Source organism: Nonomuraea spiralis (assembly GCF_014648435.1).
Lineage (GTDB): Bacteria > Actinomycetota > Actinomycetes > Streptosporangiales > Streptosporangiaceae > Nonomuraea > Nonomuraea spiralis.
In genome coordinates this window covers 53,507-108,070 of the sequence record NZ_BMRC01000022.1, presented here as the reverse complement: position 1 = coordinate 108,070, position 54,564 = coordinate 53,507, and the positions used below count along the sequence as shown (strand labels likewise).

Genomic DNA, 54,564 nt, shown 5'->3' with positions numbered 1-54,564 from the left:
CCTCGGGGTGATGCCGGGCGGTGACGCCCGGCCTAGGTTCGACGTCGTGCGTTTCCTACATCTGCGCTTTCCCCGTGTGACCTCGCTCTTCGTCCTCTGCGGCGGGCTCGTCGCCGTGCTGCTCGGCCGGACGGCGCCGGCCCATGCCACCGGCGGACAACTGGTCGACGACTACCGCTCCGTCTACGGCACGCCCGGCGTCGCGGCGGCCGTGATCGACGGGTCGTCGGTCGAGACGATCGTCCGCGGCCGGGACGGGGACGGCGACGCGGTGACGGCGCGGACCCGGTTCCGGATCGCGTCGATGAGCAAGTCGATGACGGCCACGGCGATCATGTTGCTGGTCGATCGCGGCCGCGTCTCCCTGGACGACCCGGTCGTCAAGCTCCTGCCCGACTTCAGGATGGCCGATCCGCGCTTCACCGGGATCACCGTGCGCCACATCCTCAGCCACACCTCGGGACTGTCGAACGACACCAACAACGAGTACGTGTTCCCGCCTCTGCGCACCGCGCGGGAGATCGTGGCCGCGCTGGCCGACAAGACCCTGGCCGCCGCCCCGGGCACCCACGCTGAGTACCACAACACCAACTTCTCGATCGCGGCGAGGATCGTCGAAGTGATGTCGGGGAAGTCGTTCGACGACTTCCTCCACACCGAGCTGTTCACGCCGCTGGGCATGACCGACACCAGCTCCACGCTGGGATGTTCCGATCGTGCCGAGGGCCTGTCGTCCGGGTACGAGGTCGTACTCGGGGTCGCCGTCGCGGCGCCGGAGATGCCGGGGATGTGCGTCGGCAACGGCGGGGTGATCTCGACCCTGGACGACATGGTGCGGTGGTTGCGGTTCAACCAGGGAACCCTCGGGGCGGGCCTGCTGAGCGCCGGCTCCCTGGCCGAGTTGCACACCGTACAGCCGAAGGCCGGTGACCACGCCCTCGGCTGGCAGGCCCGTCCCGTCACGGCAGGCGCGCCGCCGTCGCTGGTCGGCCACGGCGGGACACTGGCGACGTGGACCGGGGACATGGTCTTCTCGCCCAAGACAGGTGTGGCCGCCCTCGTCCTCACCAACGGCGTCGGCGACCCCGGCCTGCTCTCGACCAACCTGCTCGCCGAACGGATCGGGGCACCGGTGACGCCGATGAGCAACCCGCTCACCGTCGTGAACGCGGTCCTGCTCGGGCTCACGGTGGGGATGGCCGCACTGCTGGTCACCGCGATCGTCCGAGCGCGCCGCTGGGCCACCCGCCGCCGCGCGGCGCGCCGGCCGCTGCCGGCCCTGCGGCTCGTGCCCCTCGCCCTGGTGACGGTGCTGAGCGTGGTGTTGCCGATGCCGATCTGGGGGGCGTTCGACGTCCAGTACTGGATCGTCACCGCCTGGCTGATGCCGCTGCTGGCGCTCTTCTGCCTCACCTGCTGCGTACTCGGGGCAGTCGCACTCGGCCGTCGCGTCCGGTGCTACCGCCGCGCCGGACAGGCGATCTCCGCACCGGCACAGCCGGCCATGGTGGACGGCTGACCCCGGCCGAAGCCCGATGGTGAACGGTCACCGGGAGGGAAGGTCGGAGCGGGGGACGACGAGGCCGCTCTCGTACGCGAAGATGATTGCCTGGGCGCGGTCTCGCAGGTCGAGTTTGGCCAGGATGCGGCCGACGTGCGTCTTGACGGTCTGCTCGGCGACGACGAGGGCCGCGGCGATCTCGATGTTGGAAAGGCCGCGGGCGACGTGGATGAGCACCTCGGACTCCCGCTGGGTCAGCGACTGCACCCGGGGTGCGGCACCGGGCAGCGCGGGCCTGCACCTGGCGATCTCCTCGATCAGGCGCCGGGTCACCGAAGGGGCGAGCAGGGCGTCCCCGGCCGCCACCACCCGCACCGCCGAGACGAGGTCCGCGGGCGACGCCTCCTTCAGCAGGAATCCGCTGGCACCCGCGCGCAGCGCCTCGTACACGTAGTCGTCCAGGTCGAAGGTGGTGAGCATCAGCACACGCGGCCTGTACTCCCCGCCGGGCGGCGCCAGGAGCAGCCGGGCCGCCCGCAGGCCGTCCATCCCGGGCATGCGGACGTCCATGAGGACGACGTCGGGCCGCAGTCGCCTCGTCTCGGCCACCGCCCGCTCGCCGTCGGCCGCGTCACCGACGACGTCGATGTCCCGTTCGGCGGCCAGCAGGGCGCCGAAGCCCGCCCGGACCATCGCGTGGTCGTCGGCGATGAGCACCCGGATCGTCACGAGGGCTCCTCCTCGTGCTCGGCCCGCGCCAGGGGCAGCGTCAGCTCGACCCGGAACCCGCCGCGTGGCGTCGGCAAGGTCAGCAGAACGCCGCCCACCAGGGCGGCCCGTTCCCGCATTCCGGCCAGCCCGTGGCCGGTGCCCGCGGGCTCGGCGAGCGCGCGTCCCGCGTCCGCGGGCGGCGCGTTCTCCACCACGACCCGCAGGCCGGTCCCGTTCCCGGTGACCGTCACGGCCGTGGCGGCGCCCGGCGCGTGCCGGATCACGTTGCTGAGCGCCTCCTGCACGATCCGGTAGACCGGCAGTTCCGTCCCCGGCGGCAGGTACGCGGGCAGGCCCGATACTGTCAGCTCGACGGGGGTTCCAGCCTGCCGGGCGCTCTCCATCAGCACGTCCAGCTGGTCGAGCCCTGGCAGCGGGGTACGCCGAGGCGTCGCGTCGTCGCTGCGCAGCACACCCAGCAGGCGCCGCATCTCGGCCAGTGACTGCCGGGCCGCCGTACCGATGGAGTCGAACTCCCGCTCGGCCTCGGCGGGCACCCCGCCCAGCCTGCGCGCCGCACTGGACGCCTGTACGGCGATCACCGACATGTGGTGCGCCACCACGTCGTGCATCTCCCTGGCGATTCTGGTCCGTTCCTCCAGCAGCTCGCGCCGGGCCCGCTCGGCCGCGCTGATCTGCTCCTGCTCGGCGACCCGCGCCTGGGCCAGGCGGCGCCAGCGCAGGTTGTCGCCGACGATCAGCGGCACCGGAACGACGGCCGTCACCAGCTGTAGCACCACCGCCGGGCTCGTGGACGATGTGGGCATCAGGGACACGTCCACCAGGGCGCCGAGGAGGGACAGCGCCCAGACGGCCGCCAGCGTCCATCGCGGCCGGTGCTGCGCCAGCGCGAACAGCACGATCAGGTAGGCGACCACGGGCATCGGAAGCCACGGCCACGGGTTGTTCGCCACCGGCGGCGAGACCAGCGCCGGCGTGACCAGCATCCCGACGTAGATCATCAGCCAGGCGGTCAACGGCCGGCGTCCGCAGATCGTCACCGGAGCCGCGCAGGCCGCGGCGAGGGGGACCGTCAGCTCGACCGGAGCGTCATAGACGGTGGCGAGCATCCCCACGTTCATCGCGAACATGAAGCAGGCGATCACCCAGGACGCGACGGCCCGTGACCTCGCGAACCGGAGCGCGGGCAGCGCCGCGGGTCCGGCCGGGGCCGGGGCGAAGGCGCGCGACATGCCCTCACAGTAGCCCCCGGCCTCCACGAAGAGCTCCGTCTCGCGGCCGACCTCGGGCCTCCCACCTGGGTATGACCCGAGGGCCGGATGGCTCGAAGGTATGAGGGGTCCGGATGGCTCCGTGGTGTGACGTGCCCCGCCGGGCTCGCCGCTTAGCGTCGGATCCCGTGAACGACAACAGGACTCCTGCGAACGATCAACGGAACATCGAGCGCGGAGGGACGTCACGGAGGCTGGCCGCCGTACTGGCCGCGCTGGGGATCGCCGCGGCGGTCGCGGCGCCGGCCGCCGGCGCCGCCTCCGCGGGACGGCAACCGCTGGACGGGTTCTGGCGGGCCGACGGCTACGGCACGATCTTCGACATCGGCCAGGGGCGGCTCACCACCTTCGACACGACGGCGACCAGCTGCCTGCGGGGAGTGCTCACAGCGAAACGGACGGCGGCGACGCGCGACTCGGCATCCTTCACGGCGCCGGCCGGCGGCCGGCGGATCAGCATCCGGACGCGGGGGCCGGGCCGGGCGCAGCTGCGGTATTCGGGCAGCGTCGGCGCCATCGAGCTACGGAGGTTGTCCGGCCTGCCCGTGGCGTGTTCCACGCCCACGTCCGATGATCCGGTGAAGGTGTTCGACGTCTTCTGGACGACCTTCGCCGAGAACTACCCGTTCTTCGCCGCCAAGGGCGTCGACTGGCGAGCCGTACGGGACCGGTACCGTCCCAGGGTCAGTTCGAACACCGGGGACGAGGAGTTGTTCGCCGTGCTGCGCGACATCCTCAAGGAGCTCGGCGACGCGCACACCGCCCTCCTCGCGGGCGACAGGCAGTTCGCCAGGCCGTTGCGGCCGGGCACCAGGCAGCTCGACGGAATACCGGCCTTCCTGGCCTTCAACGCACGGGTCCAGAAGTTCATCGAGACGAACGCCACCCACCAACCCCTGAAACAGTGGGGACGAGGCGTGATCGGGTACGCCGACCTCCCCGACGGGCTCGGCTACCTGCGGCTGGGCGCGTTCGACGGCTACGCCGACGGTGGCTTCGAACCCAATGCGGCCGAGCTGGACCGGGCACTCGACGAGATCTTCACCGCGTCCCGCACCTCGGGTCCCGACCGGCTGCGCGGCCTCATCCTCGACCTCCGGGTCAACCTGGGCGGCTACGACGGGCTCGGCCTGCGGCTCGCATCCAGGCTCACCGGCAGGCCGTACGTCGCGTACGCCAAGCAGGCCCGCAACACCCCGGACGACCCGCCCAGGTTCACCCGGCCCCAGCCGGTGCCCGTACGGCCGGCGACCGCGCCGGTGTACACGGGCCCCGTCGCCCTGCTCACCAGCGGCCTGACCATCAGCGCGGGCGAGACGTTCACCCAGGCCATGACGGGACGGACACCTCGGCCTGAGCGGATCGGGGAGAACACCCAGGGCGCCTTCTCCGACTTCCTGTGGCGGAAGCTGCCGAACGGGTGGAGCTTCGCGTTGCCCAATGAACGTTTCCTGACCCGGGATAGGACCTCCTACGACGTGACGGGTATTCCGCCACACCTGTCCGTTCCCGGCGTTCTCAGCGACGAGGAACTGAACGGTGACCACGACGCCGCCTTCGCCAAGGCCATCTCCTACCTGACGGACCAGCGCCGACGGTAGTCGCGCAACCACCTCGCCCGAGAACGGCCCGAGGGAGGATGGGCGGCGTCGCGTGACGTCGTCGAGCCGCTGATCGGGCAGGTCAGGCCTCCTCGGGCAGCGGTTCGCCGGTCTCCAGCAGTGACTTCAGGCTCGCCACCACGCTCGGCCAGCCCTGGCTGACCATCGCGGCCAGGGTCGATCCGGGCTCGAAGCCGTCGTGCACGACGGTGAGCTTCACGACCTGCGCGGAAGCCTCCTCCATGGTGAAGGTGACCTTCGAGCGGGGCTCGCCGGACAGCCGGGCGAGCGTCTCCTCGTCCCAGCCGAAGCGCTTGGCGAGCTCCGGGGTGACGGCGTGCCAGGTGTAGGAGAGCCGGCTGTAGGGCTCGGCCTCCAGTACGACCTGCTCCGGGTCGCTGACCAGCACGCCGTGGTTGTCCCAGGTCATCTGGGAGCCGACGGACCAGTCCGTGGCGAACTCCGTGGCCCAGTAGCGGCGGGTGAAGGCGGGCTCGGTCAGCGCCTGCCAGAGCTTCTGCGGGGTGGTGCGGATGTAGGTGGCGTAGACGAAGGTCGGGGCGTCCATCGAGCTCTCCTCCAGGGCGACTTTCAGGTCCGCCAGGGTTTGGACCCTGGCCCGGTCGTAGCGGCTGATCCATCGGTGGGCGATCTCGTGCACGGGCGCGGCGTTGAGGTAGTGGAGCTTCTCCCGGCCCCGCCGTACGGTGGCGACGAGCCCGGCCTCCTCCAGCACCGCGAGGTGCTTGCTGACGGACTGCCGGGCCATGTCGAGTCCGGCGCACAGCTCGCGCAGCGTCTGCCCGTTGCGGGCGTTGAGCGAGTCGAGCAGCGCGCGCCGACTCGGATCGGCCAGCGCCTTGAACACCTCGTCCATGCCCGCCCTCGCCCTCCTGTCGATATGCAGCCTTTCGGCTGCCTTTAAATTAGGCAGCCAGAAGGCTGCCTGTCAAGCTGTCCGGCGTACGGGGAGGCGATCATCCTGCGCGACCACCTCGTAAGGTCCTTGCATGACCGAAAGCCTCCGCCTGGTGCCTGTCACACCCGCCAACATCGAGATGGCCATCGCGGTGAAGGTCAGTCCCGAACAGGAGCACTTCGTCTCGCCTGTGGTGAAATCGCTGGCCGAGGCGTACGTCCACCCGAACGTGGCCTGGTCGCGCATCATCCTCGACGGCGACGGTCCGGTCGGTTTCGTGATGGCCTTCCTCGACCTCGACTGGGACGGAAAGGGAGTCGACTTCCGGTCCGGCTTGTGGCGCCTCAACATCACCCCCGACGCACAAGGACGCGGCGTCGGCCGCTTCGCCGTCGAATCAGTGGCCGGAGAGATCAGGCGTCGTGGCGGCACGCGGATGTACGTCACATGGGAACCGGGAGCGGGCGGTCCGGAAGGCTTCTACCGGAAGCTCGGGTTCCAGCTCACGGGCGAGAAAAGCGAAGGTGAGACGGTCGCCGTACTGGACGTGACCACACGGCCCGAGCGCGCGCCCGTCGCGGGCCCGTGAGGGGGCTCAGCGTACGGGGGGCCGATCAGCCGAGCATCGACACTCCGGTGGATCTCCGCCGACCGAGTGGAGCGCATCGATGTACCCGCCACCGACGTCGAACCGGGTGATGTCCGTTGTCCTGTTCATCGAGCAGATGAGGGCCCAGTCCGCTGCCGGGTCGATTTCCTGCAGACGCAGTCGCTTCTTCCGGGTGACTCCGTGGGCGCGGCCGATGTAGCAGACATGTGGGTCAATTCTCTCGATGTGGACAGCCATGAGAGGAAACGCCTTGGTCAACGTCGTGATCAGGCCCGTGGTGGAATCCAGGTCGATCTCCGGCAAAGGCTGAGGGTGCTCCCCGCGCGAGGTGAGGGCACGATGGGCCACGGTCGAGCCCTTCCAGGCCGAGCGCGTCGCGTGCTCGACGTCGCGGAGGCGTACGGCCGAGTGGCCGTCGAGATGCAGCTGGTCGGAGATGGTGTGCAGCAGTGCCCATTTGCGGCCGACGCCCACCACGTAGGCGTCCAGCCGATCCGCGCGGGCGATCTCACGGCTGACCCTCACGGGTTCACCGGAACGCCTCGCCCTCTTCAGGTCCCTGAGAATCGTCCCCTTGGCCATGACTCCGGATCGTGCCACTTCTTGTTCTGGTTTTCGCGCCGATCCCGCAGTTGTCGCCCGTTCGGCGGCATTTGAGTAGAGGGGTACTCAGGTGCGCCGCCGCGGTCGGCGCGACCATGAGGGCGTCGCCGGCAGTCGGGCGAACCTCGCGTTCAGCAGCCTGGAGGTGGAGGCGCATGGCCAAGGAACACATCGGCGAGATCCGGATCAGCAAGCGCACCGTACGGATCGGGCACGAGGTCTACCCGCTGGCGAACATCTCCCGGGTGCAGACCCTGAGACTGGTCTGGAGCGGGAAGTACGCCACGCTCTATCCCCTCCGTCAGATCGCCGTCCTCGTGCTGCTGGTCGGGGCGGTGGTCGTCGCCGCCCGGATGGTGCTGCCGCGGCTCGATCTCGACGCGGACCTCGACATCGAGGAGGCCGCGCGGCAGTTCGCCATGGGGGTCTTCATCCTGGGCGGGATCCGGCTGGCGTACCTGCTGTTCATGCTCTTCTACCGGCTGCTGGTCAGGCGGACGCGGTACGCGCTGGTCATCGAGACGGCCGGTACGCAGTACACCGCGCTGTCCGGCACCGACAACCACGAGATCCACCGGATCAAGGGCGAGATCGTCGGGGCTATCGAGGATCCGCCGAGCGGGGACCGGATCATCCAGGTTCACGGAGATCTGGTGGCCGGCGACAAGGTGGGCGGCGACCAGTACAAGCAGGGCGGACGCGACAACAGGATGACCTTCAACAGATAGCCACTTCAACAGATAGCCACTTCAACGGATGGCCACGGAGAGGCGGTCACGTGTCGGACTATGTGTTCGGTGACAAGGTCGGCGGAAACCAGTACAAGCAGACCGGCGACCACAACACCTTCACGGTCAACAACTCGGCGGGCGTATCCCGTCAGGAGCTGGACGCCGCCGTGTCGGAGCTGCGTGCCTTCATCGCCCAGCTCGGCCGCGACGGCGCGGTCGCATCGGATGGCACGGTCACCGACCCCGGCGCCGTCGTCGCCGCGGTCGAGTCCGAGCCGGGCCGTCTGAGGGCGCTCGGCCAGGCGATCGCGGGCGGCGCCAAGGACGCCGTGCTGTCCGTGGTCAAGGACGGGGTGGCCGCCCTGATCGTCGCCCTCGTCGCCCGGATGTGACGCGGCCGGCCCAGACGATCAACGAACGCCACCTCTCGCCGCCCGAACATTTCGCGCGCCACTCATGCACGACTTCTCGTGCATGGGTTATCGTGGAAGGGTGACAGACCCCATCGCGGACCTGGCGACGGCGAAAGCCCTGGCCAACCCCGTACGCCAGCGCATACTCCGTGAGCTGGAGATCATCGATGAGGCCACCTCCACCGTCCTCGCCGACCGCCTCGGCATCACGACCGGGGGCACCAGCTACAACCTGCGCATCCTGGCCCAGCACGGCCTGGTCGAAGAGGTGCCGGACCGGGGGCACGGCCGCGAGCGCTGGTGGAGACTGTCACGCCAGAGCCTCCGCTTCCCCGTGCTGAGCAGGCAGAGCCCCGAGCTGCGGGCCGCGATCGAGAAGCTCAACGAGCTCTGGCTGGCCGAGGACCTGGAGACGTTCGCGCGCTTCCAGGCCCGGCGCGAACGGCTGGGCGTGTGGTCGGACGCCGTGCCGTACTCGCGCGGTTCGATCCGGCTCGACCTCGGCGAACTTGAGAACTTCTTCGAGGACTATCTCGCGCTGCTCAAGCGATACCAGCGCGCCCCGGACGAGACCCCGCGCGGCGCCCGTACGGTCCTCACCCGATTCGTCGCCTTCCCCGATCCCGAGGAGGAAGCCTGATCTGAAGACGACCCTGGGCCGTCGAGCTGCAACTCGACGACCCAGGAAACGAAAGCCGCAACACCTCGCCCGATGGGCGATGCCTTGATGTGTCCGACCTCCACGCAAAGGAGAGCACTTCGTGCTGCCCGAATGCAAACACGGCAGGTTACGCCGCCGGCTCGCGGCCGTGTTCCTCGTACTGTCCTCCCTGTCGATCCCGGCGCCCGCCATGGCGGCGTCGGACGACCTCGTAACCACTGACGTCACCTTCAAGAACGGCCCTGTCACCCTCCAGGGCACGGTGATCACCCCGGCCGACACCGGGAGACGATGGCCGGGGCTGGTGCTGATCGCGGGGGCCGGGGCCCGGAGCCGCGACTCCTACCGGGCCGAGGCCGAGGCGTTCGCCCGCGCCGGGACCGCGGTGCTGATCTACGACAAGCGCGCCGACTACTCCCGGGCGACGAGCTCCTTCGCCGACCTCGCCGACGACGCCGTCGCGGGGGTACGGCTCCTGCGTACACGCGCCGACGTGCAACCCCGCAAGGTGGGCGTGTGGGGGCACAGCGAGGGCGGCTGGGTGGCGCCGCTGGCCGCGTCCCGCTCCGGCGCGGTGGACTTCGTGGTCGTCGCCGGCGCCAGCGCGCTGACCGCCGACCGTACCCAGTTGTGGAGCAACCGCACCTACCTGACCCACGCCGGGGTGAAACCGTCACTACAGGCGCCGATCGGGGTGAACCTCAGCAGGATGCTGGTGGCCGCCGGCCTGTTCGGCGACGTCGGCAACACCCCCGCGGCCGCCCTGGAGAAGGTACGCCAACCGCTGCTGGCCCTGTTCGCCGAGTACGACAGGTCCACGCCACCCGGCGAGAGTATGCGCCTGTTCCGGGAGGCACTGACCCGAGGCGGGAACAACCACTACAAACTAAGCGTGGTCCGCGGAGCCGACCACAACATGCGGCGTTCGACCACCGGCTTCGACCAGCCCGAGACCGCCTTCGCTCCCACGTACCTGGACACGGTCACCCGCTGGATCGCCACCCTCGCCGACCAGAGCCCGCCCACGTCCGACGAACCCCCCGCCCAGACCCTCCCGACCGAGCCCGTACGCCCCCCGGCCTGGTACGAAGCGCCGGCCCTGCACGTCACCCTGACGATGTTGTTGCTGCTGGCCTTCGCCGGGTTCCTCGTCACCGGGCTCTTCCCGAACAAACTCCGCCGCGCCCCGAGGACCGTCCGCCGGCTGGCCATCCTGGCAGCCCTCGGCGGCCTGGTGAGCGTACTCGGCACGTCGGCGTACCTGTTCTGGATCGTCGCGACAGGCGCCACCGACGTGGGCAGCGCCTTCCTGGGCCGCCCTCCGCTCTGGCTGCTGCTCCAAGCCCTGGCGGCGGCCGTCCTGGTGGCAGGCGTGATCCTCGTGCTCCGCCGCCGCGAACCAGGCGTCGGTGGGATGCGTTTCCCCCTTCTCCTGACCGCCGGAGCACTCTTCGTCCCGTGGGCGGCCTACTGGGGCCTGCTCACCGTCTAGCCGAGTGGCCGGTCGCATCCTGATGGGTGTCAGTGGCGGTGTCAGGACGGCGACGGTCCGGTATCAGGGTGGTCGGCGATGGTTGGCGCATGAAGGGTTCGGCGATGCGGCCTCCGGGTCGCGAACCGGGCCCGCCGAACATGAGTCCACAGGAGAGCATCATGCAGACGTTCGACACCCCCGCCGCCATCCGCACCGTCCTGGACGTCCCCGCGGGACGCGTCCGGTTCGTCGCCGCCGACCGGGCCGACACCACGGTCGAGGTCCGGCCCGCGAACGCCTCGAAGAGCCGTGACGTGAAGGCGGCGGAGCAGACCACGATCGAGTACGCCGACGGTGTCCTCCGGATCACGACCCCGGAGAAGAACCAGTACCTCGGCCCGTCCGGGGCCATCGAGGTGACGGTCAACCTGCCCGCCGGTTCCGGCGTCGAGGCCAAGGCGGTCGGCGCCGAACTGCTGACCGCCGGCCGTCTCGGTGAGGTCGCCTTCGAGGGCGCGTACAGCCAGATCAAGATCGAGGAGGTGGCGAGCCTCCGCCTCACGGCGGTCGACGGCGACGTCGAGGTCGGGCGGCTGGGCGGTCCCGCGGAGATCAGCACCGCACGGGGTGACATCCGGGTCGCCGAGGCCGCGGGCGGCAAGGTCGTGCTCGCCACCCAGTCCGGCGACATCTCGATCACCGCCGCCGCCGGTGTCTCGGCGGCCCTGGACGCCGGCACCAGCTACGGCCGTATCAGCAACGCCCTCAAGAACGACGGCAACGCCGACCTCGACATCCACGCCACCACCTCCAGCGGCGACATCACCGCCCGCAGCCTGTGAACGCGAGCTGCGGCACCACACCTGCCGCACTACCGGAAAGAGGCCCGTCACCAGCGGAAACGCTGTGGCGGGCCTCCCGCTTTGCAGCCAGGTCCGGCGGCGTGGCGGCGGATCACCGTGGAGGGGCCGAGCCGTCGGCGAGGTCCGGGGGCGGGCAGGCGGTCTCGGCCGGACGCCCGTCCTCGACCCGTGAGACGGGTTCGCCGACGAGGTGTCGCAGGGCGCTCCGCAGCGTGGCCTGCGCTGACGGTTCGAGATCGTCCAGGAGCCGGTCCTCGATCGTCTCGACGTCGGTACGGGCGGCCGTGAGTACGCGGCTGCCTTCGGGGGTGACCTCGATGATGCGGGCGCGGCGATCGGCGGGATCGGGACGGCGCAGCACCAGCCCGGCGTCCTCCAGCTCGTCGAGGATGAGGACCAGCTTGCTCTTGTCGACCGACACGGCCTGGGCCAGGGCGAGCTGGGTCCGGGCGGGGGCTTCGACGACGGCCGTCAGCACCGTGTAGCCCCACAGGCTCAGACCGTGCTCGCGCACCGCCGCGGTCTCGGCCGTGGCCAGGCCCTGCTTCAGCCGGGCGAACAACCAGTGCAGATCGTGGTGCAACCGGCTGCCTGGCGAACCTTCGGTGGCGGGGACGTGGGCCATGGCAGCATGATACCAACTCAAGATGTTCTTGATTTACAACTATCTTGGTCTATATTGATTGCGATTCCAGACCATCTTGAATGTGAGGCAATCTGTTGACCCATCTTCTGCACCTGGACGCAAGCGGACGTACCGACTCCTTCTCCCGAAGACTCGGCGCGGCCTTCCTGGCCGACTGGCGGGCCGCCCATCCGGACGGCGTCCACACCTACCGTGACCTGGTGGCCGACCCGGTGCCGCCCGTCGACGAGGACCGGGTACACCTCGCCACGCAGTCGTCCGTCCACGGGGTGCGCGACATCGAGGCCATGGACCGGATGGTCGCCGGCGCCCCCGGGCTGGCCGGGAGCTGGGCGATCACCCGTCCACTGGTGGAGCAGCTCCTCGCGGCCGACGTCCTGTTGCTGGGCGTGCCGATGTACAACTTCACGGTGCCCGCCGCGTTCAAGGCGTGGATCGACCGGGTGACGCTGCCCTGGTTGCCGCTCAAGGGGAAGACGGCCGTGGTGCTGAGCGCGCGCGGCGGCGCCTACGGGCCCGGCACCCCCCGCGAGCAGTACGACTTCCACGAGCCCTACCTGCGCGCCTACTTCTCCGTGCTCGGGCTCGACGACGTGACCTTCGTCCACACCGAACTCACCCACGCCACGGTCATGCCGTTCCTCGCGCGATTCCGCGAGCAGCACGAGGTGTCCCAGGCGGCGGCGCTCGACGCGGTGCGCGTCCTGGCGACCCGGGTGCGTGCCGAGACGCCGTCCTGACCACGACCTCCCGACCTGGCAGCAGCAGACACAAGAAGGGCAACCACATCATGAACACCGAGCTCAGCGGCCGTGTGGTCCTGGTCACCGGCGCGTCGTCCGGCATCGGCGCCGCGACCGCCCGCGCCTACGGCCGCGAAGGCGCCCGCGTGGCGATCACCTACCGCGACCGTCCCGACAGGGCCGAGAAGGTGGCCGCCGACGTCGAGGACGCGGGTGGGCAGGCGCACCTCGTCCGGCTCGACCTTGAGGACCTGTCCACCGTCGACCACGCCGTTGCGACCGTCGTCGAGCGCTGGGGCGGCATCGAGGTCCTGGTCGCGAACGCCGTGCGCTGGGGCGGCGACGGGCCGCCCGACCCCAGTGTGCGGTTCGAGGACGTGTCCCTGGCGGAATGGGAGGCCATGATCGGCGCCAATCTGATCGGGACGGCGGCGACGGTCCGGGCCGTGCTGCCCGGCATGCGTGCCAAGGGCTGGGGCCGGATCGTGCTGATCTCGTCGAGCGTCGCCGAGGAGGGCCTGCCCGGGCCAGGGCCGTACGGCACCGCCAAGTCCGGTCTGTACGGACTCGCCCGCAGCCTGGCCTGGAACGGCGGCCGGGACGGGATCCTCGTCAACGTCGTGGCGCCGGGCTTCACGCTCACCGACAGCCGCCCCGGCATCCCCGCGTTCGTGACCGACGCCCTCGCCGCCGCCACTCCCACGCACCGGCTCTCCACCTCGGACGACGTGGCCAACCTGATCGTCTTCCTGGGCTCGGGGGCCAACGGCAACCTCACCGGCGAGGTGATCAGGGACGGCTCCGCCGCCGCCCGCGCGCCACACATCGGCGGATAGCCCCCAAGAAAAGCGCCGTTGGTTGCGACTATTCATTGAATGTATAGTCGTGATCATGTCAACCGGTCATGTGCTGCTTGGCTTCCTCGTCGAGCGCCCGAAACACGGCTATGAGCTCAAGAAGGAGCACGACCACCGTCTCGCCGGCGCCAGGCCGCTGGCGTACGGGCAGGTCTACGCCACCCTGCAACGCCTGGAACGCGACGGTTTCGCGGAGGTGGCGGAGACCCAGCAGGAGGGCGGCCCCGAGCGAACCCTGTACGCGATCACCGACGACGGCCGGGCGGAGCTGGAACGGTGGCTGAACACCGTCGAGCCGTCCGCGCCGTACGTCGCCAGTGCCCTGTTCGCCCGGGTCGCCGTCGCGGGAAAGGCGGCCGACGGCTACCTCGTACGGCAACGCGAGGCGCATCTGGCCCGCATGCGGGAGCTGACCGCCGAGAAGGCGTCCGGCGCGCCCGCGCAGGTGCTGGCGGCCGACTACGCGCTCCAGCACCTCGACGCCGACCTGCGCTGGATCGAAACCGCCCTCGCGCGGATGAAGGAGGACAACCATGCTTGAGGCCAGGGGCCTGGGCAAGTCGTTCGGCCCGACCAGGGCGCTGGCCGGCGTCTCCCTGGAGATCGCGGAGGGCGAGATCGTCGCCGTCACGGGGCCGAGTGGCTCGGGCAAGTCGACGTTGCTGCACTGCCTGGCCGGGGTCGTCCGGCCGGAGGCCGGCGAGGTCGTCCTGGACGGCAGGCGCATCGACACGCTGCCCGAGGAGGAGCTGACCAGGCTGCGGCGCGAGAGCTTCGGCGTCGTGTTCCAGTTCGGCGAGCTGGTGCCCGAGCTGACCGCGGCGGAGAACGTCGCGCTGCCGCTGCTGTTCAACCGGCACGGCAGGCAGGAGTCGATGACCGCCGCGGCGGAGTGGCTGGCCCGGCTGGAGGTGTCCGACTGCGCCGGCCGGCGTACCGACGAGTTGTCCGGAGGACAGCGGCAGCGGGTGGCCGTCGCGCGGGCGCTGGTGACCGGCCCGCGCGTGGTCTTCGCCGACGAGCCCACCGGAGCGCTGGACACGCTCGGCGGCGAGCAGGTGATGAGCGCGCTGCTCGGCGCGGCTCGTGCCGCGCGTGCCGCCGTCGTCCTGGTCACCCACGACAACCGGGTGGCCGCCTACGCCGACCGGGAGATCGCCCTGCGTGACGGAGCGGTGCTGGCAGGGGTGGAACGGTGATCGCCGTACTGCTGATGTTGAACAGGGGGCGTTCGCGGGCCGAGCGCGTACGCGCCTGGCTGGTCGGGACGGGCGCGGCGGTGGCGACGTTCCTGGTCTGCACGGCCGTCAGCCTGGCCGACTTCGACGACGAGGGCGGCTCGCTGACGGGGCTCGGCCTGGCCCTGCTGGCCGTGCCGGTCGCCGCCCTGGTCCACCAGGCCAACCGGCTGGCCTCGGCCACGAGGGAACGACGGCTCGCCGCCCTGCGGCTGGCGGGCGCGACGCCGCACGACGTACGGCGGCTGGGCGCCCTGGAGGGCGGTCTGCTGACGTCGGGCGGGTCGCTGGCCGGCGGCGTGCTCTACGTGGTCACCCATCTTTCCGGGCCGCTGCCGCAGGTGCCGGTGGTCGTGGCGTTGGTGACGTACGGCGGGGTTCTGTCGGGGATGCGCGCCGGGCGGCACGTCGTCGTCTCGCCGTTGGGAGTGACCCGCCGGGCGCGCGTGCGGGGGCCGCGCGCGCAGGACCTGCTCCTCCTCGCGACGGGAATCGGCCTCTTCGGCCTCGGAGCTTCGCTGAAGGGCGGCTTCCCCCTGGTCGGTCCGTACGGGTCCGTGGTGGCCATGGCGGCAGGGTTGGTCATGATGCTGTTCGGGCTGACTCTGGCCACGACCTGGCTGATCGGGGCGTCCGCGCGCCGGGCCGGGCGGCGGGCCAGGTCGGCGGAGGCGCTGCTGGCGGCGCGGCTGGTCGAGGCGGACCCGCGGGCGTGGGCCAGGGCGTTGTCCGTGGTGAGCCTGACGGTGTTCTTCGGCGCGGGGGCCGGGGCCCAGCAGGCGCCCGGCGGCTACTCCCACGCCCACGTGCTGGTCGACGTCGCGCTCCTGGTGGCCCTGGTGACCGCGGCGGTCGCCCTGGTGGTGCACCAGGCGGAGGAGCTGATCGACCTGCGCCGTTCGTTCGCGGCGCTGGCCGCCGCCGGCGTGCCGGAGCGGGCCCTGGGGCGGGTGCTCGTACGGCAGGCGGTCATCGCCGCGCTGCCGGTGTGCGTGGTGGCGGCCGTGTCGGGAGTCGCGGTGGTGGTCCTGCCCCTCCTGGACATCTACCAGGTGCAGTGGCTCGGCTGGGCGGGAGCCAGGGCCGTCGTCATGGCCGGGGTCGGGGTGCTCGCCGCGATGCTCGTCGCCCTGGCCGCCCGGCCGCTGCTGCGCGGCGCGCTGCGCCTCCGGGCAAGGGCCTGATCACCGTACGTTCAGTCGCGTAGGCGGGCGTTGAGCCGTGCGGCCTGCCGGGTGAGGTGGTCACGTTCGGGGAGACTGGGCGCCGAACGGGCGGCTTCGGCGTAGAGACGGGCCGCCGTGGCCGGGTCGCCGTCGCGTTCGTGCAGGTACGCCGCGACGGCGGAGTGGCGGGGCAGGGCCGGGTCGAGCTCGGCCAGGGCGGCCAGACCGGCCCGCGGGCCGTCGGCCTCGCCGACGGCGACGGCCCGGTTGAGGCGGGCCACCGGACTGCCGGTGAGGCGCACGAGTTCGTCGTACCACTCGACGATCTGCACCCAGTCGGTCTCCTCGGCCGCCTGGGCGTCGGCGTGGAGCGCGGCGATGGCGGCCTGGGCCTGGAACTCGCCCAGCCGGTCGCGGGCGAGGGCCGCCTGGAGCACGTCGACGCCCTCGGCGATCAGGCGGGTGTTCCACAGACCGCGGTCCTGCTCGGCGAGAGGCACGAGCCTCCCGTCGGGCGCGGTCCGCGCCGGACGCCGTGCGTGGTGGAGCAGCATGAGCGCGAGCAGGCCCGCGACCTCCTCATGGCCGGTCCTGGCCGCGAGCTGGCGGGTGAGCCGGATCGCCTCGTCGGCCAGGTCGACGTCGCCGGAGTAGCCCTCGTTGAAGACCAGGTAGAGCACGCGCAGCACGGTGGCGACGTCACCGTGCTGGTTGAACCGTATGCCGGAGATGGTGCGTTTGGCCCGGCTGATGCGCTGGGCCATCGTCGCCTCCGGCACGAGGTACGCCTGCGCGATCTGGCGCGTGGTCAGGCCGCCGACCGCGCGCAGCGTGAGCGCGACGGCCGAGGCCGGCGTCAGGGACGGGTGCGCGCACAGGAAGTAGAGCCGCAGCGTGTCGTCCACCGCCTCGCCCGGGACGGGCGCGGGCTCGGCCTCGACGCGTACCTCGCGGTGCCGGCGGGAGGTGTCGGCGCGGGCGGCGTCGAGGAACTTGCGCCAGCCCACGGTGACCAGCCAGCCCTTGGGGTCCTGCGGCGGGCCGCCCGGCCACACCCGTACGGCCTCGACCAGGGCGTCCTGCACGGCGTCCTCGGCCGCCGCGAAGTCGGCCCCGCGGCGGACGAGGACGCCGATCACCGCGGGAACCAGCTCCCGCAGCAACGACTCGTTCACTCGATCACCGCGGAATGCTCCGCCATGAACGGGCGCACCTCAAGCCATTCGTGAATCGGCTTCCCACCCGCGCCCGGGGCCGCGGACAACTCGCCGGCCAGTTCGAGCGCCCGCTCGCGGGTCTCGACGTCGATCACCATCCAGCCGGCGATCAGGTCCTTGGTCTCGGCGAACGGGCCGTCGGTGACCGGCGGCCGCCCCTCGCCGTCGTAGCGGACGAACGTGCCCTCCGGGAGGAGCGCCTGGCTGTCTACGAACTCGCCGGTCTCCTCCAGCCGGGCGGCGAAGTCGCGCATGTACTGGATGTGCGCCGAGACCTCCTCCGGCGTCCACTGGTCCATCGGCACGTCGTTCACCGATGCCGGCGCGCCCCGATAGTGCTTGAGCAGCAGGTACTTGGCCATCAGATTCTCCTTCTGCGGTACGGCCCAGTCTGGCCGTGTTCATACCGGGGACGGAACCAGCCGCGGGATCTCGACATCCCGCCACGACATTTCTTCGGCAGAATTTTCCGCGGCGGGGTTTTCCTGCGGCTGGGTCTTCTGCGGCGGGTCTTCTGCGGCGGGTCTTTTGGGGCTGGGTCTTTTGTGGCGGGGTCTTTTGCGGTGGTCTGACGGTGTGCCACTCAGCCACGCAGCCGCTCAGCCGCTCAGCCGCGCCGACGTTCCTCGCGCTGCCGGAGCAGTTCCTCGACCGGGCTCGGCAGGGTCGTCTCGAAGTCGATCAGCTTCGCCCAGGTCGGGGTCACCACGATCCGGACCATGCCGTCGTGGTAGAGCGAACGCACCTCCGCCTCCCACTCGACCCGCTGCTCGGGCGTCATCTCGTAGGTGCTGGTCGTCTTGAGGTATTCGTCCGGGATGCCGTCGACGGGGTCCAGCTCGGCCCGGCCGCGGATGAACAAGATCTTGGGCGGGTGCGTCTCGGTGTCGATCGTCAGCGCGACCATCGGGTTCTCGCGCAACGCCTGGAGCTTCGGGGCGTTCTTCGGCGTGCACACGACGATCTCCGAGCCGTTCCAGGTGAAGATGATCGGGATGTTGCGGGGTGTGCCGTCCTTGGCCACGTAGGCCAGGCGGGTCACGTCGCGGGCCAGCAGTTCCTGACTGATCGGCCGGTTCAGCACCTCGGTGATCTCGTTCGGTCGCACGGTCGCTCCTCCGTTGTCGTCCACTGTCGCCGCGTACGCGCGGCTCGTCGTACCCGGGACGGAGCCGACACCACGTTCTCGACACAGTTCTGGAATCAGCTCGGGCCGGGCTCGGCCGGCGGGGTGAACAGGGCGCCCAGCTTGGTCACCGTCTCCGGGATGATCCGGTAGTAGACCCAGGTGCCGCGGCGCTCGCCGTCGATGAGCCCGGCGGTCCGCAGCACCTTCAGGTGATGGGAGATGGTGGGGGCGGTCAGGTCGAAGGTGTCGGTCAGGTCGCACACGCACGCCTCGCCGCCCGCGTGGGAGCCGATCATCGACAGCAGGCGCAGCCGTACGGGGTCGGCCACGGCCTTGAGCAGGGTGGCGAGCTCGGCGGCGGCCTCTTCGGTGAGCGGTTCGCGGGCGATCGGCGCGCAGCACTGACCTGTCATGACGACCTCCTGCTGATTAGAAGCTTGTCTAAATCATAGGTCCCTTCAGCCGCAGCAGCCGCCGCCGGTCTCGGCGCCGACGGGGGTGAGCGGGAGTGAGGTCACCGGCCGGCCGCCGCCGACGCCCGCGGCCAGGCCGACCCGCCGCTCCTGGGCCTCGGCCAGGTCGGAGGAGCAAACGCCCGTTTCGGGCAGTTCGAGCTGTACGTCGCGCGCCGCCTCCCAGTCCCCGGCCAGCGCGGCCACCACCGAGCGAACCTGCTCGTAACCGGTGGCCATGAGGAAGGTCGGGGCGCGGCCGTAACTCTTGACGCCGACCGCGTAGTAACCGGGCTCGGGGTGGGACAGCTCGTCCACGCCATGGGCCGGGACGGTCCCGCAGGAGTGCCTGCTCATGGCCGAACGGGTCGCGGCCGATCACCTCGACGCCGCTCGCGGTGGTGTTCAGCCGGTGGGTGAAGAAGCCGGTCAGCACGCGGATGCGGCCGCCGTTCACGTGGTCGCGGCGGAGTGGCCGGCCCCGAGCACGTTCGGGCTGGTGTACGTGCCGGAGGCGTCGATGTCGTACCGGTACGGGCTGAACACCCGTACGTGCCCCCAGCGCGCCACCGAGGCGCCGACCCGCTCACCGGCCTCCAGAACGGTGAAGCCGACACCCCGCTCGGCCAGATGGGCGGCGGCGGCCAGCCCGACCGGCCCGGCGCCGATCACGAAGACGGGCAGCGCGTCGATCCGCTCGCGGCCGGCGGACTGCTCAATGTCGATCGCGGCGGTATCGCAACAACTGTCACTCATGACGGCTCTTCAGATGACCGCGGGGTGATGGGCATGACACCCCGCTGAATAGAAGTTTATCTAAACAGCTCCGAGCCTGAGCCACTGCTTAGAGGCTTGTCAAATTAGACATCTGCCTAAGTTGCGATGGGACGTCCTTGAGGTTGTGGGGCGTCCGGGGTCAGTCGTCCAGCTCCTCCGACGAGACCGTCTCGTCCGCGGGCGGGGGCTGGATGTCCACCTTCATCCCCCAGTCCGACAACCGCAGATCCTCCACGAAGGAGTAGTACGGGGGCTCGCCGGCGGACCTGTCGAGACTGTCGTTCGGGTCGCGCCACGCACTCCACGCCCTGCGGACCAGTTGGTCAGGGCCGATCCACAACCGCCAGGACACCTTCCAGGAGGCGTACTCGCCGGTGGGCCTGCTGCGGGCGCCGATGCGCATGTCCGGGTTCACCTTGTGGAGCTGCGCGAAGGTGATGACGCCTTCGTGGACGGTGGTGCGCACACCGTCGTACATCCCGGCGGGCCGCCTGCTCGTGGTGGTGGCCAGCACCGCTCTGAGCGTGGCGGGGTCGCTGAGGCTGAGGTGGTGGCCGGACTTCAGGTCGAGCCGGCACGGCCACTCGTACGTGACCCAACGTTTGCCCGGCGGGAGCGGCCGGTCGGCGTCGGGCCTGGCCTCCAACTGGTAGCCGCGCTTTCCGATGCAGATGTTGCGGATGCCGGCGCGTCCCAGGTTGTAGTTCGTCAGGTCGGTGGCCACGATCTTGCCCTTGCCGAACCCCACGACGCCGCGCACAGGCTTGTGGGTGGACCAACTGCCGAACCAGTTCGCCTTCGTACGCTGAACGATCCGCACCCCATGGCCCGGCACGAGCCGGCGCTGAATGGCCCCCGCCGGATCCGTCACGGCATCGGCCCGTACGGCCGGTCCCGCGGTCACCGTGGACGCGGTCACCAGGAGAACCAGCATGGTCATTCGTCCCCTCATGAGTCCTGGATCTTCGCAGCGGCAGATATCACCACGATCACGACTCGGGCCGCTTGCGCCGTTCAGCAGAGTTCGCGGTACGGGGCGTCCGGGACGTAGCGTGACCAGTCGGTTCGGGAGGGGTGGCCGCCTACGCGGGTGCACAGCAGGGCGGCGGCGCGGGGGCCGTCGGTGACGTACGTGAACAGGACGCCGTCGCCGGTCAGCACGTACAGGGTGCGGCCGTCGGGGGAGAAGGACAGGGCGAGCACGGGGCCCGCGGTGCCGGGGAACGGGAGGTCGGCGACCTGGCCGGTGGAGGTGTCGCGTACGCGTACGCGCTGGTCCCCGTCGACGGTGGCGAGGGTGCGGCCGTCCGGGGAGGACGCGGCGGCGTCGATGCCGGCCTCGCTGACCAGCGGCGGCTCGATGAGGCGGCCCGTACGCAGATCGGCGAGGTACAACGCGTTGACGCCCGTGAGCGCGTAGCGGGGGTCGGGCGCGAGGCCGCTCAGCGACCCGCCGATGGCATCGGTGTTGATCCGCCGGACCGCGCGCCCGGAGGCGACGTCGATGAGCACGAGCCCGTCGTTGTCGCGTACCACCACTTCCCGGCCGCCGGGGAGGAAGGCGAAACTCCCGTAGGTCGCGCTCACCGTGTGGGCCGGCCGCCAGGAAGGGGTGGCGGTCCAGAGCTGGGTGGCCCGTTCCTCCTCGCAGGTGCCGGCCGCGCGGTAGGTCGTGGCGGCGGCGAGCGTCCTGCCGTCGGGGCCGAACGTGAGGTCGCCGACCCGCCACAGATCGCCCGTCCGGCGGGGCTGGCGGCGCGGGAGGCGGGCCAGTTCACGGCCGGTGGCGACGTCGCTGATCCGTACGGCTCCGTCCGGGGTGACCGCCGCGAGAGTGGAGCCGTCCGGGCTGAGGGTCACCGCGTGCTTGGGGTCGTTCGGGTCGGAGCACGGCGAGGTCGCCTCCGTGCCCTGGAAGACCAGGGTGGGCCCGACCTGGCCGCGGGTACGCAGGTCCCACACCCGTACGCCGTCCGGCCCGGCCGTGGCGGCCCGTTCCGCCCCGGCCGCCAGCGCCGCCTGCACGGCCTCCCCGCCCAGCCGATCGGGCGCGGTCCAGGCGGTCACGTCGGCGAACCGTACGCCGCCCGGCCGTACCGTGTAGGCCAGGCCGCGGCCGTCGCCGGTGAACGCCAGTTCCTCCACCAGGGACGGCAGGCCCGGTACGACGGTCGCCGACCAGCGGGCGCGTACGTCCCAGAGCCGTAAGCCCTGGCTGCTCGCGGTCACCAGCCACCGCCCGCCGGGGTCGGTGGCGAAGCTCTCCACGTGCTCCCCGGCCGCGGCGTGGTCGGCGCGTTCGGCGCCGGTGCCCGTGTCCCAGAAGCGGAGCTCGACGGCGTGGGTGATCAGGGTCCTGCCGTCCGGGGTGAAGCGCAGCGCGCGGATCTGGTCGTCGGAGGGCGGGACGGTGAACGCGCGTGCCGTACGTCCCGACGCGAGGTCCACCAGCTCCACCCGGCGGTCCGCGCCGGCCAGCGCGAGGGTGGAACCGTCGGGGCTCAGGGCCACCGCCGTGACCGTCTTCCTGGTCAGCGTGCTCACGACGGTGCCGCTGCGCAGGTCGAGCACCGAGACCGGCCTGCCGGAGTCGTACGTGAAGACCGCCGCCCTGCCGCCCCGGGCGGCGAAGACCGCTCCGTTGCCGACCAGGGGCAGTTCGTGCAGCAGGCGGCCGTCGCGCACGCCGAACAGGCGGGCCTTGTACTGGTAGGCGTCGATGGCGAGCAGGAGGGAGGCGTCCGGGCTGAGGAAGCTGTTCGCGCAACAATCGGGCGAGGCGATCGTGCCCAGCGTCCGGCGCGTGGCCGGGTCGCGGACCGTCCCGCCGTCGCTGTCCCAGGTCAGGACGTGCCCCCGGGCCGACACGGCGACGTACCTGCCGTCGATGCCCGTACTGACGTCGGCCTGGCCGAGCGAGGCCAGCAGCCCGAGCCGCGCCTCGGGCACGGGGGACAGGCGCCAGGCGGCGAGGCTGAGCTGCATCGCGGTGGTGGGCGTGTGCAGGCGCAGCGCGGGCACCCGCGCGGCGAGCCCGCGGGCGATCGCCTCGTCCCGCTGCCCGGTGACGGTACGTCGCTGCGTCTCGGCCAGCGTGCCCAGGACCGCCGCCACCGCGAGCAGCGCGGCGAGCAGGGAGAGCAGCAGAGCCCGGCGCCGCCTGCGACGGCCCGCCAGCGTGGCCGAGGCGGCGAGGAAACGCCGTTCGACCGGGTTGAGCCGCAGGTGCCGCCGGGTCTGGCCGGCCCAGCGGTGGTCGCGTTCGAGCGCGGAGCCCTGGTGCAGGTCGGCGTCCTTGTGCCCGTTCGCCGCCCATGCCCGGGCCGCGTCGCGCAGGCGTTCGTGATCGGCCAGGCCGGGACGTTCGTCGGCCAGCCAGCCACGCAGCCGGTGCCAGGCGACGGGCAGGGCGGGCGAGGCGATGCGCACGCCGTTCGCGTCGCCGGTCAGCATCCCCGCCCGGCGCAGGGCCTCGACGGCGACGGGCGCGGCCGGGTCGTCGCCCAGTTCGTCCAGGGCGGCGGATCTGAGCTGGTCGCCGGGGCCGACCAGGCGTACCAGGAGGCCGGGGACGGCGGCCTGCGCGGGCTCGGGCAGCGCCGCGAACGCCTGCTCGGCGCACTCGCCGAGCGGCGGCCGTACGGCGCCGTTCCGGGCGGCGACGACGCCCGCCGCCCGGCTGCCGGCCTCCATGAGGTTCCCGTGGGCGGCCCGGTGTTCCAGCAGGCCGAGCAGGAGGTCGCGGGCCGCCGGACGTTCTTCCGGCCGCTCGGCCAGCCCCGCGTCCACGAGTACGCGGAGCGGCTCCGGCAGCGGGACGGTGTGCGCCTGCGTCCGGTACGGCGGACGGCCCGACGCGGCGTACAACATGACGGCCGCCCAGCCGTAGACGTCGGCCGCCCGGCCCGCTTGGGCGCCGCGCAGCACCTCGGGGGCCATGTAGAGCGGGGTGCCGACGGCGCCGCCCGGGGTGATCGAGCCGGTGAGCAGCCGGGCGATGCCGAAGTCGATGACGCGGGGCCCGTCGGGGCCCAGCAGCACGTTGTCCGGTTTGAGATCGCGGTGCACCACGCCCGCGCGGTGGACCGCCACCAGGGCCGTGGCCACCCCCACCGCCAGCCGGTGCAACTCGTCGCCGTGGAAGGGACCGTGCTCCTGGACGGCCGCGCGCAGGCTCGCCCCCGACACGAACTCGCTGACGATGTACGGCCGCTCGGCCTCCAGGTCGAAGTCGAGGATCCTGGCGGTGCAGAAGGGGGCGATCCTCGACAATGCCCGCACTTCGCCGTCGGGCGGGCGGAGGGAGGCCGACCCGGCGTGCAGCACCTTGACCGCCACCCGGTCACCGGCCGGCCCGTACGCCTCGTAGACGACCCCCTGCCCACCCGCGCCGAGACGGCCCGCGAGGGTGTACACGCCGATACGCTGGGGGTCACCGTCGAGGAGCGGGCTCCAAGCCACGACCCATTGTGTGCGCGAGCCCGTCACGAACGTCAATGCCCGGCGAGGCGGGCGGGGTCCTGCGTGCGGGTCAGCGTTCGCCGCTCCTGTCGGCCTGCCCGAGTTCTATGAGCCCTCTGTCCAATCATGATGATCTGCGGACTCCTGAGTTTCCACGAGAATGGCTGCCGACGATCAGAACGGGAGGGGCCGGATGGGGATCTTCTACGACTACTACCGGGCGGCGGACAGGCGGGCCGCCGCGGAGAAACCGGAGATTCCTCGTGCCGTCGAGAAGCCAGTGCGCGGCGGGCCGGCATTCGACGCGGTGGACGCCAAGGGGATCGATCCCGAAATGATTCTCGGCCGGCTCATAGCCTTGGCCAGGGAGATTCCCTTCAGTTTCGACCTGGTGCAGACGAGCACCGTTCATCCACCGCCCGAGGGCGCCCCGGCGACGATGGAGGAATGGGAAGCCCTTCCTGACGACTCGCCCTACAAGGACGGGCCGGGCATCGAAGAGCTCTCTCCCGACGTACGCGACACGCTCGCCGACATTCCCGACGACAGGGTGGACGTACTCGTCGAGCAATGGGAGCACATCGAGGAGTTCGCGAACATACCGCCGGGCGACGGATACCTCCTGGAGACCCTCACCGGGCTACGAGACCTCGCCCGCCGGGCCCAGAAGGAAAACGAACTGCTCTATTGCTGGATCGGTCTCTGAGGCCGCTCCAAGTGTCAATGACCCTCATCCGCTACAACGAAGCCACCAAATGAGTCAGAGTGGGGCGCAGGCGGCGGCGTTCTTTCGTGATGTCGTGGCCCGTCGCAGGCTGTGGACGGTTCAGGACGGGGATGGTTGCCCGGCTCCGCCGACTGCGCGTGGACGGCGGAGCATGCCGTTCTGGTCTTCGCTCGCCGGGGTGGAGAAGGTCATCAGGACGGCTCCCGCCTATGCCGCGATGGAACCCAGGGAGATCGGCGTCGATGAATGGGTGGGCGAGTGGCTGCCCGGCCTCGAGAGGGACGGTCTTCTGGTCGGGGTCAACTGGTCCGGCAGGCGAGTGGTGGGCTGGGATCTTGAGGTGGAGCACGTACTCGCCCGGCTCGAAGCCGCCCGGCGGATCAGATCCGGAGATGCCGGGTGAGGGTGTTCCAGGCTCGTACGGCCGCGATGGAGACGATCAGTAAGGCGACGCTTCCGGCGATGTCCAGGACGTAGTGGTTGCCCGTGGTGAGGACCACGGCCGCCATGCCCAGCGGGAAGATCCAGGCCAACCATGCCAGACGCGGATGGGACGGCCGCAGCGCGCACCACACGGCGTACGCGCACCACAACGACCAGCCCATGTGCATGCTGGGCATCGCCGAGTACAGGTTCTGGCCGCTTCCGCTCGGGCGGCTGGTCAGGAGGTCGTGCCGGGCGACGATGTCCACGATGCCGGGCAGGGCGAACCGCGGGGGAGACATGGGCAGCGCCCAGAAGACGGGCAACACCAGCACGGTCATCGCGACGAGGGTACGGCGGACCTTGACGTAGACGTCGGCGTGCCTGAGGAAGGTCCACACCAGGACGCCGATGATCGCGACGTAGTACAGGCGGTAGTAGGAGACGGCCGGAAGGATCAGGGACGGATGCGCGGTCAGCCACTGGTTCGCCGTCAGTTCGACGTTCAGGTGGAGAGTGCGTTCCAAGGACTGGAGGGCACGGGCGTGGGCGGTGGCGGCCACCACGTCCTTTCCGGCCGCGGCGTGCAGCCGGGAGAAGAGCAGGATCACGAGGGTCAGGACGGCCGCTTCGACGAGCGGCGCGGGACGCCCGCCCGTCCTCCGGACGAGAACGACCGACCGGGCGCGTGTGATCAGGCGCGATAATCGGCCGTCGGCCACCTCGTGCGGGCTCACGCGGGTCACCCTAATTCATCCCGCTCCGGCGTGGATCAAGCACCGAGCGGTCCGGGCGACGACGGCCAAGCCAGGCGCGGGACGGCCGGGTCGGCCGGGGCGCCACGTGCTTGGCCGATTGCATACCGTCGTCCGCGTTGAGGGCCGCGGAGGCCGCGGAAGGCTCATCGCATGTCTTCTTCTCAGGTCGGCCTGCGGGCATGGGCGCGGTCGGCGGCCGCGGTCGTCCTGATCACCGGCGTCTACTTCGTCGCGCCGCTGCCTGCGGCGAGGACGCCGGGCGGGTCGCCCGAACTGCGTACGATCGGCTTCGTGGCCGGCGTGATCGTGCTGACCTGGCTGGTGGGCCGGCAGGTCGGGCGCGCGCTGCGACGCGAACGGCTCCTGGCGGAGCAACTGGCGATGTTGCTGACCGTCGTCACCCTCGTGGTCGCCTTCTTCGCGGCGCTGTACTTCCTGATGGCCGACCAGTTCCACGGCCTGCGCACCCGGCTGGACGCGCTGTACTTCTCCGTCGTCACGCTGGGCACGATCGGCTACGGCGACGTCGTCCCCGTGGGGCAGGGGGCGAAGGCGGTGGTCATCGTGCAGGTGATGTTCGATCTGGTCATCGTGACGTCGGCGCTCACGCTCATCGTGGGCGGGTGGCGCTCGCGCGAGTGATCGCGAGGCATCGGCAGGTTGAGCTTCCCGCATGTCGTGCCGGCGGGCCGCCCGATCGTCTTCCTGTTGAGGCGTCGATCTGACGCCCACTCGCGTAGAACGGCATACGAGGAGGCCGACGTGAAGTACGTACTGATGTTCGTCGAGACCGAGGAGTTCGCCCGGCAGCTGGCGGAGATGGGCGAGCTGGAACGGCAGGAGGCGTACGAGGCGGTGGGACGCTGGTTCGCCGAGCACGCGGACCGGATCACCCATCACGCGCACCTGGCTCCGGCGCACACCGCGACCACGGTGCGGCTGGACCCGGGGGAGCCGGTGGTCACCGACGGGCCGTTCGTGGAGGGCAAGGAGGTGGTCAGCGGGTTCGCCGAGGTCGAGGTGGCCGATCTGGACGAGGCGCTGAAGATGGCCCGTTCGTGGCCGGCCTGCCCGATCGTGGAGATCCGTCCCCTCTCGTGAGCGGGCCGGGGCACGAGGAGGTGCTGGCCAGGGTGGTCCGCGAGCACGCGGGCGGCCTGGCCGCGTCGCTGGTGTCGCTCCTCGGCGACTTCTCCGCCGCCGAGGACCTGGTGCAGGACGCCGTCGAGACCGCGCTGCGCCGCTGGCCGGAGGAGGGCGTACCGGAGCGGCCGGACGCCTGGTTGTTCACCGTGGCCCGGCGGCGCGGCCTGGACGTGTTGCGGCGCGAGTCGAACTACCGGGCCAAGCTGGCCGCGCTCACCTGGCCGGAGCCGGCCGTGCCGGACGATCGGCTGCGGCTGGTCTTCATCTGCTGCCATCCCGCGTTGTCGCGTCCGGCGCAGATCGCGCTCACGCTGCGAGTGGTGTGCGGGCTCAGTACGGCGCAGATCGCGGCGGCGTTCGTCGTGCCGGAGGCGACGGTGGCACAGCGGATCACCCGCGCCAAACGGAAGATCGGCGAGGCCGGGATCCCCTACCGGGTCCCGTCGCAGGAGGAGCTGCCGGAGCGGCTGGGGGAGGTGCTGGCCGTGGTGTATCTGCTGTTCAACGAGGGTTACCTGTCCAGCACCGCGGAACGGGCCCACGCGCGCGACCTGGTCGAGGAGGCCGAATGGCTGGCCGCGCTGCTGGTGAACCTGATGCCGAAGGAGCCCGAGGCGGCCGGGCTGCTGGCGCTGATCCGGCTGCACCGGGCGCGCGGCGCGGCCCGCTTCGACCCCGGCGGACGGCTGGTGTTGCTGGCCGACCAGGACCGAGACCTGTGGGACCGGCAGGCGATCGAGGAGGCGAGCACGCTGCTGACGCGAGCCGCCCGCGCCCACCATCGGCCGGGCCCGTACCAGGTGCAGGCGGCGATCGTGGCCTGCCACGCCGAGGCGCGGACCTTCGCCGACACCGACTGGGCGCAGATCCTGGTTCTGTACGACCTGCTGCTGTTCCTGGCGCCCTCGCCGGTGACCCGGCTGCACCGGGCGGTCGCCGTCCGCTACGGCCAGGGGCCGGACATGGCGCTGGCCGAACTGGAGGAGCTGGGCCCATCGCTGCGGCGGTACGCCCTGTTCCACGCCACCCGGGCCGAGCTGCTGCGGGACCTGGGCCGCCGCGACGAGGCCCGCCGGGCCGACGAACAGGCACTGGACCTGACCGCCAACCCCGCCCAGCAACGGCTGCTGGAACACCGCCTCCGCTGGGACTGACCCGCGACGCCCCTCAGCCGAACCGGGCGACCCGACGTCCCTCAGTCGAACCAGACGACCAGTCGCACGCCGTCAGCCCCGAACCGCCGCGCCAGCGCCGCCATCACCCCGAGGACCGGCCCCCACCCGGTTTCCGGCCCCAGTACGTCGAGCCGTGTCGGAGCGACGTCCGCGGGCCCTGTTCCGGGACGTACCGTCATGTCCAGGTCGCGAAGCTCCGCCCAGGAGATCCACGTGCACCCGTGCACGGCGGCGTCGAGTCGCGCGGCGTGCTCGTAGTCGGTGCGTACCGGTTCCGACACGTCAGGCGGCAGGCCGCGGCCGGGCGCGACGGGGACCCAGCCGAGCCGGTCGCGAACGCCGAAGAGGCAGGCGAACGACTCGTAGTCCTGCTCGTCGTAGAGCGGGTAGAGGGGGATGGACACGGCGGTCCACGGGTCGCCCTCGTACCAGTCCTCATGGGCCAGCGGGTGACGGGCCTCGATGTAGCCGTAGATCTCGGTCCCCATGCGGAGAGGGTAGACGGCCCGCGACGCTCGCGGTCATGGGAGAGGGCGCTCCACGCGAGGGCGGAGGTGGAGGTGGAGGTCGCGGAGGAGGCAGACCTCCGACAGGTGGTGGATCAGCTCGCGGTGGATGTGCAGGACCAGGTCGGCCATGGAGGCCTCCGGATAGGGCTCCTTGTCGCCGACGCGCGCGCCGAGCCCGGCCTCGCCGAGAGCGCTTACGCCGGCCAGCCACCGTTCGATCTGGCCGTCGAGCTGGTCGAGCGCGCCGGCCGCGCGCCCGGCGTACTCCCAGGTGTCGTACGAGGCCGCCGGCGCCCCGAAGTGGGCGGCGTTGCGGGCGGCGAGCACGCCGACGATGACGTGGCCGAGCCGCCAGGCGATCGTGGTGAAGGGCGCGGGAACCGGCTGGGGGAAGGCGAAGTCGATCGTGAAGTCCCCCGAACCGGCCTGTACGGGCGCCGCAGAGGTCCCGCGCGGCCGTACGCTCCAGGCGTCCGGGACAGGTGACCAGAAGTACTCCTCGTCGGTCAGGCCGTCGAGCCGGGCCCGGACCTGGTGCTTCCAGTGGACCTCCCATTGCTCGCGCAGCGTACGGTTCCAGCCGGATGTGTCTGCGTCCATGGGGAACACTGTGACGCCACCGGCGGACAGAGACGGTCCGCTTTCTGGCAGGGTGGGCGGGTGAGCGGTACGGAGCGGGGCACGGCCGAGCGGGTGCTGACTGTGCTCGGCCTGCTACGGCAGCGCCAGGTCTGGAGCGGCCCCGAGCTCGCCGAACGCCTCGGCGTCACCTCCCGTACGGTCCGCCGTGACGTGGAACGGCTGCGCGCCCTCGGCTACCAGGTGCACGCAGGCCAGGGCGTCGGCGGCGGCTACCGGCTCGAACCCGGCCAGGATCTGCCGCCGCTGCTGCTGGACGACGAGGAGGCGATCGCCACCGCGGTCTCGCTGCTCGCCGGGGCGGACGGCGCGGTCGCGGGCGCCGGCGACGCGGCGGTGCGGGCGCTGGCCAAGCTCGACCGGGTGTTGCCCGCCCGGCTGCGGCACGAGGTGCGGGCGTTGTCGGGCGCGGTGGAGTCGTTCGGCGGCGGGCGTACGCCGGTCGATCCCGACGTGCTCATGACGCTGGCCAGGGCCTGCCGGGACGAGGTCGAGGCCGGCTTCGACTATCCGTCGGCGGACGGGGTACGGCGGCGGCGGGTCGAGCCGTACCGGCTGGTCGCCTCCGAACGGCGCTGGTACCTGTTCGCCTACGACCTCGACCGCGACGACTGGCGCAGCTTCCGCGTCGACCGGATGACCGGGGTGTCCGCCCGGACCTGGCGGTTCCGGCCGCGCCCGGCGCCCGACGCGGCGGCGTACGTGCAGGAGAGCGTGGCCAGCCGGGTCTACCCGCATCAGGCGCGTTTCCTCGTACGCGCCCCGGCCGCCACGGTACGCGCGCAGATCCCGGGGACGGCGGCCGTCGTACGGGAGCGGGGGCGCGAGGCGTGCGAGGTGGTCAGCGGCGCGGGCAGTCTCGACTTCGTGCTCCTGCACGTGCTCCTGCTGGGGCACGACTTCGAGGTGCTCGACCCTCCGGAGCTGGCGGGACGCTGCCAGGAGCTGGCGCGCAGGCTGTTGTCGGCCGGCGCGGCTAGGCCGTCGGAGTGACCGGGGCGGTGTCGAGGGTGAAGGTCTCGACGATGTCGGTGCAGGTGCCGTGCTCGCCCATCACGCACAGCGCGAGCGTCGAGTAGGCGGCGGTGAAGGACGAAGGCGCGGAGAGGATGGCCTGGTCGAGCCGGTCGTCCGGACGCTGGAGCCGGGTGAGCGTGATGTGCGGGCGGAACAGGTCGCCGATCTCGTCGTAGCCGTAGAGGTCGAGGTTGGCGCGGGCGACCGGGGGCGCGGTGAGCCGGTGCTCGGCCAGGACACGACCGACCGGGTCGCGGTGGCGCAGGCCCTCGCGTAACGGGTTGAGGGCGGCGACGATCTCCTCCTGGAGCTGGGTGATCGCGTCGGTCCTGCGGTAGAACAGCTCGACCATGCCGTGCTCGTTGGCGGCGAACGAGTCGCCTTCGAGGAGCATCCCGGGGGTGCGCCGGCTGAGGTCGTGCAGCAGCGCGACGGCCTCCTTGAGCTGGGCCGGGGTGAAGTTGGCCATGTAGAGCGAGATGTGCGGGTAGAGGCCGTCCTCCCGCAGGACGAACTCGGCCGGCGCGGCGTCCGCGCACTGCCGGCTCAGGTGTACGGCCCGCGCGTTGACGTCGTGCGGCGGCAGCAGGACCACGTCGTACACCGGGAGATCGCCCATGGAAGCCGAGTGTAGGGCCACGCGGGTCCGCCGCGCGCGGGCGACCTGCCGCCGCAACGCCAGGCGTACGGCCGGGAACACGAACGCGGCCAGCGGCACCAGCAGGAACACCGCTCCGGCCGCGCGCTGGTCGGCGAGCGGGTCGGGCACCCCGAGCGGGGCGGCCAGCGAGAACCACTCCGCCGCGACCGCCGGCCCCACCAGCAGGTACGTCCCCAGAGCCAGGTACGCGGCGGCGGCCACCGCCAGCAGCCGGACCCGCGCGGCCCACGGGAACGGCCTGGGCAGCGGATCGACGTCCAGCACCGCCCAGGCCACCAGCAGGCCGAGGCCGGTGCACAGGGCCACGGTGACCAGGTGGGGTGCGTAACCGGCGAGCGACCAGGGCAGCCACGCGGTGCCGTACAGCAGCAGGAGCAGGACCGGGACGGCGGCCGTCAGCAGGCCGGGACGGGTGAGGCGCCGCCCGAAGGCACGCGCGCCGAGCGGGCCGTACTGGGAGGCGGGGCCCGTGGCCTGGGCCGCCAGGGTGAGCGGGGCTCCTGCGCACAGCAGGAGCGGTACGACGACGGCGAGGACGACGTGCTGCGCGGCCTGGGCCGACACCATCGCCCGCGCGTAGCCGCCCACCCCGCCGAACAGCGCGACGGCGGCCAGCGCCAGCCCGGCGTGCCAGGAGATCGTACGCGGCACCGGCCAGCCGGGCACCCGGCGTACGCCGGCCAGGTAACCGGCGGCAGGCAGCGCCAGCAGCAGCAGGACGAGCGGGTCGAGGCGCACCTCGGTCAGGAGGGCGCCGGGGGAGAAGGGCGCGAGGGCGTATTCCAGGACGGGATGGTCGTGAGCGCTCTCCGCGCCGGGCGGCGGCGGAGTGCGCGAGAGGCCGACGGCCAGCGCCGTCGCCGCCACCATCAGGGTCACCTCGCCCGCGGCCAGTCGTACGAACGTGCGCCGCACCCCCCGGTCCGCGACCCCCTCGACGGTACGGCGGCGATGGCTCCAGCCGAACCAGGCGAGCGCCGCCAGGGCGGCGACCTTGGCCAGCAGGAGCAGGCCGTACCGGCTGAGCCACAGGTCGGAGAGGGTGGCGAGGCGTACCCAGGCGCTGACCAGGCCGGAGAAGGCGACCGCGGCGAAACAGCACAGCGCGATCGTGCTGAACCGGGGCAGGACGACCCGCAGGTCGCCGGAGCGCCGGAAATGCACCAGGACCGCCGCCAGGCCGCCCACCCACACCGACACCCCCAGCAGGTGGGCCATCAGCGCGGACACGGCGATGTCGTGGTCGGCCGCCGAGGCGGCATGGCCCACGTAGGCGGGCGGCAGCAGCCCGAACGCCGCCAGGGCCAGCGGGACCCAGCCGGGCATCCCGCGTACCAGCGTGGCCACCGCCACCCCGAACGTCGTGACCAGCACCACCAGGAGCGCCTGCGTCTGCGGCAGAGACGTGCCGAAGTCGAGCATGCCGGGCTCGGCGAGCAGGTTCCACACCGGCATCGGGATGAAACTGGACAGGGTGAGCACGTAGCCGGCCAGGGCGGCGACCGCCCAGCCCAGCGCCCACCAGCCCGCCGCCCGCAGGCAGCGCGCCGACTCCGGCGAGCCGGCCGGGGCGAGCACGGACGCCGCCAGCAACGTCCCCACGCACGCCACCGCGCACAGATCGAGGGCGAAGCGCGCCAGCGGCAACCCCCAGTCGGTCACCGGACCGGCGGTGGGCAGCCCGAAGACCTCCACCGTGCCGATGCCGCCGCCGAAGCGCAGCACCGCGACCAGCACCAGGACGCCCACGCCGACCGCGAACACGGCGTACGTCCGTGCGGAAGCTCTCATAGCACCGCCACGTCGCCCGAGGCCAGGAACCCGGCCGCGCCGTCATGGACGGTCGCGGCCCCCACATGGTCGCACAGCCCTCCAGCCCCGGACCATGCCCGACCCGAACTCCACCACCCCACATCCCGAGCTACGCACCCCTACGCCCCCAGGTTCAACCGGGCCCGGCGGCGGGCTCGGTCAGTGGGCGTGGGTGTCGTCGTCCAGGCTCAGGAGGGTGAGGGCCTGTTCGCGCATCTCGACCTTGCGGATCTTGCCCGTGACCGTCATCGGGAAGCCGTTCACCAGGTGGACGTAGCGGGGGACCTTGTAGTGGGCCAGGCGGCCCGTGCAGAAGCGCTTGATCGCCTCGGCGGTGAGCGGCTCGGTGTCCGGGCGCATCACGATCCAGGCCATCAGCTCCTCGCCGTACTTCTCGTCCGGTACGCCGATCACCTGGACGTCGGCGATGTCGGGATGCGAGTAGAGATACTCCTCGACCTCGCGCGGATAGACGTTCTCGCCGCCGCGGATGACCATGTCCTTGATCCGGCCCACGATGTTGACGTAGCCCTCGGCGTCCATGGTGGCCAGGTCGCCGGTGTGCATCCAGCGGGCCGCGTCGATCGACTCGGCCGTCTTGTCCGGCTCGTTCCAGTAGCCGAGCATCACCGAGTAGCCGCGGGTGCACAGCTCGCCGGGCTCGCCCCGGGGCACCGCGAGCCCGGACTCCGGGTGCACGATCTTCACCTCCAGGTGCGGCATCACCTGGCCGACCGTCTCGGTACGCCGTACCAGCCCGTCGTCGCGGCGGGTCATCGTGGACACCGGGGAGGTCTCGGTCATGCCGTAGCAGATCGCCACCTCGCTCATGTGCATCTCACCGATCACCCGCTTCATCACCTCGACCGGGCACGGCGAGCCCGCCATGATGCCGGTGCGCAGCGACGACAGGTCGAACTCGGCGAAGCGCGGGTGGCCCAGCTCGGCGATGAACATGGTCGGCACGCCGTACAGGGAGGTGCAGCGCTCGCTCTCCACGGCCCGCAGCGTGGCCTCGGCGTCGAAGCCGGGCGCGGGCAGCACCACGCACGCGCCGTGCGAGGTCGCGCCCAGGTTGCCCATGACCATGCCGAAGCAGTGGTAGAGCGGCACCGGCAGGCAGACGCGGTCGAGCTCGGTGTAGCCGACGCCCTCGCCGACGAAGTAGCCGTTGTTGAGGATGTTGTGGTGCGACAGCGTCGCGCCCTTGGGGAAGCCGGTCGTGCCCGAGGTGTACTGGATGTTGATCGGATCGTCGAAGGACAGCGTGGCCGCCCGTACGCGCAGCGCGGCCGGGTCGGCGCGGCGACCGGTCTCGACCAGTTCGTCCCAGCCCGGCTCGCCGATGAACACCACCTGCGTGAACCCGATCTCGGCGAGCATCGCGCGGTAGTCGCTCGTCTTGTGCTCGACGGCGCTGACCAGCAGCCGCATGCCCGACTGGCGGACCACGTAGTCCAGCTCGTGGGCGCGGTAGGCGGGGTTGATGTTGACCAGGATCGCCCCGATCTTGGCGGTGGCGTACTGCGTCAGCACCCATTCGGCGCAGTTGGGGGCCCAGATGCCGACCCGGTCGCCCTTGGCGACGCCCCTGGCCAGCAGGCCGAGCGCCAGCTCGTTCACCGCGGTGTCGAACTCCGCGTACGTCCAGCGCCGTCCGCTCGCCACCTCGACCAGCGCCTCGCGGTCGGCGTACCGGGCCGCGGCGCGTTCCAGGTTCTCCCCGATCGTCTCGCCCAGCAGGGGGAGCGTGGAGACGCCGGACGCGTAGGAGAGCAGTGAGTCACCCATGCCCGAAGCATCCGCCAGGGCGGTACCGGACGCTACCCCCGTTCAGGGGTAGCCCGGGGGCGCCGGCCGCGTGACATGCTGGGGACATGGCGGTGACACATCTTCCGTCGAGTGCCCTGGCCCCGCAGGCCGCCGTGCTCCTGCGGGCCGCTCTGACCCGGATGCGGCAGGTGGTCGGGCTGCCCGTCCTGTTCGGCGGCACGGTCTCCGTCCCGGGCGGCGCCGTGCGCCTCACCGAGCTGACGGGCGTCCGTACGGACGTGCTGCGCGGGCTGGCCATCCACACCCGCAACGGCCTGGGCGGCCGGGTGCTGCTCACCGCCCGGCCGGGCAGCGTCGAGGACTACGTCACCGACTCCCGGATCAGCCACGAATACGACAGACCGGTGGTGGTGGAGGGCCTGCGCGCGATCGCGGCCGTCCCCGTCGTGGTGGGGGAGACGGTCTACGGCCTGCTCTACGGCGGCGTCCGCGAGCCGCTTCCGCTCGGCACCCGCGTCCTCGACGGCATGGGCCTGATCGCCGCCCGGCTCGGCGTCGAGCTGGCCGTACGCGCGGAGGTGGAACGCCGGGTGGCCGCGCTGGAGACGGACGCGATCACCCGCGCGGCCCGCGAGAGGCCCGCGGGGCCCGAATGGGAGCACCTGCGCGAGGCGCACGCCGAACTGCGCTCGATCGCCCAGGAGATCGCCGACCCGGCCCTGCGCGAGCGCCTCCAGGACGTCTGCGACCGGCTGACCGCGCCGCAGGGCCCGCCGGGCCCGCCCAACCCGCTCTCGCCCCGGGAGCTCGACGTGTTGTGCCTGGTCGCGGTCGGCTGCGGCAACGCCGAGGTCGGCCGGCGGCTCGACCTGAAGCCGGAGACGGTCAAGAGCTACCTGCGCAGCGCGATGCGCAAGCTCGGCACGCACACCCGGATGGAGAGCGTGGTCTCGGCCAGGCGCGCCGGCTACCTCCCCTGACACGTCGCGGGTTTACCAACAACGGACGATGACCATCACGCGCCATCGACCGCCTCCGGGTACGCCAGCCCCATGACCGCCTGGACGAACGACGAACTCGACCGCATCGCCGGCGCCGACGAACTCCAGATCGCGTCCCTGCGCGGCGACGGCGACCTGCGCCGCGCGGTGACGATCTGGGTCGTCCGCCTCGGCGACGACCTGTACGTCCGGGCCGTGAACGGCCGCGACGGCACCTGGTTCCGCGGCGCCCAGGAACGCGGCCGGGGCCGGGTGCAGGCCGGCGGCGTCGACAAGGGCGTCACGTTCGCCGACGCGGACCCGGAGCTGAACGACCGGATCGACGCCGAGTACCGCGCCAAGTACCGCCACTACGCCGAGAGCATCGTGGAGACGGTCGTCAGCCAGAAGGCCCGCGCCGCGACGATCAGGCTCGTCCCCCGCTCCTGACCGGTACGGCAACGAGAGGTCCGAAGGCCGCCAGCGTCCGGCCGCCGGCAGCGGCGACAGTGGGAGGCATGAACACCACTGTGGATCGGCACGTCCGTATTGAACCCAACATCCTCTACTTCGGCACCCCCGTCGTCCTGATCTCCACCGTGAACGAGGACGGCACCCCCAACCTCGCCCCCATGTCGTCGGCCTTCTGGCTGGGCTGGCGCGGCATGCTGGGCCTCGGGGCCAAGGCCAAGACGTCCCAGAACCTGTTGCGGACCGGCGAAGCCGTGCTCAACCTGCCGTCCGACGCCCTTGCGCCGCAGGTGGACCGGCTCGCGCTCACCACCGGGAGCGACCCGGTGTCCGAGCGGAAGTGGCAGCGCGGGTACCGGTTCGTACCGGACAAGTTCGGCCGGGCCGGGCTGACCCCCGTCGCCTCGGAGACGGTGGCCGCGCCCCGGGTGGCCGAGTGCCCGGTCGGCATGGAGGTCGTGGTGGAGAAGACGCACCCGATCGACGAGGGCGGGGTGCTCGCGTTCGAGGTGCGGGTGCAGCGGGTCTGGGTGCACGAGGAGATCCGCCTGAAGGGCACCGACGACCACATCGACCCCGACGCCTGGCGCCCGCTCATCATGAGCTTCCAGAAGCTGTACGGGCTGGGCCCCCAGGTGCACCCGTCGACGCTGGCGAGCATCCCGGAGCACCACTACCGCAGCGCCGACCTCGAACGGGCGCGTACCGTCTAGGCGCTCTCCAGCAGCGGCAGCCAGGTGCGCCCGGCGCACAGCTCCCTGATCCGCTCGTGCGGCAGCCACTCCGCGCCGGTGCTCTCCGACCCCGCCGGCGGCGCGGTGGCGACGCCGGGCGTCGCCAGCCGGGCGCGGAACATCACCATGTACGTCAGCGGCGCGTAGCGGTAGCCGGCCGGGGCCGGAGCCAGGAGCTCGATGCGCTGCCACGCGAACACCGACAGGGCCGACGGCTCCAGGAGAAGGCCGGTCTCCTCCTGAAGCTCCCGGACCACGGCCTCCGTGGCGCTCTCACCGGCCTCCAGATGGCCGCCCGGCACGTCCCAGCCGCGCCCCACCCGGTCGACCCGCGTGAGCAGGGTCCTGCCGGTGTCGTCGGAGACGAACGCGAACGCCGAGGTCGTCCGGTCGGCGGGTGGGAGGGCCGAGGAGAGGATCACGTCGAGGCGGTGCTCGACGGGGATCCACGGCACGGCCTGGGAGGCGACGACATGTGTCATGCCTCCATTTCACACGCCCTTGCGCATGGCCCGGTTGCCCAGGTACAGCCCGATCGCGGCGACCAGGCAGGCCGCCGCGGTGCCGTACAGGACGGAGGGGGTCGTGAGGTCGCCGGAGAACAGGGCGCGCTGGGCCTCGACGATGTAGGTGACCGGGTTGGCCGTGCCGAGGACGCGCAGCCACCCCGGCGCGCTGTCCAGGGGGAGCAGCACCCCCGACAGCAGGAGCAGCGGGAACAGGATCGACTGGCTGACGACGTAGAACAGCGTGCCGCTGGGCGCCGACCTGATGGCGAGGACGAACGAGAACGCCCCCAGCCCCACCCCGAACACGGTGAGCTGGACCAGCCCCGCCAGGACGCCCGCCGGATGCAGCTCGAACCCCAGCGGGACAGCCAGCACGATGATCAACACGGCCTGCGCCAGCAGGACGACCATCGCCTTCATGGCCCGTCCCACCAGCATCGCCGTCCGGTTCAGCGGCGTGACCAGCATGCGTTCCATCGAGCCGCCGATCAGCTCCACCAGCAGCGTGTAGCCGGCCGACATCGGCCCGGTCAGGCACATCATGACCAGGATGCCCGGCACGAACCACTGCCACGACGAGCCCACCGCGCCGTCCAGCAGCGAGCCGAACAGGAACAGGAACAGCAGCGGCTGGCCCATCTCGAACAGCAGCGCGACCGGCTCGCGCAGGACCGGCCGGAACTCGCGGGTGAAGACGGTGGCGGTGTCACGCAGGAAGGTCGTCATCGGTGAGGCTTCTCCCGGTGAGAGTGAGGAACACGTCGTCGAGGGTCGGGCGGGCGGTCTCGGCGGCGGCCACCTTGATCCCGGCGGCCTCCAGCGCCCGCAGGCATTCGGGGAGCGCGGCGGGCGCGTTCGGCACCCGTACGCGGACGGTGACGCCCTCGGCGACGCCGCCGGTCAGGTCGGCGGCCCTGGCCGCGTCCTGCCCGGTGTGGGCGGTGAGCGTGATCGAGTCGCCGGCCAGGTCGTTCTTGAGCTGTTCGGCCGTGCCGTCGGCGATGATCGAGCCGTTGTCGATGATCACCACCCGTTCGGCCATGTTGTCGGCTTCCTCCAGGTAGTGGGTGGTCAGGAAGAGCGTGGTGCCGTACGCCTCGCGCAGGCGCAGGATGTGCCGCCAGATGTCGGCGCGGCTCTTCGGGTCGAGGCCGGTCGAGGGTTCGTCGAGGAAGAGCAGGTCGGGGCGGTGAATGAGGCCGAGCGCGATGTCCAGGCGGCGGCGCTGGCCGCCGGAGAGCGTGCCCGGCCTGCGGGTGGCCAGGTCTTCGAGGTCGAGCAGGCGCATCAGCTCACCGGCGCGCGCGACGGCGTCGGAGACGGTCAGGCCGTAGCAGCGGCCCTGGGTGACCAGCTCGTCGCGGACGCGGAAGCTCTCGCCCGCGCTGTTCTTCTGGCCGACGTAGCCGATGCGGGAGCGTACGCCCGCCGGGTCGCGCGTCACGTCGTGGCCGGCGACGACGGCGGTGCCCGAGGTGGGCGGGAGCAGGGTCGTGAGCAGGCGCAGGGTGGTGGACTTGCCGGCGCCGTTCGGGCCGAGGAAGGCGACGAGCCGGCCGGGTTCGACGTCGAGGTCGATGCCGCGTACGGCTTCGACGGTCTCCTTCTTCATCGTGAACACTCGGGTGAGCCCCCGGGTGTGGATCATGGGTGGTCGCCTCCGAACCTGGGCATGGCAAAGAAGCCCCTGGTCAGGGGCCCTTTTGGGAGTCGGTTCAGTCTGGGCTGGGCGGGATCGGTTTGGCAAACGCGAATGTGACGTTCATATAAGGCGCTGACCTGCGGAAACGACGTCGTGGACGGGGGGCGCCCGAGGCGAATTTTCAGCCCTCGACATGCGCTTTCGCGATTTTTCTTGACGAGAGGCGATATTTCTGGGCTTGCGGCGTGTACGGCGGCTCCGCGATGATCTCCGGCGTGAAACGTCTGTGGTTAATTGCGGTAATTGCAGCGGTCGGAATGACCGGGGTCGCGCAGGCGGCCGATGGTGTTCCCGGGGTCGACGTCAGCAACTGGACGGGCGACGTCGATTGGGAAAGCGTGGCCTCCGGGGGCGCGAAGTTCGCGTTCGTCCAGGCCAGCGAGGGCAACAACTACCGCAATCCACGCTTCGACGCACAGTTCGGCGGCGCCGCCGCGGCCGGTCTCCTGCGGGGCGCTTATCACTTTGCGCAACCGCATGAATCCGATGGGACAGCGCAGGCCGAGTATTTCCTGCAGAACGGCGGGAACTGGACCAGCGACGGTCAAACCCTGCCCGGCGTGCTCGATATCGAGGACAACCCGTACAAGGACAAGAACGGCAAGAACAACTGTTACGACCTGTCCGCCGCGGACATGGTCAGCTGGATCAAGGACTTCACGAAGAAGTACCGGCAGCGGACCGGGCGGGACGCGATCATCTACACCACCACGAGCTGGTGGCAGACGTGCACGGGCAACTCGGCGGCGTTCAAGGCCGGCCCGCTCTGGATCGCCCGCTGGGGGACCGACCCGGGCGAGCTGCCGAAGGGCTGGAAGAGGTACACGTTCTGGCAGTCGGCCGAGAAGGGCTCGCTGGCAGGCGGCCAGAACTCCTTCAACGGCTCGGAGTCCCAGCTCAGGTCGCTGGCCAACCCGCCCGCCAGCGTGTCGGTCTCCGGCCTGACCAAGGGCAGGAAGGTCTACCGGGTCACCGTCGCGAACACCGGGCCGCACCCCGTCGAGGACATTGTGGTCTCCGGGCGCACGTTCGGCGGCCAGAACGTGGTCAAGGCGCCCGGCTGCAAGTTCAGCGGCACGGCGGTGCGCTGCGTGATCGACAGGCTGGAACGCGACCAGAAGGCCACCTTCACCTTCACCACCAAGCCGAGGTCCAAGGGCCGGGTGGGGATGGTCATCGAGGTCGGAACGGTCACGCTTAACCTTAAAGCCTGATAAATCGCGATAGGTAGGATAAATCCCGGGATCTCGGCATAAAGGAGAAACGGGTGGCGCGGCGGCGGCTGGTCCTGGCGGTGAACACGCCGGCCGTCCTGCTGGGACTCCTGCTGGTCGTCCTCCTGACCGCCACGGCGTCCATGCCGCTGTCCACCTTCGTGCCGGACCGGATCGTCCGCCTCTCGTACGAGATCGAGCGGTACGACATCACGTACTCGTGGGGCGGGGGCCACGGCGCCCGGCCCGGCCCCACGAAGGGCACCTGTCAGGGCTACAGCGGCCGGATCAAGCCCTGCCCGGCCGCGCGGACCCGCGGCCTCGACTGCTCCGGCCTGGCCCGATGGGTGTACGCCCTGGCCCACGGCACGGACGTGCTCGGGCCCGGGAACACCGACGACCACGTGCGCAGGATGCGGCCCGTCGCGGCGGGCCGCCCTGGCGACTTAGTCTTCTTCGGAAAAATCACGAAAAATAAGATCAAGACGCACCATGTGGGCATCTATCTGGGTCGTGGCAAGATGATGAACGCACCTGAGACGGGGGCCTCGGTGCGCATTGACGATATCGGGCGAAGATCGGACTTTGCGGGCTTCTACCGGTACTGAAAATAGGGTGCCATGCTCCAGTTACACATCCTTGGACCGCTCCACGCCTCCCTGGACGGCCGCCGGCTCGACCTCGGTTCCGCCAGGCAGCGTGCCGTGCTCGCCCGCCTGATCGCCGCGGACGGCCAGGTCGTCTCGACCGACCGGTTCATCGAGGACCTGTGGCAGGGGCAGCCGCCGCCCAAGGCGCTGGCCGCGCTCCAGGTCTACGTGTCGAACCTGCGCCGCGTGCTCGAACCCGACCGCCCGCCGCGCGCCCCCGCCGGCGTGATCGTCAGCGCCCCGCCCGGCTACCGGCTCTGCCTGCCCGACGAGGCCGTGGACGCCTGGCGGCTGCCCGGCCTCATCGACGCGGCCGGCGCGGCCCTGAAACGCGGCGCGGGCGCCGTCGCGCACGACCTGCTCGACCAGACACTCGACCTGTGGACGGGCCCCGCGTACGCCGAGTTCGCCGAGGAGTGGGCCGCGCCCGAGTCGGCCAGAAGCGCCGAGCTCAGGCTCATCGCCGTCGAGTACCGCGCCGAGGCCGCGCTGCTGATGGGCCGCCACGCCGAGGTCGTCCCGGAACTGGGCGCCCACGCCGACGCCCACCCGCTGCGCGAGAACGCCGTACGCCTGCTGGCCCTGGCCCACTACCGCTCGGGCAGCCAGGCCGAGGCGCTGGCCGTGTTGCGCCAGGCCCGCGAGAACCTGGCCGAGGAGCTCGGCGTCGATCCCGGCCCCGCGCTGCGCACGCTCGAACAGGACATTCTCCGCCAGGCCGACTCCCTGCACGCGCCCGAGGTCGTCGAACGCGTCCAGGAACGCCCCGCGGCCAGGCAGGAGCCCTCGATCGTGGGCCGGGCCCGCGAGCTGGCCGTACTGCGGGAGGAGGCCGCCCGGCCCGTCCGGAGCACCGTCTGGCTGGGCGGCGAGCCGGGCGCGGGCAAGAGCGCGCTGGCCGAGGCGTTCGCGGCCGAGCAGGCCGAGCGCGGGTGGCGGGTCGCGTTCGGCCGCTGCCCGGAGATCGACGGTGACGCGCCGCCCGCCTGGGCCTGGAGCGAGATCGTCCGGCAGCTCGTCGCCGTACGGCCGCCCGCCCCCGCCGACGCGGCCCGCCTGGCCCCCCTCCTGAACGACGGCGTCGCGATCCAGAACCAGTTCCAGCTCGCCAGGGCCGTGGCCGGTTACCTGGCGGGCTGCGCGCCCCTGCTCGTGGTGCTCGAAGACGTGCACCGGGCCGACGGCGAGACCCTGCACCTGCTGCGCCACCTCGACCCCGCCGCGCGGATCCTGGTCGTCGCCACCTACCGCCCGGCCGAGACCACCGAGGACCTGTCCGCCACCCTGGCCGCGCTCGCCACCGGCAGCAGGCACGTGGAGCTCGCCGGCCTCGACGAGACCGCCGTCGCCACGCTGCTCGAACGCCACTCCGAACGCACCGGCCTCGACCCCGCCACCGTCCGCACGGTCCTGGAACGCACGCTCGGCAACCCGCTGTTCGTCTGCGAGATCGCCCGCCTGCTGGCCTCCGAAGGGCCGGGGGCCGCCGAGGCGCTGCCGCCCGGCGTACGCGATCTCATCCGCCGCCGCATCACCCGCCTGCCCGCGACCGCCCAGACCGTGCTGCGCAACGCCGCCGTCGTCGGCCGGGACGCCGACGTGGACGTGCTGATCGCGCTGCACGACGGCGACGAGGACACCGTCTTCGACGGCCTGGAGGCCGGGGTCATGACGGGCCTGCTGGCCGAGCCGGGCCCGGGACGGATCAGGTTCACGCACGTCCTGGTCAGGCAGGCCCTGTACGAGGACACCGCGCGGATCCGCCGTACCAGGCTGCACGGGCGGGTGGTGTCGGTGCTGGAGCGGCTGCGTCCGAACGACGTGGCGGCGCTGGCGCACCACGCGCTGGAGGCGGCCGCTCCGAGCGCCGTGCGGTACGCCAGGGCGGCGGCCGTACAGGCGTCGGGCCTGTACGCGCACCGCGAGGCGGCGGCGCTGTGGCGGGCCGCGCTGGAGTTCGCGGACGACGACGAGACCCGGCTCGACCTGCTGTGCGGCCTGGTGTCGGCGCTCGGGCACGCCGGCGACGTGCTGGGCGCCTTGGCCGCCAGGTCGCGGGCGATCGAGCCGGCCGCCGCCCGCGGCTGCCTCGCCCGCGCGCTGACCTCGTACGAAGCCCCGGTCGTCTGGACGATCCAGGTCGACTCCCTCTACAACCGGGACTTCATCGCGGCCGTGGAGAGCGAGCTGGCCGCCGGGCCCGACGACGAGACGCGTTGCCGGCTGCTGGCCACGCTCGTGTTCGAGCTGGAGGGGCACGACGACGACCGCGTGGACGCCGCCGGTGCCGAGGCCCTGGCCCTGGCCCGCCGCCTCGGCCGTCCCGACCTGCTCTGCCTGGCGCTCAACGCCCGCTACTTCGCGCTGCTCAGCCCCGAACGCCGGGACGAGCTGGAGGCCGTCGGCGCCGAGCTGCTGGAGCTGGGCCGTACCCACCGGCTTGTCGGCTACCTCACGCTCGGCCACTGCGCGCTGCTCATGGCCGCGCTCGGCCGTACGGACCTGGAGGCCGCCCGGCGGCACGCCGACAGCGGCGTCGCGGTGTCCACCAGCGGCCAGCTCGGCATGTCCCTGACGATCCTCACACTGTTCGGCGCGCTGCGGAAGCTGGTCGGGGGCGAGTTCGACGAGGCCGAGGCCGTCTACACCGGGCTCACCGAGCAGATGGCCGAGCGCGGCGGGGTCAACGCGCGGGCCATGGGCGCGCTGGCCAGGTTCGCCGTGCGGATGGCCCGCGGGAACGCGCGCGACTCCCTCGACGAGCTGGCCGCCATCCGGGACCGCGTGAACAGCGACACCATGCACGAGATCTACGCCGGGGCGCTGGCCGCCGCGGGCGACCTGGAGGCCGCCCGGCGGGTGTGGCGGCCCGACGCCTGGCTGCCGCGCAACTACTACTGGCTGATGTGGCAGGCGATGCGCGGCCAGACCGCCGTCGCCCTGGGGGACCGCGAGGTCGCCGAACGCTCCTACCGGACCCTGCTGCCCTGGGAAGGGGAGCTGGCGGGGATGAGCAGCGGGTCGATCACGCTGGGGCCGGTCGCGCTGGTCCTCGGCGACCTGGCGAGGCTTCTGGGGCTGCCGGCCGACGACCACTACGCGCAGGCCCTGAAGGTCGCCGACCGCGTCGGCTCCCCGCACTGGGCCGAGGCGGCCCGCCGCCGGTCCCCCCACTGAGCACCGCCTCAAACCCCCCTACGGGGTGCTCCCGCGGGGGACGGGCCTCTCACCGCGTGCCGAAGATGAGCTCCTGGCGGCGCCGGTGGCCGCGCTTCATGAGCGCGAGCAGCACCACGAGCACCGGCCCCGCCAGCCGCCGCAGCTCGGCCATCTCCTCCGGCCGCGCGTACTGGGCGATCCTCGGCAGGTCGAACCTGGCGTCACCGCCCTTCCGTACCTCGGCCTCGACCTTGGCCCAGTCCTCCTCCGACACGTACGTGGCGACGACCGGGAAGATCAGGCGTTCCTCCTCCTCGATGTGCTCGTCCAGCAGGTCGGCCAGGGAGGCCAGGGACTTGGCCATCCGCCGTGCCGCCTGCCCGTCGCCGCCGAGCTGCGCCGCGGCCGTCGTGATCTCCTCCAGCAGCGGGTCGAGCGCCGCGTGGTCGTCGGTCAGGTCGCTCAGGTCCACCTCCGCGCCCGCCGAACGGACGATGACCGGCCAGAGCACGTTGTCCTCCGCCTGGTGATGGTGGTGGATGCCCGCGCACAGCTTCGCGGTGAACGTCGTGATCGCCCGCAACCGCTCCTGACCGGCCTGCTCCTCTCCGGCGGCGATCGCGCTCATCACCTCCGCCAGGCGGCGGGTGTCGGCGCGCATGGCCCGGTGCGTGATGCGGAAGCCGAGCATGTTGGGTGCCATTTCGGTACTCCTCTTGTCGTGTGGCCCCCAGCGTGCGGCACGGCTCTTAGACACTTCTTGGTGCCGACTTGGCATGGGTGTAACGGTTGTGGCGTGGCGGAAAATGAGAGACCCGGCGGCTAATGTGTGCCGCTATGGACAGGCGATGGGTCGGCCTCGACGGTGTCGAGGTGGTGCCGGTGATGCGGGCGGGCCGCCAGGTGCTGCGGGTGCGCAGGAACGGGTGGCTGGTCGCCGACTGCCGTTCGGTCGAGGAGGTGGCCGGGCACGTCGACCTGGCCGACCTGTGCGAGGTGGTCGACCTCGCCGCCCGCCGCCGATCCGGCCACGCCATGGAGGCCCGTACGAGTTCGCATCATGGGTGAGTGCCGTGTATGGTTACACCTGTCCGCAGCGAGCGGACAGGCCCCTATAGCTCAGTCGGCAGAGCGTCTCCATGGTAAGGAGAAGGTCAACGGTTCGATTCCGTTTGGGGGCTCCCAGTTTGAGCAGGCTAAACGCCCGATCCGAGAAATCTCGGACTCGGGCGTTTTTCGTTTCCCGACGTCTTCCGCTGTCCTTGCGCTACAAAACGGACAAAAGCATATAAGGCGGACTGTGGGGCAGTAGGGCTTACAAGGGTTGGTTGCCCTGAGAACCCCGGACGTTGGGAAACGTCCGGGGTTCTCACATGGCGGCCCCCGTGACTCGCCTCTTGTGTGCCGACCCGTGGTTCAGGTGGTGCCGTCCAGGGGTGCGTAGGCGAAGTGGCGGGTGTCGGCGAAGGTCTGGGGGCCGGTGAGCCGGTAGTCGTGGGCGGCCTCGCTGGTGGTGTGGTACGGCCCCACGTCCACGGTGTCCGCGATCGACCAGACGCCCTTCACCTGCTGCTTGACGACGTAGAGGAACTCGTTGAAGTCGAGGGAGGAGGAGACGAAGCTGTTGACCACGGTCAGGGAACGCCGGCCCGTGGTCAGCGCCGGAGGCAGGTCGACGGTCTGGTCGCGCCAGCGGTAGGTGTTCTCGACGGGCAGCGGGTGCCAGGAGCCGGCCGGGGAGCCGTTCACGGTGATGGCGGCCTGCTGCATGGCGATGCCGGCGTCCAGGCGGCGGATCAGGCGTACGCCGGTGTTGGCGGGATCGACGGTCACCGCGAACCGGCTCGAACCTCCGGGCCCGAACGCGCGGCCGTCGTCCGAGACCGAACGGCCTTGAGTGACGGGATCGGCCTGTCGCGGCGCCGCCCACCACCCGACCGCCACACCGACCCCCACGGCTCCGGCCACCACCAGGGCCGCCGTCCCGGCCGCCCGTCGCCGCCCCCACTCCCGCAGCCCGGCCCCGCCGCCTCCCGGAACGGCCAGTTCGCCGCCGAGTGTGGGCGCGGTGACAGGGAATCCGCCGGTCATGGGGGCGGCGGCCACGACCACGCCGACCGGAAGCCCGCCGATCGGGAGAACGTCGTCGGCGGGAGGACGGCCGAGCGGATGCGTGCCGCTGCCTGCCATCTGGGGGTCTGCGGGGGGATCGCTCCTTTCGGGGGGCACGCCCCCGGCGGGCAGGGAGACGCCTTCAGGAGGCGCGGTGCCCTGGCCGAGGTCTTCGAGGGGCGCGGCGCCGGGGAGCCCGCCGAGGGGTACGGCGGCGGGCCGGGTGAGGTCCCAGAGCGACGCGGCGCCCGGGGTGAAGTCTTCAAGGGGGGTGGTGCTGGCGCGGGTGGGGCCTTCGAGGGGGGTGATGCCCGGCCGGGGCAGGGCGCCGGCCGACGGGGTGAAGGCGTCCGGGGGGTGGTTGATCGTGGACAGGACGGTCTGGGCGAGTTGGTAGTTCGTGGGAGGCATGCGGGCAAGCCGTACGCGTTCCCACGCCCGTTCCCATTCGGGCACCCGGTGTTCGGGCACCCCACACGCTCGCAGGAACGTCACCATCACCGCCTTTTTGGGGAATCGTCGCCCGGCCAGCATGTCCGCGCAGGTTGCCCGGGGAAGGCGGGGGCCGCCCGCTCTGTCGGCCCGTGCCTGAAGCTCCCGCAGCGACACGTCGGCCCGCGCGAACTGCTCGGCCAGGAGCCTCACCAGGCCCTCATGGCAGTTCACGGATTCGACGCCGGGTTCCGCGCCTTCCTGGTCCTCGCCCATCGCCCCTCTCCCGACCGGCTTCCTCTGTCCGACAGTGTACGAACGATGACCGAGCGTGTCCGGGGGGATTTCAGTGGCGTCCGGGCCAGGCTCACATATGGACGACTGCGGACGAGCATGTCCGCCGTCCTGTTGGACACCGGCATCTGGCCGCTTTCCTGGCATTCGGGCGCTCACCAGCGCCGATTCCTGAGCAGAAGAGGAAGACGACATGAACAGGAAACTGGCCCTTGCCGCCGGTATCGCCGCCGCCCTTTCCGGCCTCGTCATCCCGGCCGCCCCCGCGTCCGCCGGCTCCCTGCAGTGCAACAGCGGCCGGGCCCCGGAGGACTCCTACGTCGGCCGGGCCGACTGCCACAACCCCACCGGCCAGACCTGGGTGTACCGCGCCGTGATCACCTGCGGCTGGAGCCCGGACGTCGTGGGCCCGTGGGTCACGCTCGGGCCCGGCGCCTCGGGCCGCTCCGAGGGCAAATGCGCCAGCTGGGGCAGCGGAGTGGGCGCCGTCGGCGTCGACGAACGCGGGGCGTAGCCCTATGGGCGGCGAAGGCTCGGCCATGCGGCAAGGCCAGGCGTAGCCCTACGGGCGGCGGAGGCTTGGTCTTGCGGGGGTGTGCCGGGGCTTGCCGCCATTTGCTCGGGCGCCCGGGTGGTGTGTGTCCCCTTACGCCGCCGCCCGGGTGCCCGCTGCGCCGTCCCCTCCCGTCCCCTCCCGCCGCCGGCGCGGGTGTCCGTTCGCGGTCGTACGGCTGCCCGACGGGCGTTCTCGGCCCAGCGCGTGCGTTCGCCTGGGGAGGGGGCGGCTGCTAGTGTGACGTTGGCCTCCGCAGGTGATTCCCCAGGCGAGACCTAGGTGGCATGGTCGGATTTCGATTGTCGGAGGTTCCTGGGGCATACTGGTAGCACCCCACCCGATCAGGTGAGTTACTAATGTGCTCCCCGCTTCGGGTATCCTCTACGGGCCGGGAGTTTCCGGCCAAGGCGGAGTAGCTCAGTCAGGCAGAGCAAACGGCTCATAATCGTTGTGTCGCCGGTTCAAGTCCGGCCTCCGCTACTACCCAATCCCAGGTCGGTCGGCCTGGGCACGGGTGTGTCCATGTCCCGAACGTAGAAAGGCACTCCCAAGTGGCTGCCACCGACGTTAGGCCGAAGATCACGCTGGCCTGCCAGGAGTGCAAGCACCGCAACTACATCACGCGGAAGAACCGGCGCAACGACCCGGATCGGCTTGAGCTGAAGAAGTACTGCCCGAACTGCCGCTGCCACCGCGCGCACCGCGAGACTCGATAGCGGTACTTCTGTCTCCACATCGCACAACCGGCGTCCTCTGCAGGGCGCCGGTTCGTCGTGTTTCACCTGCTTTGAGGGCCCTGCCTCGGCGCTGACCCGGGCCCCGGCAAAAAGCGTCCCATCCCCGGCGACAGCCGAACCTTGTTCTGTTACCGTCTGCCTCAGCAGCGCTCGGTGAAGACAGTTCGGTGAACACGTACGAGGGAGCACTGATGGCCTTGAACCGTGACTTCGTGGGCAGGACGTACCCATCCGCCGCCCCGTACGAGGTCAGCCGGGTGAAGATCAAGGAGTTCGCGGCCGCGATCGGTGACAACAACCCGGTCTACCGCGACAGGGAGGCCGCCAGGGCCGTCGGGTATCCCGATGTGATCGCGCCGCCCACGTTCCCCATCGTGTTCAGCCTCCAGGCGGGCGGCGAGGCGCTGGTCGACCCCGAGCTGGGCCTGAACCTGGCGATGGTGGTCCACGGCGAGCAGCGGTTCGAGTACGTCAGGCCGATCTGCGCGGGCGACGAGCTGTTCACCATCGCGACGATCACCGATATCAGGAGCGCGGGCCGCAACGAGCTGCTGACCATCAGGAGCGACGTGACGACGGTCACGGGCGAGCCGGTCTGTACGACCTACAACACGGTCGTCGAGCGCGGAGGGGCGGGCTGAGATGGCGGCCACGGTGAGGTACGACGAGGTCGAGGTCGGGCAGGAGCTCCCGGCGGCGGACTACAACGTGCGCAGGCTGAACCTGGTGATGTACGCCGGCGCCTCCGGCGACTTCAACCAGATCCACTGGAACGAGCGCTTCGCCAGGACCGTCGGGCTGCCCGACGTGATCGCGCACGGCATGTACACGATGGCCCAGGCGGCCAGGTACGTCACCGACTGGGCGGGCGATCCGGGCGCCGTGGTGGACTTCGGCGTGCGGTTCTCCTCGATGGTGATCGTGCCGGACGACGATCAGGGCGCGACTATTGCGGTCAGCGGGGTCGTGGAGGAGAAGCTTGAGGACAAGCGGGTGGTCATCGGGCTGACGGCCAAGGCGGGCGACGCGCGGGTCCTCTCGCAGGCACGCGCGGTGGTGCAGCTCTCCTGACACCCTGCTGTGTCAGGCAGGGCGCGTCTCCCGATGCCGTGACGTGCCGGGGGCGCGTCTCCTGATGCCGTGATATGTCGGGTGGGTCGCGGGTAGCGCGTGTTGGTATGAGTGAAGCTGCGCGACAGGTCTGGCCCACGGTCCGTTCCATCCCCGTGTCGTCGGTGACCGACTCCAAACCCCCGGCTCACCTGCGTCCCATCCCCCCGGAGCAGGTGGCGGGCAGCACCGGCACCGGACGGGACACGACCGGCGGCTCGGCCACCGGCGTCGGCACCGGGCGGGCCCGGCCCAGAGGCGCCGGCGCGCACGGGAACCCCGCCGCCGCGCTGGGCTTCTCCGGCGACCCCGGCCAGCACGGCGACCCCGAATACACGATGCTGCACGCCCAGCGCGTCTGGGACGGCACCCTCGCCACCAACCGCATGGACGACCTGGGCGTCAACACCGAGCGCCAGCGCGTCGAGACCAAGGGCGTCACGGTCGCGGTGGGACTGCTGGTGGCCGGCCGGCCGGAGGACGCGCTGACCTGCGTCCAGTCGGTGATCGACCATACGCACGCGCGGATCCTGGCTCTCGACCTGGGGAACATCGACGGTGCGGGGGACGTCCTGGACGAGCTGGCCGGGCGTTACCCGGAGCGGATCGCGGTCTGGCACGTCGCCGAGACCACGCGTGCGGACGGGGGCACGGTGGGGTGGGGCGAGTGCCGTACCAAGTTGTTGCGGCTGGACGAGTCCGAGGTGCACGTGCTGATGGAGACCTCGCTCGTGCTGACGGGGGAGGCGCTGACCCCGCTGGTGGCGGCCATCGTCGAGGGGGCGGTGGCGGCGGGGTGGCAGGCGGCCGAGTCCGGGGAGCCGGGCCGGGTGGAGGCGCTGCGGTGCGACCTGATGGCGGTGCGCAGGGCGGCGGCGCTGGGGGCGTTCCCCGAGGACGCGGAGCGCGGTCCGGACGCCGACCTGGAGTTCTCCCACGCGCTGGAGGGCGAGCTGGTGGTGCCCGAGGGGCCGCTGCCGGTCCGCCGGATCGGCTCGGAACGACGCGACGAGCAGGCGATCGGCGGCTGAGCCCCCGCATACGGGCCGGAGAAGCGACTCAGGACCGAGGCCGGGCGGCTCAGGACCAAGGCTGGGCGACTCAGGGCCGGGGGCCGGGAGGGCCGGGAGGGTGCCGGGCATCGAGAAGGGCTCATAAGCTTGGGGGCCATGGAGATGCTCGCGTCGCACACCACCCTGGGCCTGGGCGGCCCCGCCCGCGACTTCGCCGAGGCGGTCACGGCGGAGCAGCTCGTGTCGCTGATCGCCGAGGCCGACATGAACGGCGTGCCGACCCTCGTGCTCGGCGGCGGCAGCAACGTGGTGATCGGTGACGACGGGTTCGACGGGCTGGTCGTCAAGGTGGCGACCGAGGGCGTGACCGTCTCCAGGGACGGCGAGCAGGTGCTGCTCACGGTCGAGGCGGGCCAGGACTGGGATCCGCTGGTCGCACGCGCCGTGGCCGAGGGCTGGTCCGGCATCGAGTGCATGTCCGGCATCCCGGGCCTGGTGGGCTCGACCCCGATCCAGAACGTCGGCGCGTACGGCCAGGAGGTCGCCCAGACCATCAGATGCGTACGGGCCTACGACCGGCTCACCCGGCAGGTGGTCGACCTGGAGGCGCGCCAATGCGGGTTCTCCTACCGCGACAGTGCCTTCAAGCGGGACCTGTCGCGGCACGTGGTGCTCGCGGTGACGTACGCACTGGATGTGTCGGACATGTCCGGGCCGGTGGCCTACCAGGAGCTGGCCGGGCGGCTCGGGGTGGAGCTGGGCGCCCAGGTGTCCCTCGGCCTGGCCCGCGAGGCCGTCCTGGGGCTGCGGCGGGGCAAGGGCATGGTGTTCGACCCGGCGGCCGACCCCGACAGCCGCAGCGCGGGCTCGTTCTTCACCAACCCGATCCTGACGGCCGAGGAGGCCGGGGAGCTGGCCGGGCGCGCGCCCGGCCACCCGCGCTGGGACCTGCCGGACGGCCGCGTCAAGGTGCCCGCGGCCTGGTTGATCGAGCAGGCGGGCTTCCCCAAGGGCTACGAACGCGGTCCGGTGCGCATCTCCACCAAGCACACGCTGGCCCTCACCAACCCGGCGGGCGCGGCCACCGCGGCCGAACTGCTGGGGCTGGCCGCGGAGGTGCGCGACGGGGTGCGCGAGAAGTTCGGCGTCACGCTGGTGAACGAACCGGTGCTGGTCGGCTGCTCGCTGGCGGAGTAGCGGCGGGAACAGAGTCCTCATGAGGGCTGTTATGGTGTGTTGGAAATTCCGAAGGGGAGTAGTCCCAATCGTGTGATCGACATACTGGCGCGTGATCGCGCCCGGTCACACGGGCCTTGACGGGCGGACGAGACCTTCGGCCTGGCAGTCATCGATGAAGACGCTGCTGGGCCGAAGTCGTGCCCGAAGATCCCCTGGGTGTCCGCTTCCGGTCCGGTCGCGCGGAAGAGGATCGGTTGGAAGCGTTCTGGATCAGTCTCGCGGTCATTTTCGTGGCCGAGCTGGGCGACAAGAGCCAGCTCATGGCGATGACGTTCGCGACCCGTTTCAAGCCTTGGCCCGTGATCGCGGGCATCACGATCGCCACCGCCGTCGTCCACCTGCTGAGTGTGGCCGTGGGCGGCCTGGTCGGTGACGCGCTGCCGAAGACGGCCATCTCCGTCGTGGCCGGCGTGGCCTTCCTCGGGTTCGCCCTCTGGACGTTGCGCGGCGACGAGCTGACCGAGGAGGAGGCCGGCAAGGCCGGCCGTACGACCAGGAACGCCCTGATCGCGGTGACCGTGGCGTTCTTCCTGAGCGAGCTGGGCGACAAGACGATGCTCGCCACGATCACCCTGGCCACGCAGCACGGCTGGTTCGGCACCTGGATCGGCTCGACCGTGGGCATGGTCGCCGCCGACGCGCTGGCCATCCTCGTCGGCCGCCTGATGGGCAAGCACCTCCCGGAGAAGGTCATCCGGTACGGCGCCGCCGCCGCGTTCGCGGTGTTCGGCATCGTGCTGCTCGTCGAGGCGATCCTCTAGGGACGCGGCGGCAGCGCGTGCCGGATCTCGGTGTGGACGTCGGCGAGCAGGCCGAGCACGTGCTCCCGGGCCTCCCTGGTGAACGCGGCCTCCACCGCGCGGGCCGCGGGCCCCTCGGTCAGCCAGGCGAGGACCTGTGCGTACGCCGGCGCGCCGCGGTCCCAGAAGGCGTTGGTGAGCCGGCGTCCGGACAGGCCGTCGGTGACGAAGTCGCGCAGGTGCTCGATCGCCGCGTCGTCCTCCAGCCCGGCCCAGAGGTCGAGGCAGGGCGCGAGGTCGAGACCGGCGGCGGCGAGGGCGCACAGGACCGTGCCGGCGGACGGACGGGACGGATGGCGGCCCAGCGTCTCGCGCCACCACGCGTACAGGAAGCCGGTGATCGCCTCGCGTTCGGCGGCCGGCCAGCCCTGCCAGCCCGCGACGGCGAGCTTGCCGAGGACGATCTCCGGATCGGGGTAGGAGAAGGCGTCCGCCGCGGCGCATTCGAGCAGGCGCGGCAGGAAGTAGCGGAACTCGGGCACGCCGCCCCACGTGGTGAGCGCCTTGGCCGCGTACCGGGCCAGGGACGCGGCCTCGATCGCCGCGACCGGACCCGACAGGAGGCACGCGCCCGCACCCGGCTCGACGCAGTGAGGGCAGCCGGGCACGGCCGCCGGCCTGGCGACGGCGCCGAACACCTCGTAGAGCCGCCCGAGGGCCGTCGCGGTCAGTCGAGGGTGAAGTAGTCGGGGCCCGCGTAACGGCCGGTGGCGAGCTTCTGGCGCTGCATGAGCAGGTCGTTGAGCAGCGAGGACGCGCCCAGCCTGAACCAGTCGGGGGTCAGCCAGTCGTCGCCCGCCGTCTCGTTGACCAGCACCAGGTTCTTGATGGCGTCCTTGGTCGTGCGGATGCCGCCGGCCGGCTTCACGCCCACCTGGCGGCCGGTCGCGTCGCGGAAGTCGCGCACCGCCTCCAGCATGATCAGGGTCACCGGCAGCGTGGCCGCGGGGGACACCTTGCCGGTCGAGGTCTTGATGAAGTCGGCGCCCGCGATCATCGCCAGCCAGGACGCCCGGCGCACGTTGTCGTAGGTCGCCAGCTCGCCCGTCTCCAGGATCACCTTCAGGTGGGCCGGACCGCAGGCGGTCTTGACCGCGACGATCTCCTCGAACACCTTCGTGTAGTCGCCGGACAGGAACGCGCCGCGGTCGATCACCATGTCGATCTCGTCGGCGCCCGCGGCCACGGCCAGAGCCGTGTCGCTCACCTTGACCTCCAGCGAGGAACGCCCGCTGGGGAACGCGGTGGCGACCGAGGCCACCTTCACCCCCGACCCGCCCACCGCCTGGACGGCCACCGGCACCATGTCGGGATAGACGCACACCGCGGCCACCTTGGGGGCGCCGCCGCCCGGGTGGACGGCCTTGGTGCACATGGCCCGCACCTTGCCCGCCGTGTCGGCGCCTTCGAGCGTCGTCAGGTCGACCATGGAGATGGCCAGGTCGATGGCCTGGGCCTTCGCGCTGGTCTTGATGGAACGGGTGCCGAGCATGGCCGCCCGCTGGTCGGCGCCCACCCGGTCGACTCCGGGAAGGCCGTGCAGGAAGGCGCGCAGCGTCGCGTGGGACGAGGCGACGTCCGCGAGCGAGGTAGTCACAGTTGACACCTTCACAGCATCGCCGACCACGGCCGTTACCTCCAAACCGGGGTGGAACGGCGGCCTAAGGCGGTGGGGGTCCGGTCCTAGGTATGTCCCGCCCGTCTGAGGCCCGGAGATAAGGCATCCACCCGATGTGCCGGGGCGGGCCTTAGACCGAGCATTAAAGGTGTCAGAAGAACGCACCAAATGTGCAGGAGAAAGATGATGAACCCCGAGATCGAGTACGAGCTCATGAAGAACCACGCCAACGAGCTCCGGCAGGCCGCCGCCGAGCACCGCCGCGTACGCGAGGCCATGAAGGGCAACAAGGCCGGGCGCCGCTCGGTCTTCGGCAAGCGCCGTTCGTCATGACCGTCCCAAGAGAGCCCGGCCATATCCTCGCTCCTGGCCGGGCCTCTGAACCCCCTTAAACCCGTCGATAGCGACTGATAGGGCATGGCATGCTGAACGACATGCTGGGACGTTCGGTGAGTCCCGTCTTCGTCGGGCGGGCGGAGGAGCTCGCCACTCTCGCGGAGAGCTTCGACGAGGCACGTAAGGGCACGGT

60 protein-coding genes and 2 tRNA genes (1 of these 62 running past the window's edge) are annotated in these 54,564 nt (G+C 71.3%); 37 read left to right on the top strand and 25 right to left on the bottom strand.

Going from position 1 to position 54,564, the window contains the following annotated elements; genetic code table 11:
* Window positions 1–46 precede the first annotated feature (46 nt).
* Window positions 47–1,519: a serine hydrolase domain-containing protein gene (locus IEZ27_RS38890; protein WP_229824741.1), complete on the top strand. Its 1,473-nt coding sequence runs from the start codon at window positions 47–49 to the stop codon at window positions 1,517–1,519.
* A gap of 27 nt (window positions 1,520–1,546) precedes the next feature.
* Here the strand turns inward: IEZ27_RS38890 and IEZ27_RS38885 are convergent, their stop codons facing one another.
* Together IEZ27_RS38885 and IEZ27_RS38880 are read right to left on the bottom strand one after the other, a co-directional pair.
* Window positions 1,547–2,230 carry a response regulator gene (locus IEZ27_RS38885; protein WP_189651848.1) on the bottom strand — a complete coding sequence of 228 codons (684 nt, stop codon included), beginning with the start codon at window positions 2,228–2,230 and terminating at the stop codon, window positions 1,547–1,549.
* A complete protein-coding gene (locus IEZ27_RS38880) occupies window positions 2,227–3,465 on the bottom strand; it encodes a sensor histidine kinase (protein ID WP_189651847.1) in 1,239 nt (412 codons plus the stop codon). The genes IEZ27_RS38885 and IEZ27_RS38880 overlap by 4 nt, the downstream gene beginning before the upstream one ends.
* Window positions 3,466–3,632: 167 nt before the next feature.
* Here IEZ27_RS38880 and IEZ27_RS38875 point away from each other — a divergent pair, with 167 nt between their 5' ends.
* Complete coding sequence (locus IEZ27_RS38875) at window positions 3,633–5,105, top strand: S41 family peptidase (protein WP_229824740.1); 1,473 nt, start codon at window positions 3,633–3,635, stop codon at window positions 5,103–5,105.
* Window positions 5,106–5,187: 82 nt separating this feature from the next.
* Here the strand turns inward: IEZ27_RS38875 and IEZ27_RS38870 are convergent, their stop codons facing one another.
* A complete protein-coding gene (locus IEZ27_RS38870; protein WP_189651845.1) occupies window positions 5,188–5,982 on the bottom strand; it encodes an ArsR/SmtB family transcription factor in 795 nt (264 codons plus the stop codon).
* 181 nt (window positions 5,983–6,163) lie between these two features.
* Between IEZ27_RS38870 and IEZ27_RS38865 the strand changes: the two genes are divergently transcribed.
* Entirely contained in the window at window positions 6,164–6,613 is a 450-nt protein-coding gene (locus IEZ27_RS38865; protein WP_229824739.1) for a GNAT family N-acetyltransferase, read from the top strand.
* A gap of 6 nt (window positions 6,614–6,619) precedes the next feature.
* Here the strand turns inward: IEZ27_RS38865 and IEZ27_RS38860 are convergent, their stop codons facing one another.
* Window positions 6,620–7,216: a hypothetical protein gene (locus tag IEZ27_RS38860; RefSeq protein ID WP_189651843.1), complete on the bottom strand. Its 597-nt coding sequence runs from the start codon at window positions 7,214–7,216 to the stop codon at window positions 6,620–6,622.
* 176 nt (window positions 7,217–7,392) lie between these two features.
* Here IEZ27_RS38860 and IEZ27_RS38855 point away from each other — a divergent pair, with 176 nt between their 5' ends.
* From IEZ27_RS38855 to IEZ27_RS38835, 5 genes are all read left to right on the top strand, one after another.
* On the top strand, window positions 7,393–7,965 hold the full coding sequence (locus IEZ27_RS38855) for a DUF6232 family protein (RefSeq protein WP_189651842.1): 573 nt from the start codon (window positions 7,393–7,395) through the stop codon (window positions 7,963–7,965).
* A gap of 50 nt (window positions 7,966–8,015) precedes the next feature.
* On the top strand, window positions 8,016–8,360 hold the full coding sequence (locus IEZ27_RS38850; protein WP_125643546.1) for a hypothetical protein: 345 nt from the start codon (window positions 8,016–8,018) through the stop codon (window positions 8,358–8,360).
* A gap of 100 nt (window positions 8,361–8,460) precedes the next feature.
* Entirely contained in the window at window positions 8,461–9,021 is a 561-nt protein-coding gene (locus tag IEZ27_RS38845; RefSeq protein WP_189651841.1) for a winged helix-turn-helix domain-containing protein, read from the top strand.
* 121 nt (window positions 9,022–9,142) lie between these two features.
* Window positions 9,143–10,534 (top strand): alpha/beta hydrolase family protein, encoded by a 1,392-nt coding sequence (locus IEZ27_RS38840; protein ID WP_189651840.1) that lies wholly within the window; start codon window positions 9,143–9,145, stop codon window positions 10,532–10,534.
* A 161-nt stretch (window positions 10,535–10,695) separates the two neighbouring features.
* Complete coding sequence (locus IEZ27_RS38835) at window positions 10,696–11,358, top strand: DUF4097 family beta strand repeat-containing protein (RefSeq protein ID WP_189651839.1); 663 nt, start codon at window positions 10,696–10,698, stop codon at window positions 11,356–11,358.
* A gap of 112 nt (window positions 11,359–11,470) precedes the next feature.
* On the opposite strand, the gene IEZ27_RS38830 is transcribed toward IEZ27_RS38835, so the two are convergent.
* Window positions 11,471–12,004, bottom strand: coding sequence for a MarR family winged helix-turn-helix transcriptional regulator (locus tag IEZ27_RS38830; protein WP_125643539.1), 534 nt, complete (start codon window positions 12,002–12,004; stop codon window positions 11,471–11,473).
* 95 nt (window positions 12,005–12,099) lie between these two features.
* Between IEZ27_RS38830 and IEZ27_RS38825 the strand changes: the two genes are divergently transcribed.
* The 5 genes from IEZ27_RS38825 to IEZ27_RS38805 are packed head-to-tail and all read left to right on the top strand — an operon-like array spanning window position 12,100 to window position 16,047.
* Entirely contained in the window at window positions 12,100–12,765 is a 666-nt protein-coding gene (locus IEZ27_RS38825) for an FMN-dependent NADH-azoreductase (RefSeq protein WP_189651838.1), read from the top strand.
* Window positions 12,766–12,815: 50 nt separating this feature from the next.
* Entirely contained in the window at window positions 12,816–13,604 is a 789-nt protein-coding gene (locus IEZ27_RS38820) for an SDR family NAD(P)-dependent oxidoreductase (protein WP_189651837.1), read from the top strand.
* A gap of 55 nt (window positions 13,605–13,659) precedes the next feature.
* Window positions 13,660–14,166, top strand: a complete 507-nt coding sequence (locus IEZ27_RS38815; protein WP_189651836.1) for a PadR family transcriptional regulator — start codon at window positions 13,660–13,662, stop codon at window positions 14,164–14,166.
* Window positions 14,159–14,824, top strand: a complete 666-nt coding sequence (locus IEZ27_RS38810) for an ABC transporter ATP-binding protein (protein WP_189651835.1) — start codon at window positions 14,159–14,161, stop codon at window positions 14,822–14,824. Before IEZ27_RS38815 ends, IEZ27_RS38810 begins: the two co-directional genes overlap by 8 nt.
* A complete protein-coding gene (locus IEZ27_RS38805; RefSeq protein WP_189651834.1) occupies window positions 14,821–16,047 on the top strand; it encodes a hypothetical protein in 1,227 nt (408 codons plus the stop codon). The genes IEZ27_RS38810 and IEZ27_RS38805 overlap by 4 nt, the downstream gene beginning before the upstream one ends.
* An 11-nt stretch (window positions 16,048–16,058) precedes the next feature.
* Here IEZ27_RS38805 and IEZ27_RS38800 read toward each other — a convergent pair whose 3' ends face one another.
* From IEZ27_RS38800 to IEZ27_RS38770, 8 genes are all read right to left on the bottom strand, one after another.
* On the bottom strand, window positions 16,059–17,204 hold the full coding sequence (locus IEZ27_RS38800) for an RNA polymerase sigma factor (RefSeq protein WP_189651833.1): 1,146 nt from the start codon (window positions 17,202–17,204) through the stop codon (window positions 16,059–16,061).
* The gene (locus IEZ27_RS38795) at window positions 17,201–17,608 is read right to left on the bottom strand and encodes a YciI family protein (protein ID WP_125643525.1); all 408 of its coding nucleotides are present in this window, start codon (window positions 17,606–17,608) and stop codon (window positions 17,201–17,203) included. Before IEZ27_RS38795 ends, IEZ27_RS38800 begins: the two co-directional genes overlap by 4 nt.
* 245 nt (window positions 17,609–17,853) lie before the next feature.
* Window positions 17,854–18,354, bottom strand: coding sequence for a pyridoxamine 5'-phosphate oxidase family protein (locus tag IEZ27_RS38790; protein ID WP_189651832.1), 501 nt, complete (start codon window positions 18,352–18,354; stop codon window positions 17,854–17,856).
* A gap of 95 nt (window positions 18,355–18,449) precedes the next feature.
* Window positions 18,450–18,788, bottom strand: coding sequence for an ArsR/SmtB family transcription factor (locus IEZ27_RS38785; RefSeq protein WP_189651831.1), 339 nt, complete (start codon window positions 18,786–18,788; stop codon window positions 18,450–18,452).
* Window positions 18,789–18,833: 45 nt separating this feature from the next.
* On the bottom strand, window positions 18,834–19,184 hold the full coding sequence (locus IEZ27_RS54415; protein ID WP_379478703.1) for a hypothetical protein: 351 nt from the start codon (window positions 19,182–19,184) through the stop codon (window positions 18,834–18,836).
* Window positions 19,185–19,280: 96 nt separating this feature from the next.
* On the bottom strand, window positions 19,281–19,583 hold the full coding sequence (locus tag IEZ27_RS55385; RefSeq protein ID WP_308427338.1) for an FAD-dependent oxidoreductase: 303 nt from the start codon (window positions 19,581–19,583) through the stop codon (window positions 19,281–19,283).
* A gap of 160 nt (window positions 19,584–19,743) precedes the next feature.
* Window positions 19,744–20,544: a hypothetical protein gene (locus IEZ27_RS38775; protein ID WP_189651830.1), complete on the bottom strand. Its 801-nt coding sequence runs from the start codon at window positions 20,542–20,544 to the stop codon at window positions 19,744–19,746.
* A gap of 74 nt (window positions 20,545–20,618) precedes the next feature.
* Window positions 20,619–24,020 (bottom strand): protein kinase domain-containing protein, encoded by a 3,402-nt coding sequence (locus tag IEZ27_RS38770; protein WP_189651829.1) that lies wholly within the window; start codon window positions 24,018–24,020, stop codon window positions 20,619–20,621.
* A gap of 238 nt (window positions 24,021–24,258) precedes the next feature.
* Between IEZ27_RS38770 and IEZ27_RS38765 the strand changes: the two genes are divergently transcribed.
* Window positions 24,259–24,771 carry a hypothetical protein gene (locus IEZ27_RS38765; protein WP_189651828.1) on the top strand — a complete coding sequence of 171 codons (513 nt, stop codon included), beginning with the start codon at window positions 24,259–24,261 and terminating at the stop codon, window positions 24,769–24,771.
* Between the two features lie 49 nt (window positions 24,772–24,820).
* On the top strand, window positions 24,821–25,195 hold the full coding sequence (locus IEZ27_RS38760) for a DUF2750 domain-containing protein (protein ID WP_229824738.1): 375 nt from the start codon (window positions 24,821–24,823) through the stop codon (window positions 25,193–25,195).
* Here IEZ27_RS38760 and IEZ27_RS38755 read toward each other — a convergent pair.
* Window positions 25,173–25,952 (bottom strand): phosphatase PAP2 family protein, encoded by a 780-nt coding sequence (locus tag IEZ27_RS38755; protein WP_229824737.1) that lies wholly within the window; start codon window positions 25,950–25,952, stop codon window positions 25,173–25,175. The two genes, IEZ27_RS38760 and IEZ27_RS38755, sit on opposite strands and share 23 nt — an antisense overlap.
* Window positions 25,953–26,123: 171 nt before the next feature.
* Here IEZ27_RS38755 and IEZ27_RS38750 point away from each other — a divergent pair, with 171 nt between their 5' ends.
* The 3 genes from IEZ27_RS38750 to IEZ27_RS38740 all read left to right on the top strand — a co-directional run bounded on the left by IEZ27_RS38750 (window position 26,124) and on the right by IEZ27_RS38740 (window position 28,273).
* Window positions 26,124–26,615: a potassium channel family protein gene (locus IEZ27_RS38750; protein ID WP_189651826.1), complete on the top strand. Its 492-nt coding sequence runs from the start codon at window positions 26,124–26,126 to the stop codon at window positions 26,613–26,615.
* Window positions 26,616–26,735: 120 nt separating this feature from the next.
* A complete protein-coding gene (locus IEZ27_RS38745; protein ID WP_185845079.1) occupies window positions 26,736–27,074 on the top strand; it encodes a YciI family protein in 339 nt (112 codons plus the stop codon).
* The gene (locus IEZ27_RS38740; RefSeq protein WP_189651825.1) at window positions 27,071–28,273 is read left to right on the top strand and encodes an RNA polymerase sigma factor; all 1,203 of its coding nucleotides are present in this window, start codon (window positions 27,071–27,073) and stop codon (window positions 28,271–28,273) included. Before IEZ27_RS38745 ends, IEZ27_RS38740 begins: the two co-directional genes overlap by 4 nt.
* A gap of 41 nt (window positions 28,274–28,314) precedes the next feature.
* On the opposite strand, the gene IEZ27_RS38735 is transcribed toward IEZ27_RS38740, so the two are convergent.
* Window positions 28,315–28,782 carry a hypothetical protein gene (locus IEZ27_RS38735; protein ID WP_189651824.1) on the bottom strand — a complete coding sequence of 156 codons (468 nt, stop codon included), beginning with the start codon at window positions 28,780–28,782 and terminating at the stop codon, window positions 28,315–28,317.
* Window positions 28,783–28,815: 33 nt separating this feature from the next.
* A complete protein-coding gene (locus IEZ27_RS38730; protein ID WP_189651823.1) occupies window positions 28,816–29,403 on the bottom strand; it encodes a DinB family protein in 588 nt (195 codons plus the stop codon).
* A gap of 60 nt (window positions 29,404–29,463) precedes the next feature.
* On the opposite strand from IEZ27_RS38730, the gene IEZ27_RS38725 reads away from it, so the two are divergent.
* Window positions 29,464–30,435 (top strand): helix-turn-helix transcriptional regulator, encoded by a 972-nt coding sequence (locus tag IEZ27_RS38725; protein ID WP_189651822.1) that lies wholly within the window; start codon window positions 29,464–29,466, stop codon window positions 30,433–30,435.
* On the opposite strand, the gene IEZ27_RS38720 is transcribed toward IEZ27_RS38725, so the two are convergent.
* Window positions 30,419–32,911 carry a cytochrome c oxidase assembly protein gene (locus IEZ27_RS38720; RefSeq protein WP_189651821.1) on the bottom strand — a complete coding sequence of 831 codons (2,493 nt, stop codon included), beginning with the start codon at window positions 32,909–32,911 and terminating at the stop codon, window positions 30,419–30,421. The genes IEZ27_RS38725 and IEZ27_RS38720 overlap by 17 nt on opposite strands.
* Before the next feature lie 180 nt (window positions 32,912–33,091).
* Complete coding sequence (locus tag IEZ27_RS38715; protein WP_189651820.1) at window positions 33,092–34,723, bottom strand: AMP-binding protein; 1,632 nt, start codon at window positions 34,721–34,723, stop codon at window positions 33,092–33,094.
* An 86-nt stretch (window positions 34,724–34,809) separates the two neighbouring features.
* On the opposite strand from IEZ27_RS38715, the gene IEZ27_RS38710 reads away from it, so the two are divergent.
* From IEZ27_RS38710 to IEZ27_RS38700, 3 genes are all read left to right on the top strand, one after another.
* A complete protein-coding gene (locus IEZ27_RS38710; protein ID WP_189651819.1) occupies window positions 34,810–35,685 on the top strand; it encodes a helix-turn-helix transcriptional regulator in 876 nt (291 codons plus the stop codon).
* A 72-nt stretch (window positions 35,686–35,757) separates the two neighbouring features.
* A complete protein-coding gene (locus IEZ27_RS38705; protein ID WP_189651818.1) occupies window positions 35,758–36,135 on the top strand; it encodes a DUF2255 family protein in 378 nt (125 codons plus the stop codon).
* Window positions 36,136–36,203: 68 nt separating this feature from the next.
* Entirely contained in the window at window positions 36,204–36,869 is a 666-nt protein-coding gene (locus tag IEZ27_RS38700; RefSeq protein ID WP_189651817.1) for a flavin reductase family protein, read from the top strand.
* On the opposite strand, the gene IEZ27_RS38695 is transcribed toward IEZ27_RS38700, so the two are convergent.
* Genes IEZ27_RS38695 through IEZ27_RS38685 form a run of 3 tightly spaced genes read right to left on the bottom strand, consistent with a single transcriptional unit; the run spans window position 36,866 to window position 39,047 of the window.
* A complete protein-coding gene (locus IEZ27_RS38695) occupies window positions 36,866–37,372 on the bottom strand; it encodes an NUDIX hydrolase (RefSeq protein ID WP_189651816.1) in 507 nt (168 codons plus the stop codon). The genes IEZ27_RS38700 and IEZ27_RS38695 overlap by 4 nt on opposite strands.
* Before the next feature lie 9 nt (window positions 37,373–37,381).
* Window positions 37,382–38,125, bottom strand: a complete 744-nt coding sequence (locus IEZ27_RS38690; protein ID WP_125643491.1) for an ABC transporter permease — start codon at window positions 38,123–38,125, stop codon at window positions 37,382–37,384.
* On the bottom strand, window positions 38,106–39,047 hold the full coding sequence (locus tag IEZ27_RS38685; protein ID WP_189651815.1) for an ATP-binding cassette domain-containing protein: 942 nt from the start codon (window positions 39,045–39,047) through the stop codon (window positions 38,106–38,108). Before IEZ27_RS38685 ends, IEZ27_RS38690 begins: the two co-directional genes overlap by 20 nt.
* Window positions 39,048–39,316: 269 nt before the next feature.
* Between IEZ27_RS38685 and IEZ27_RS38680 the strand changes: the two genes are divergently transcribed.
* From IEZ27_RS38680 to IEZ27_RS38670, 3 genes are read left to right on the top strand one after another with little or no spacing between them, the layout of a single operon-like run.
* Window positions 39,317–40,315: a GH25 family lysozyme gene (locus tag IEZ27_RS38680; protein ID WP_189651814.1), complete on the top strand. Its 999-nt coding sequence runs from the start codon at window positions 39,317–39,319 to the stop codon at window positions 40,313–40,315.
* Window positions 40,316–40,368: 53 nt separating this feature from the next.
* Complete coding sequence (locus tag IEZ27_RS38675; protein WP_189651813.1) at window positions 40,369–40,923, top strand: C40 family peptidase; 555 nt, start codon at window positions 40,369–40,371, stop codon at window positions 40,921–40,923.
* A 12-nt stretch (window positions 40,924–40,935) separates the two neighbouring features.
* Window positions 40,936–44,142 (top strand): BTAD domain-containing putative transcriptional regulator, encoded by a 3,207-nt coding sequence (locus IEZ27_RS38670; RefSeq protein ID WP_189651812.1) that lies wholly within the window; start codon window positions 40,936–40,938, stop codon window positions 44,140–44,142.
* A 49-nt stretch (window positions 44,143–44,191) separates the two neighbouring features.
* Here the strand turns inward: IEZ27_RS38670 and IEZ27_RS38665 are convergent, their stop codons facing one another.
* Window positions 44,192–44,827 (bottom strand): hemerythrin domain-containing protein, encoded by a 636-nt coding sequence (locus tag IEZ27_RS38665; protein ID WP_189651811.1) that lies wholly within the window; start codon window positions 44,825–44,827, stop codon window positions 44,192–44,194.
* 134 nt (window positions 44,828–44,961) lie between these two features.
* Here IEZ27_RS38665 and IEZ27_RS38660 point away from each other — a divergent pair, with 134 nt between their 5' ends.
* Both IEZ27_RS38660 and IEZ27_RS38655 read left to right on the top strand, forming a co-directional pair.
* The gene (locus IEZ27_RS38660; RefSeq protein ID WP_189651810.1) at window positions 44,962–45,192 is read left to right on the top strand and encodes a transposase; all 231 of its coding nucleotides are present in this window, start codon (window positions 44,962–44,964) and stop codon (window positions 45,190–45,192) included.
* A 40-nt stretch (window positions 45,193–45,232) separates the two neighbouring features.
* Window positions 45,233–45,305 (top strand) — tRNA-Thr (locus IEZ27_RS38655).
* Window positions 45,306–45,540: 235 nt separating this feature from the next.
* On the opposite strand, the gene IEZ27_RS38650 is transcribed toward IEZ27_RS38655, so the two are convergent.
* Entirely contained in the window at window positions 45,541–46,944 is a 1,404-nt protein-coding gene (locus IEZ27_RS38650; protein WP_189651809.1) for a hypothetical protein, read from the bottom strand.
* Between the two features lie 211 nt (window positions 46,945–47,155).
* On the opposite strand from IEZ27_RS38650, the gene IEZ27_RS38645 reads away from it, so the two are divergent.
* From IEZ27_RS38645 to IEZ27_RS38610, 8 genes are all read left to right on the top strand, one after another.
* A complete protein-coding gene (locus IEZ27_RS38645) occupies window positions 47,156–47,476 on the top strand; it encodes a hypothetical protein (protein WP_189651808.1) in 321 nt (106 codons plus the stop codon).
* Window positions 47,477–47,924: 448 nt separating this feature from the next.
* Window positions 47,925–47,998 (top strand) — tRNA-Met (locus IEZ27_RS38640).
* 71 nt (window positions 47,999–48,069) lie between these two features.
* A complete protein-coding gene (gene rpmG, locus IEZ27_RS38635) occupies window positions 48,070–48,234 on the top strand; it encodes a 50S ribosomal protein L33 (protein WP_019632658.1) in 165 nt (54 codons plus the stop codon).
* 212 nt (window positions 48,235–48,446) lie between these two features.
* On the top strand, window positions 48,447–48,896 hold the full coding sequence (locus IEZ27_RS38630; protein ID WP_189651807.1) for a MaoC family dehydratase N-terminal domain-containing protein: 450 nt from the start codon (window positions 48,447–48,449) through the stop codon (window positions 48,894–48,896).
* A 1-nt stretch (window position 48,897) separates the two neighbouring features.
* Complete coding sequence (locus IEZ27_RS38625; protein WP_189651806.1) at window positions 48,898–49,326, top strand: MaoC family dehydratase; 429 nt, start codon at window positions 48,898–48,900, stop codon at window positions 49,324–49,326.
* Window positions 49,327–49,433: 107 nt separating this feature from the next.
* Window positions 49,434–50,396, top strand: coding sequence for a hypothetical protein (locus tag IEZ27_RS38620; RefSeq protein ID WP_189651805.1), 963 nt, complete (start codon window positions 49,434–49,436; stop codon window positions 50,394–50,396).
* A 138-nt stretch (window positions 50,397–50,534) separates the two neighbouring features.
* A complete protein-coding gene (locus IEZ27_RS38615; RefSeq protein WP_189651804.1) occupies window positions 50,535–51,575 on the top strand; it encodes a UDP-N-acetylmuramate dehydrogenase in 1,041 nt (346 codons plus the stop codon).
* A gap of 236 nt (window positions 51,576–51,811) precedes the next feature.
* Window positions 51,812–52,378, top strand: coding sequence for a TMEM165/GDT1 family protein (locus IEZ27_RS38610; protein ID WP_125643453.1), 567 nt, complete (start codon window positions 51,812–51,814; stop codon window positions 52,376–52,378).
* Here IEZ27_RS38610 and IEZ27_RS38605 read toward each other — a convergent pair.
* Window positions 52,375–53,055 carry a hypothetical protein gene (locus IEZ27_RS38605; RefSeq protein WP_189651803.1) on the bottom strand — a complete coding sequence of 227 codons (681 nt, stop codon included), beginning with the start codon at window positions 53,053–53,055 and terminating at the stop codon, window positions 52,375–52,377. The two genes, IEZ27_RS38610 and IEZ27_RS38605, sit on opposite strands and share 4 nt — an antisense overlap.
* 29 nt (window positions 53,056–53,084) lie before the next feature.
* Window positions 53,085–54,014 (bottom strand): deoxyribose-phosphate aldolase, encoded by a 930-nt coding sequence (gene deoC / locus IEZ27_RS38600; protein WP_189651802.1) that lies wholly within the window; start codon window positions 54,012–54,014, stop codon window positions 53,085–53,087.
* A gap of 207 nt (window positions 54,015–54,221) precedes the next feature.
* Between deoC and IEZ27_RS38595 the strand changes: the two genes are divergently transcribed.
* Together IEZ27_RS38595 and IEZ27_RS55380 are read left to right on the top strand one after the other, a co-directional pair.
* Entirely contained in the window at window positions 54,222–54,368 is a 147-nt protein-coding gene (locus IEZ27_RS38595; RefSeq protein ID WP_189651801.1) for a hypothetical protein, read from the top strand.
* Window positions 54,369–54,469: 101 nt separating this feature from the next.
* Window positions 54,470–54,564 carry the 5' end (the start) of a helix-turn-helix transcriptional regulator gene (locus IEZ27_RS55380; protein WP_308427337.1) on the top strand. Its footprint extends 2,761 nt past the window's final position, so 95 of the gene's 2,856 nt are visible here — the first part of the coding sequence; it begins with the start codon at window positions 54,470–54,472; the stop codon falls past the right edge of the window.

Coding starts and splice junctions, on each gene's coding strand:
- IEZ27_RS38880 (WP_189651847.1), bottom strand. CDS start 3,465: ATGTCGCGCGCCTTCGCCCCGGCCCCGGCCGGACCCGCGGCGCTGCCC.
- IEZ27_RS38870 (WP_189651845.1), bottom strand. CDS start 5,982: ATGGACGAGGTGTTCAAGGCGCTGGCCGATCCGAGTCGGCGCGCGCTG.
- IEZ27_RS38865 (WP_229824739.1), top strand. CDS start 6,164: ATGGCCATCGCGGTGAAGGTCAGTCCCGAACAGGAGCACTTCGTCTCG.
- IEZ27_RS38860 (WP_189651843.1), bottom strand. CDS start 7,216: ATGGCCAAGGGGACGATTCTCAGGGACCTGAAGAGGGCGAGGCGTTCC.
- IEZ27_RS38855 (WP_189651842.1), top strand. CDS start 7,393: ATGGCCAAGGAACACATCGGCGAGATCCGGATCAGCAAGCGCACCGTA.
- IEZ27_RS38835 (WP_189651839.1), top strand. CDS start 10,696: ATGCAGACGTTCGACACCCCCGCCGCCATCCGCACCGTCCTGGACGTC.
- IEZ27_RS38830 (WP_125643539.1), bottom strand. CDS start 12,004: ATGGCCCACGTCCCCGCCACCGAAGGTTCGCCAGGCAGCCGGTTGCAC.
- IEZ27_RS38820 (WP_189651837.1), top strand. CDS start 12,816: ATGAACACCGAGCTCAGCGGCCGTGTGGTCCTGGTCACCGGCGCGTCG.
- IEZ27_RS38815 (WP_189651836.1), top strand. CDS start 13,660: ATGTCAACCGGTCATGTGCTGCTTGGCTTCCTCGTCGAGCGCCCGAAA.
- IEZ27_RS38810 (WP_189651835.1), top strand. CDS start 14,159: ATGCTTGAGGCCAGGGGCCTGGGCAAGTCGTTCGGCCCGACCAGGGCG.
- IEZ27_RS38795 (WP_125643525.1), bottom strand. CDS start 17,608: ATGGCCAAGTACCTGCTGCTCAAGCACTATCGGGGCGCGCCGGCATCG.
- IEZ27_RS38785 (WP_189651831.1), bottom strand. CDS start 18,788: ATGACAGGTCAGTGCTGCGCGCCGATCGCCCGCGAACCGCTCACCGAA.
- IEZ27_RS54415 (WP_379478703.1), bottom strand. CDS start 19,184: ATGAGCAGGCACTCCTGCGGGACCGTCCCGGCCCATGGCGTGGACGAG.
- IEZ27_RS55385 (WP_308427338.1), bottom strand. CDS start 19,583: ATGAGTGACAGTTGTTGCGATACCGCCGCGATCGACATTGAGCAGTCC.
- IEZ27_RS38775 (WP_189651830.1), bottom strand. CDS start 20,544: ATGACCATGCTGGTTCTCCTGGTGACCGCGTCCACGGTGACCGCGGGA.
- IEZ27_RS38765 (WP_189651828.1), top strand. CDS start 24,259: ATGGGGATCTTCTACGACTACTACCGGGCGGCGGACAGGCGGGCCGCC.
- IEZ27_RS38760 (WP_229824738.1), top strand. CDS start 24,821: ATGAGTCAGAGTGGGGCGCAGGCGGCGGCGTTCTTTCGTGATGTCGTG.
- IEZ27_RS38750 (WP_189651826.1), top strand. CDS start 26,124: ATGTCTTCTTCTCAGGTCGGCCTGCGGGCATGGGCGCGGTCGGCGGCC.
- IEZ27_RS38735 (WP_189651824.1), bottom strand. CDS start 28,782: ATGGGGACCGAGATCTACGGCTACATCGAGGCCCGTCACCCGCTGGCC.
- IEZ27_RS38730 (WP_189651823.1), bottom strand. CDS start 29,403: ATGGACGCAGACACATCCGGCTGGAACCGTACGCTGCGCGAGCAATGG.
- IEZ27_RS38720 (WP_189651821.1), bottom strand. CDS start 32,911: ATGAGAGCTTCCGCACGGACGTACGCCGTGTTCGCGGTCGGCGTGGGC.
- IEZ27_RS38715 (WP_189651820.1), bottom strand. CDS start 34,723: ATGGGTGACTCACTGCTCTCCTACGCGTCCGGCGTCTCCACGCTCCCC.
- IEZ27_RS38710 (WP_189651819.1), top strand. CDS start 34,810: ATGGCGGTGACACATCTTCCGTCGAGTGCCCTGGCCCCGCAGGCCGCC.
- IEZ27_RS38705 (WP_189651818.1), top strand. CDS start 35,758: ATGACCGCCTGGACGAACGACGAACTCGACCGCATCGCCGGCGCCGAC.
- IEZ27_RS38700 (WP_189651817.1), top strand. CDS start 36,204: ATGAACACCACTGTGGATCGGCACGTCCGTATTGAACCCAACATCCTC.
- IEZ27_RS38695 (WP_189651816.1), bottom strand. CDS start 37,372: ATGACACATGTCGTCGCCTCCCAGGCCGTGCCGTGGATCCCCGTCGAG.
- IEZ27_RS38690 (WP_125643491.1), bottom strand. CDS start 38,125: ATGACGACCTTCCTGCGTGACACCGCCACCGTCTTCACCCGCGAGTTC.
- IEZ27_RS38685 (WP_189651815.1), bottom strand. CDS start 39,047: ATGATCCACACCCGGGGGCTCACCCGAGTGTTCACGATGAAGAAGGAG.
- IEZ27_RS38670 (WP_189651812.1), top strand. CDS start 40,936: ATGCTCCAGTTACACATCCTTGGACCGCTCCACGCCTCCCTGGACGGC.
- IEZ27_RS38665 (WP_189651811.1), bottom strand. CDS start 44,827: ATGGCACCCAACATGCTCGGCTTCCGCATCACGCACCGGGCCATGCGC.
- IEZ27_RS38660 (WP_189651810.1), top strand. CDS start 44,962: ATGGACAGGCGATGGGTCGGCCTCGACGGTGTCGAGGTGGTGCCGGTG.
- IEZ27_RS38650 (WP_189651809.1), bottom strand. CDS start 46,944: ATGGGCGAGGACCAGGAAGGCGCGGAACCCGGCGTCGAATCCGTGAAC.
- IEZ27_RS38645 (WP_189651808.1), top strand. CDS start 47,156: ATGAACAGGAAACTGGCCCTTGCCGCCGGTATCGCCGCCGCCCTTTCC.
- IEZ27_RS38630 (WP_189651807.1), top strand. CDS start 48,447: ATGGCCTTGAACCGTGACTTCGTGGGCAGGACGTACCCATCCGCCGCC.
- IEZ27_RS38625 (WP_189651806.1), top strand. CDS start 48,898: ATGGCGGCCACGGTGAGGTACGACGAGGTCGAGGTCGGGCAGGAGCTC.
- IEZ27_RS38620 (WP_189651805.1), top strand. CDS start 49,434: ATGAGTGAAGCTGCGCGACAGGTCTGGCCCACGGTCCGTTCCATCCCC.
- IEZ27_RS38615 (WP_189651804.1), top strand. CDS start 50,535: ATGGAGATGCTCGCGTCGCACACCACCCTGGGCCTGGGCGGCCCCGCC.
- IEZ27_RS38595 (WP_189651801.1), top strand. CDS start 54,222: ATGAACCCCGAGATCGAGTACGAGCTCATGAAGAACCACGCCAACGAG.